The organism is Stagnimonas aquatica (assembly GCF_003730135.1).
GTDB classification, from domain to species: Bacteria; Pseudomonadota; Gammaproteobacteria; order Nevskiales; family Nevskiaceae; genus Stagnimonas; species Stagnimonas aquatica.
On sequence record NZ_RJVO01000001.1, the window covers coordinates 57672 to 114842 of the forward strand.

50 protein-coding genes (2 of these 50 running past the window's edge) are annotated in these 57171 nt (G+C 68.3%); 16 read left to right on the forward strand and 34 right to left on the reverse strand.

The features are described from left to right. Nucleotides 1-579: the 3' portion of a hypothetical protein gene (locus ED208_RS00250; protein WP_123209859.1), read on the forward strand. It extends 528 nt beyond the left edge of the window; only the last 579 of its 1107 coding nucleotides appear in the window; its start codon lies off the left edge, out of view; it ends in the stop codon at nucleotides 577-579. A 34-nt stretch (nucleotides 580-613) separates the two neighbouring features. Further along, entirely contained in the window at nucleotides 614-1255 is a 642-nt protein-coding gene (locus tag ED208_RS00255; RefSeq protein ID WP_123209860.1) for a glycoside hydrolase family 19 protein, read from the forward strand. Nucleotides 1256-1324: 69 nt separating this feature from the next. Here ED208_RS00255 and ED208_RS00260 read toward each other — a convergent pair whose 3' ends face one another. From ED208_RS00260 to ED208_RS00270, 3 genes are all read right to left on the reverse strand, one after another. Next, on the reverse strand, nucleotides 1325-2752 hold the full coding sequence (locus ED208_RS00260) for an NAD(P)(+) transhydrogenase (Re/Si-specific) subunit beta (protein ID WP_123209861.1): 1428 nt from the start codon (nucleotides 2750-2752) through the stop codon (nucleotides 1325-1327). Nucleotides 2753-2765: 13 nt separating this feature from the next. Beyond that, the gene (locus tag ED208_RS00265) at nucleotides 2766-3074 is read right to left on the reverse strand and encodes an NAD(P) transhydrogenase subunit alpha part 2 (protein ID WP_123209862.1); all 309 of its coding nucleotides are present in this window, start codon (nucleotides 3072-3074) and stop codon (nucleotides 2766-2768) included. A gap of 137 nt (nucleotides 3075-3211) precedes the next feature. Beyond that, on the reverse strand, nucleotides 3212-4336 hold the full coding sequence (locus ED208_RS00270; protein ID WP_123209863.1) for an NAD(P) transhydrogenase subunit alpha: 1125 nt from the start codon (nucleotides 4334-4336) through the stop codon (nucleotides 3212-3214). A gap of 141 nt (nucleotides 4337-4477) precedes the next feature. Here ED208_RS00270 and ED208_RS00275 point away from each other — a divergent pair, with 141 nt between their 5' ends. The 3 genes from ED208_RS00275 to ED208_RS00285 are packed head-to-tail and all read left to right on the forward strand — an operon-like array spanning nucleotide 4478 to nucleotide 6880. After that, a complete protein-coding gene (locus tag ED208_RS00275) occupies nucleotides 4478-5032 on the forward strand; it encodes a hypothetical protein (RefSeq protein WP_123209864.1) in 555 nt (184 codons plus the stop codon). Between the two features lie 39 nt (nucleotides 5033-5071). Beyond that, the gene (locus ED208_RS00280) at nucleotides 5072-6622 is read left to right on the forward strand and encodes a DUF4331 domain-containing protein (protein WP_123209865.1); all 1551 of its coding nucleotides are present in this window, start codon (nucleotides 5072-5074) and stop codon (nucleotides 6620-6622) included. Nucleotides 6623-6637: 15 nt separating this feature from the next. After that, nucleotides 6638-6880, forward strand: coding sequence for a hypothetical protein (locus ED208_RS00285; protein WP_123209866.1), 243 nt, complete (start codon nucleotides 6638-6640; stop codon nucleotides 6878-6880). Nucleotides 6881-6961: 81 nt separating this feature from the next. On the opposite strand, the gene ED208_RS00290 is transcribed toward ED208_RS00285, so the two are convergent. From ED208_RS00290 to ED208_RS00325, 8 genes are all read right to left on the reverse strand, one after another. Next, nucleotides 6962-8125 carry a HupE/UreJ family protein gene (locus ED208_RS00290; RefSeq protein ID WP_123209867.1) on the reverse strand — a complete coding sequence of 388 codons (1164 nt, stop codon included), beginning with the start codon at nucleotides 8123-8125 and terminating at the stop codon, nucleotides 6962-6964. Then, nucleotides 8122-9351 (reverse strand): amino acid adenylation domain-containing protein, encoded by a 1230-nt coding sequence (locus tag ED208_RS00295; protein WP_123209868.1) that lies wholly within the window; start codon nucleotides 9349-9351, stop codon nucleotides 8122-8124. The genes ED208_RS00290 and ED208_RS00295 overlap by 4 nt, the downstream gene beginning before the upstream one ends. Before the next feature lie 68 nt (nucleotides 9352-9419). After that, on the reverse strand, nucleotides 9420-9731 hold the full coding sequence (gene ppnP, locus ED208_RS00300) for a pyrimidine/purine nucleoside phosphorylase (protein ID WP_123209869.1): 312 nt from the start codon (nucleotides 9729-9731) through the stop codon (nucleotides 9420-9422). 131 nt (nucleotides 9732-9862) lie between these two features. Further along, nucleotides 9863-10027 carry a rubredoxin gene (locus ED208_RS17515; protein WP_123209870.1) on the reverse strand — a complete coding sequence of 55 codons (165 nt, stop codon included), beginning with the start codon at nucleotides 10025-10027 and terminating at the stop codon, nucleotides 9863-9865. A gap of 99 nt (nucleotides 10028-10126) precedes the next feature. Continuing rightward, nucleotides 10127-11290, reverse strand: coding sequence for an alkane 1-monooxygenase (locus ED208_RS00310; RefSeq protein WP_123209871.1), 1164 nt, complete (start codon nucleotides 11288-11290; stop codon nucleotides 10127-10129). Between the two features lie 240 nt (nucleotides 11291-11530). Continuing rightward, nucleotides 11531-12751 (reverse strand): ABC transporter permease, encoded by a 1221-nt coding sequence (locus ED208_RS00315; protein ID WP_123209872.1) that lies wholly within the window; start codon nucleotides 12749-12751, stop codon nucleotides 11531-11533. Further along, nucleotides 12748-13461, reverse strand: a complete 714-nt coding sequence (locus tag ED208_RS00320) for an ABC transporter ATP-binding protein (RefSeq protein WP_123209873.1) — start codon at nucleotides 13459-13461, stop codon at nucleotides 12748-12750. The genes ED208_RS00315 and ED208_RS00320 overlap by 4 nt, the downstream gene beginning before the upstream one ends. Then, nucleotides 13461-14711 (reverse strand): efflux RND transporter periplasmic adaptor subunit, encoded by a 1251-nt coding sequence (locus ED208_RS00325; RefSeq protein ID WP_123209874.1) that lies wholly within the window; start codon nucleotides 14709-14711, stop codon nucleotides 13461-13463. The genes ED208_RS00320 and ED208_RS00325 overlap by 1 nt, the downstream gene beginning before the upstream one ends. Nucleotides 14712-14814: 103 nt before the next feature. On the opposite strand from ED208_RS00325, the gene ED208_RS00330 reads away from it, so the two are divergent. Continuing rightward, nucleotides 14815-15726, forward strand: coding sequence for a LysR family transcriptional regulator (locus ED208_RS00330; RefSeq protein WP_123209875.1), 912 nt, complete (start codon nucleotides 14815-14817; stop codon nucleotides 15724-15726). 21 nt (nucleotides 15727-15747) lie between these two features. Here ED208_RS00330 and ED208_RS00335 read toward each other — a convergent pair whose 3' ends face one another. From ED208_RS00335 to ED208_RS00350, 4 genes are all read right to left on the reverse strand, one after another. Further along, complete coding sequence (locus ED208_RS00335; RefSeq protein ID WP_123210655.1) at nucleotides 15748-16443, reverse strand: VIT1/CCC1 transporter family protein; 696 nt, start codon at nucleotides 16441-16443, stop codon at nucleotides 15748-15750. A 114-nt stretch (nucleotides 16444-16557) separates the two neighbouring features. Beyond that, nucleotides 16558-17595: an NAD(P)H-dependent flavin oxidoreductase gene (locus ED208_RS00340; RefSeq protein WP_123209876.1), complete on the reverse strand. Its 1038-nt coding sequence runs from the start codon at nucleotides 17593-17595 to the stop codon at nucleotides 16558-16560. Between the two features lie 76 nt (nucleotides 17596-17671). Beyond that, a complete protein-coding gene (locus ED208_RS00345; protein WP_158608374.1) occupies nucleotides 17672-18811 on the reverse strand; it encodes an efflux RND transporter periplasmic adaptor subunit in 1140 nt (379 codons plus the stop codon). A gap of 19 nt (nucleotides 18812-18830) precedes the next feature. Continuing rightward, nucleotides 18831-21992 (reverse strand): efflux RND transporter permease subunit, encoded by a 3162-nt coding sequence (locus ED208_RS00350; protein WP_123209878.1) that lies wholly within the window; start codon nucleotides 21990-21992, stop codon nucleotides 18831-18833. A 258-nt stretch (nucleotides 21993-22250) separates the two neighbouring features. Between ED208_RS00350 and otsB the strand changes: the two genes are divergently transcribed. The 5 genes from otsB to ED208_RS00375 all read left to right on the forward strand — a co-directional run bounded on the left by otsB (nucleotide 22251) and on the right by ED208_RS00375 (nucleotide 28346). Beyond that, entirely contained in the window at nucleotides 22251-22976 is a 726-nt protein-coding gene (gene otsB, locus ED208_RS00355) for a trehalose-phosphatase (protein WP_123209879.1), read from the forward strand. Further along, on the forward strand, nucleotides 22940-24775 hold the full coding sequence (locus tag ED208_RS00360; protein ID WP_123209880.1) for a glycoside hydrolase family 15 protein: 1836 nt from the start codon (nucleotides 22940-22942) through the stop codon (nucleotides 24773-24775). The genes otsB and ED208_RS00360 overlap by 37 nt, the downstream gene beginning before the upstream one ends. Then, complete coding sequence (locus ED208_RS00365) at nucleotides 24772-26142, forward strand: alpha,alpha-trehalose-phosphate synthase (UDP-forming) (protein ID WP_123209881.1); 1371 nt, start codon at nucleotides 24772-24774, stop codon at nucleotides 26140-26142. The genes ED208_RS00360 and ED208_RS00365 overlap by 4 nt, the downstream gene beginning before the upstream one ends. Next, nucleotides 26139-27053 carry a glucokinase gene (locus ED208_RS00370; protein WP_123209882.1) on the forward strand — a complete coding sequence of 305 codons (915 nt, stop codon included), beginning with the start codon at nucleotides 26139-26141 and terminating at the stop codon, nucleotides 27051-27053. The genes ED208_RS00365 and ED208_RS00370 overlap by 4 nt, the downstream gene beginning before the upstream one ends. A 90-nt stretch (nucleotides 27054-27143) precedes the next feature. Further along, nucleotides 27144-28346, forward strand: coding sequence for a cation:proton antiporter (locus ED208_RS00375; protein ID WP_123209883.1), 1203 nt, complete (start codon nucleotides 27144-27146; stop codon nucleotides 28344-28346). A gap of 69 nt (nucleotides 28347-28415) precedes the next feature. Here ED208_RS00375 and ED208_RS00380 read toward each other — a convergent pair whose 3' ends face one another. Beyond that, nucleotides 28416-29858: an aldehyde dehydrogenase family protein gene (locus ED208_RS00380; RefSeq protein ID WP_123209884.1), complete on the reverse strand. Its 1443-nt coding sequence runs from the start codon at nucleotides 29856-29858 to the stop codon at nucleotides 28416-28418. Between the two features lie 131 nt (nucleotides 29859-29989). Here ED208_RS00380 and ED208_RS00385 point away from each other — a divergent pair, with 131 nt between their 5' ends. Continuing rightward, entirely contained in the window at nucleotides 29990-31471 is a 1482-nt protein-coding gene (locus ED208_RS00385) for a TrkH family potassium uptake protein (protein ID WP_199720462.1), read from the forward strand. 25 nt (nucleotides 31472-31496) lie between these two features. On the opposite strand, the gene trkA is transcribed toward ED208_RS00385, so the two are convergent. From trkA to ED208_RS00460, 15 genes are all read right to left on the reverse strand, one after another. Then, a complete protein-coding gene (trkA, locus tag ED208_RS00390) occupies nucleotides 31497-32879 on the reverse strand; it encodes a Trk system potassium transporter TrkA (protein ID WP_123209885.1) in 1383 nt (460 codons plus the stop codon). 71 nt (nucleotides 32880-32950) lie between these two features. Next, nucleotides 32951-33370, reverse strand: coding sequence for a gamma-butyrobetaine hydroxylase family protein (locus ED208_RS00395; protein ID WP_123209886.1), 420 nt, complete (start codon nucleotides 33368-33370; stop codon nucleotides 32951-32953). Nucleotides 33371-33377: 7 nt separating this feature from the next. Further along, complete coding sequence (gene hslU, locus ED208_RS00400) at nucleotides 33378-34703, reverse strand: ATP-dependent protease ATPase subunit HslU (RefSeq protein ID WP_123209887.1); 1326 nt, start codon at nucleotides 34701-34703, stop codon at nucleotides 33378-33380. Between the two features lie 46 nt (nucleotides 34704-34749). Further along, a complete protein-coding gene (hslV, locus tag ED208_RS00405; protein ID WP_123209888.1) occupies nucleotides 34750-35292 on the reverse strand; it encodes an ATP-dependent protease subunit HslV in 543 nt (180 codons plus the stop codon). Between the two features lie 184 nt (nucleotides 35293-35476). Further along, complete coding sequence (locus ED208_RS00410) at nucleotides 35477-35740, reverse strand: hypothetical protein (protein ID WP_123209889.1); 264 nt, start codon at nucleotides 35738-35740, stop codon at nucleotides 35477-35479. Nucleotides 35741-35862: 122 nt separating this feature from the next. Next, complete coding sequence (locus ED208_RS00415) at nucleotides 35863-36783, reverse strand: tyrosine recombinase XerC (protein ID WP_123209890.1); 921 nt, start codon at nucleotides 36781-36783, stop codon at nucleotides 35863-35865. 335 nt (nucleotides 36784-37118) lie between these two features. Further along, on the reverse strand, nucleotides 37119-37823 hold the full coding sequence (locus ED208_RS00420) for a DUF484 family protein (protein ID WP_123209891.1): 705 nt from the start codon (nucleotides 37821-37823) through the stop codon (nucleotides 37119-37121). Next, nucleotides 37811-38650: a diaminopimelate epimerase gene (gene dapF / locus ED208_RS00425; protein WP_123209892.1), complete on the reverse strand. Its 840-nt coding sequence runs from the start codon at nucleotides 38648-38650 to the stop codon at nucleotides 37811-37813. The genes ED208_RS00420 and dapF overlap by 13 nt, the downstream gene beginning before the upstream one ends. Nucleotides 38651-38718: 68 nt before the next feature. Continuing rightward, complete coding sequence (locus tag ED208_RS00430; protein ID WP_123209893.1) at nucleotides 38719-40965, reverse strand: glycoside hydrolase family 5 protein; 2247 nt, start codon at nucleotides 40963-40965, stop codon at nucleotides 38719-38721. 86 nt (nucleotides 40966-41051) lie between these two features. Next, nucleotides 41052-41996, reverse strand: a complete 945-nt coding sequence (locus ED208_RS00435; protein WP_123209894.1) for a WD40/YVTN/BNR-like repeat-containing protein — start codon at nucleotides 41994-41996, stop codon at nucleotides 41052-41054. Nucleotides 41997-42006: 10 nt separating this feature from the next. After that, nucleotides 42007-44367 (reverse strand): efflux RND transporter permease subunit, encoded by a 2361-nt coding sequence (locus ED208_RS00440; protein ID WP_123209895.1) that lies wholly within the window; start codon nucleotides 44365-44367, stop codon nucleotides 42007-42009. A 37-nt stretch (nucleotides 44368-44404) separates the two neighbouring features. Next, nucleotides 44405-46327, reverse strand: a complete 1923-nt coding sequence (locus ED208_RS00445) for a DUF1302 domain-containing protein (protein ID WP_123209896.1) — start codon at nucleotides 46325-46327, stop codon at nucleotides 44405-44407. Nucleotides 46328-46351: 24 nt separating this feature from the next. Beyond that, complete coding sequence (locus ED208_RS00450) at nucleotides 46352-47719, reverse strand: DUF1329 domain-containing protein (protein ID WP_233574727.1); 1368 nt, start codon at nucleotides 47717-47719, stop codon at nucleotides 46352-46354. A gap of 71 nt (nucleotides 47720-47790) precedes the next feature. Then, nucleotides 47791-48639: an SDR family NAD(P)-dependent oxidoreductase gene (locus ED208_RS00455; RefSeq protein ID WP_158608375.1), complete on the reverse strand. Its 849-nt coding sequence runs from the start codon at nucleotides 48637-48639 to the stop codon at nucleotides 47791-47793. Continuing rightward, nucleotides 48636-50003, reverse strand: a complete 1368-nt coding sequence (locus ED208_RS00460) for a flavin-containing monooxygenase (protein ID WP_123209898.1) — start codon at nucleotides 50001-50003, stop codon at nucleotides 48636-48638. The genes ED208_RS00455 and ED208_RS00460 overlap by 4 nt, the downstream gene beginning before the upstream one ends. A gap of 130 nt (nucleotides 50004-50133) precedes the next feature. Between ED208_RS00460 and ED208_RS00465 the strand changes: the two genes are divergently transcribed. From ED208_RS00465 to ED208_RS00485, 4 genes are all read left to right on the forward strand, one after another. Next, complete coding sequence (locus ED208_RS00465) at nucleotides 50134-51171, forward strand: AraC family transcriptional regulator (protein ID WP_158608376.1); 1038 nt, start codon at nucleotides 50134-50136, stop codon at nucleotides 51169-51171. 133 nt (nucleotides 51172-51304) lie between these two features. After that, nucleotides 51305-52243, forward strand: a complete 939-nt coding sequence (locus ED208_RS00475) for a homoserine kinase (RefSeq protein ID WP_123209899.1) — start codon at nucleotides 51305-51307, stop codon at nucleotides 52241-52243. A gap of 53 nt (nucleotides 52244-52296) precedes the next feature. After that, entirely contained in the window at nucleotides 52297-53607 is a 1311-nt protein-coding gene (locus ED208_RS00480) for an MFS transporter (RefSeq protein WP_123209900.1), read from the forward strand. 14 nt (nucleotides 53608-53621) lie between these two features. Further along, entirely contained in the window at nucleotides 53622-54371 is a 750-nt protein-coding gene (locus ED208_RS00485) for a hypothetical protein (RefSeq protein WP_123209901.1), read from the forward strand. 52 nt (nucleotides 54372-54423) lie between these two features. Here ED208_RS00485 and ED208_RS00490 read toward each other — a convergent pair whose 3' ends face one another. From ED208_RS00490 to ED208_RS00500, 3 genes are all read right to left on the reverse strand, one after another. Continuing rightward, nucleotides 54424-56421, reverse strand: coding sequence for a pilus assembly protein TadG-related protein (locus ED208_RS00490; protein WP_158608377.1), 1998 nt, complete (start codon nucleotides 56419-56421; stop codon nucleotides 54424-54426). A 101-nt stretch (nucleotides 56422-56522) separates the two neighbouring features. Next, nucleotides 56523-56960: a PaaI family thioesterase gene (locus ED208_RS00495; RefSeq protein ID WP_123209903.1), complete on the reverse strand. Its 438-nt coding sequence runs from the start codon at nucleotides 56958-56960 to the stop codon at nucleotides 56523-56525. Then, a protein-coding gene (locus ED208_RS00500) for a sulfite exporter TauE/SafE family protein (protein WP_123209904.1) crosses the window boundary here: on the reverse strand, nucleotides 56951-57171 show its final stretch. The gene runs 535 nt beyond the window's last position; 221 of the gene's 756 nt are visible here — the last part of the coding sequence; its start codon lies off the right edge, out of view; the stop codon is at nucleotides 56951-56953. The genes ED208_RS00495 and ED208_RS00500 overlap by 10 nt, the downstream gene beginning before the upstream one ends.

Sequence of the window (57171 nt, forward strand, 5' to 3'; positions counted from 1 at the left end):
GTGCAACTGGTGCTGCTGCTCAGCGGCGGGCTGATGGCGGCGACGCTGAATCTGGACAGCCTGCGCATCGCGCAGGTGCTATCCAACGACCCGGCGCTGCGCGGCCAGATCGTCGAGCAGGCACTGAAGGACGCCGCTGACGGCGAACTGGCGGCCTATGAGATCCGTTGCGCGGACACGACGACGCCGGAGACCCCGCCCCCCGCCGGGACTGACCCGAAGCCGGCAGGCAGCGCCGGCCAGGCGGAATCCGGGCAGACCAGCTCCGGCGACGGAGGCAGCAGCAGTGACGACCCGGCCGCCGCCTGCGAGAAAAAACTCAAGGACGGCATCGCCCGCCGCATCGACTACGCCAGCACGCTGGGCCTGCCCATTGGCTGGGACGACGATCCGCTGCTGTCGGCGCCGCGCCATGCCCACTGGCTGGACTGGCTGCAGAAGTTCGGCGGCCTGCTGATCACCGCGCTGGCCATCTGCATGGGCGCGCCGTTCTGGTTCGACCTGCTCAACCAGCTCGCCAACATCCGCACCAGCGTCAAGCCGGCCAGCGAGGACAAGTCCACCCCGAAATCGAAATGAAGTTCGCGGTCTCCGCTCCACCAGAGAGGTTCCCATGCAAATCACCCAAACCCAGCTGAGCCGGATCATGCCCCGGAATCCGGACATCCCCACCTGGACCGCGGTGCTCAACAGCGCCATGGCCGAATTCCAGATCGCCAGCCGGGCTGATCGCATCGCCGCCTTCCTGGCGCAGATCGCCCACGAGTCGGGCGAGATGCGGCGTCTGGTGGAGAACCTCCACTACAGCAGCGCCAAACGCATCTGCGCGGTCTGGCCCAAGCGCTTCCCCACCGAGGCCGACGCTGCGCCATACGTCGCCCAGCCGGAAAAGCTCGCCAACCGCGTCTATGCCGACCGCATGGGCAATGGCGATGCCGCCAGCGGCGACGGTTGGCGCTTTCGCGGTCGTGGTCTGCTGCAGGTGACCGGTCGCGGCACCTACAAGGCGGTCGGCACGGCGCTGGGCCTGCCACTCACCGGCAACCCCGACCTGTTGCTGCAAGCCGGGCCGGCGGCCCGCTCGGCCGCCCATTATTGGAGGTCGAACGGCCTCAACGAACTGGCCGACGACCGCAGCGACGACGATGACGACGCGGATTTCGTCACCATCACCGTCAAGATCAACGGCGGCAAGAACGGGCTCACCGAACGCCGTGCCTACTGGGCCAGCGCCAAGACGGCGCTGAATCTCTAGCGGAGCCCAAAACGAAACCGGCCACGGCGCCGCGCGAGCGGGGCCGTGGCCGGGGGAAATGCGCTGGGCTTAGTGACCGCCGCCGTCCAGCGACTTCACCGCCTGGATCATCTGCACCATCACCTTCTGCGCGTCGCCGTAGACCAGGTTGGTGTTGTCGGCGAAGAACAGCTCGTTCTCGACGCCCGAATAGCCCTTGCCCTGACCGCGCTTGACCACGTAGACCTGCTTGGCCTGATCGACGTTGAGGATCGGCATGCCATAGATCGGCGAGGACTTGTTGGTGCGCGCCGCCGGGTTCACGGTGTCGTTGGCGCCGATGACGATGGCAACGTCGGCCTCCTTGAACTCGCCGTTGACATCTTCCATGTCGAAGATCATGTCGTAGGGCACGCCGGCCTCGGCGAGCAGCACGTTCATGTGGCCGGGCATGCGGCCCGCCACCGGATGGATCGCGAACTTCACCTCGACGCCGGCGTCGGTCAGCAGCTTCACGAACTCGAACAGCTTGTGCTGCGCCTGGGCGACGGCGAGGCCGTAGCCGGGGGCGATGATCACCTTCGACGCATAGCGCATGTTGATCGCCGCGTCGCCGGCCTCGGCCGGCTTCTGGCTGCCCTTGATCTCGCCCTGCACCTCGTCACCCGCCGGGCCGAAGTTGGAGAAGATCACGTTGGCGACGCTGCGGTTCATGGCCTTGGCCATCAGCAGGGTCAGCAGGGTGCCGGCGGAGCCGACCACCATGCCGGCGATCATCAGCGCCGGGTTCTGCAGCACATACCCCTCGAAGCCGACCGCGAGGCCGGTGAAGGCGTTGTAGAGCGAGATCACCACCGGCATGTCGGCGCCGCCGATGGGCATGGTCATCAGCACGCCGAAGATCAGCGCCAGCGCGAAGAAGGCGCCGGTCACCGCCGGGTGGGCGTGACCTTCGGCCACCAGGGCGATGTAGAGACCGAGCACCAGGGTCGCCAGGAACACCGTGCCATTGATCAGCTGCTGGCCCTTGACCCGCCAGGTGCCGTTGATGCGGCCGTCGAGCTTGGCCCAGGCGATCAGCGAGCCCGACAGCGAGATCGCGCCGATCAGCGAACCGATGATGGTCACCACCAGCGGTAGCGCGCCGTGATGGCCGCTGGTCTTCAGCAGTTCCACCGCGCCGATGGCGGCGGCGGCACCACCGCCCATGCCGTTGTAAAGCGCGACCATCTGCGGCATCGAGGTCATCGCGACCTTCTTGCCGCTCCACCAGGCCCAGCCCACGCCGACGCCGAGGGCGATGGCGGCGAGGATGGTGTTGGTGGTCAGGTGCGGCTTGGCCGCCTCCGAGACGCCGAAGTAATAGAGGAAGGCCGCCAGCACCGCGACCAGCATGCCGACGCCGGCGACGACGATGCCGCTGCGCGCGGTCACCGGCGAGGACATGCGCTTGAGGCCGTAGATGAACAGGAACGACGCCAGCAGCGCCGAGATGTCGATGAGGAGTTGTGGGCTCATGGCGTGACTCCGCTTAGCTCTTCTTCTTGTCGCTGGGCTTGAACATTTCCAGCATGCGTTCGGTCACGACATAGCCGCCGGCGGCGTTACCCGCGCCCAGCAGCACGCCGAAGAAGCCGATGGCCTGCTCGATCACCGTGGTGGCATTGAGCAGCGCGAACATCGCACCGACCACGACGATGCCGTGCACGAAGTTGCTGCCGGACATCAGCGGCGTGTGCAGGATCGCCGGCACCCGGCCGATGATCTCGTAGCCGGTGAAGGCGGCGAGCATGAAGATGTAGAGGGCGACGAAGCCCGTGATGACGGTGGTCGGTTCCATTCCTTTACTCCTAGTCTCAGCCTCTGTGGTTGCCATCCCTGGCGCGACATCGCACTACTTGATCCGACCCCGGCCCGGCCATCCATGGCCGGGCGTTCGCCGGGCGGACGGCCTGTGGGCCGTCCGCTAATTCCGGCTCACCCTTCGACGGCCTTCTTGGCCGCCTCGTTCTTGATCTCGCCGGCATGCGTCAGGCAGGCCTTGGCCAGCACCTCGTCGCTCCAGTCGATGTTGATCGCCTTGTCCTTGATGAACAGCTCGATCAGGTTGAGCTGGTTCTTGGCGTACAGCTCGCTGGCGTGCTCGCCGAGCATCGAGGGCACATTGAGCGGGCCGACCACGCTGACCTGGCCGACCTGCACGGTCTCGCCGGGCACGGTGTACTCGGTATTGCCGCCGCCCTCGGCGGCGAGGTCGATGATCACCGCGCCGGCCTTCATGCCGTCCACCTGCGCCTTGCTGATCAGCTTCGGCGAGGGGCGGCCGGGAATGGCGGCGGTGGTGATGATGATGTCGGCGGACTGGATGTGCTTGGTGACGACGGCGGCGATCTTGTCCTTTTCTTCCTGGGTCAGCTCGCGGGCGTAGCCGCCGGTTCCGCGGGCATCGACGCCGGTGTCGACAAACTTCGCGCCCAGCGACTCGGCCTGCTCCTTGGTCTCGGGACGCACGTCATAACCTTCGGTCATCGCACCCAGACGGCGCGCAGTGGCGAGCGCCTGCAAGCCGGCGACGCCCAAACCCATGACCAGGCACTTGGCCGGGCGGATCGAGCCGACGGCGGTGGTCATCATCGGCAGGATGCGGGCGAGATGGGTGGCGCCCATCAGCGCCGCGTAATAGCCGGCGAGAGCGGCCTGCGAGGACAGCGCGTCCATCGCCTGCGCGCGGGTGATGCGCGGCACCAGCTCCATCGCAAAGCTGGTGATCTTCTTGTCACGCAGCTTCTTGACCAGCTCGACTTCCTTGTGGGCATAGACGAAGGACAGCAGGATCGCGCCCTCCTTCATCGCCTCCACCACCTCCAGCGAAGGCGGCTGCACACTGCAAACGATGTCGGCGTCGCCGACCATCCCCTGCGGGTTGGCGATGGCGTGGACGTTCTTGTACGCGCTGTCGGCCAGCTTCACCGCCTCGCCGGCGCCGGCCTGCAGCGACAGCTCCAGGCCCAGCTTGTTGAGCTTGTCGGCGACGACGGGGACGAGGGCGACACGGCGTTCGTTCGCGCGCGTTTCTTTGAGCACGGCAAGTTTGACCGGCATGGACGCTCCTGCTTTAGGTTTGATTCGATGGCAAGATCACAGCCCCTCCAACCAAAGGCGATCTTGCAAGTCGCCGGAGTCTAGCCCATGCCTTTCATGCCGGCATCGAAAATTTCGCTATTGATCGGATTCCTTTCGGTCATGCCAATCGCCCATGCCGCCCCCTTCGACCCCGGCGCGGCCATCCGCTTCGGCGACTGGACGCTGGCGCGCCCAGCCCAGGCCGCGACCCCGACCGTACTCACCGGCCAGGTCTACAAGCTGGTGCCGGACAAGGAACGGGCCGAAGAGCTGTTCCTGTACTACAAGGACGGCCAGGAGCGCGCGCTGCTGCTGCGCTTCGAGGCCGAGGGCAAGGACGACCGCGCGGTACTGCGCACCGACTGGCTGTCAGAGCGCCTCAACGGCTGCCGCTACGGCGTGCCGGCCCGGCTGCCGCCGCTGCTGACGGTGTTGGGGATCAAGAAGATGCCGCCGGGCGATCTGCCGGAGTTGCCCGACGACAGCCTGCTGCGCATCGGCAACGAGGGGGATCGCGGACTCCGGCGGGTCGGCGAAGAACTGGTTGCCGACCTCGGCCGCTTCCGCGTGCGGCTGATTGCCGACAGCCCGACTGTGCATGTCGGTGAACCGAGCAGCGGCGATTTCTGCCGATTCGAATCGAAGGCGGCATCTGAACCGGAACTCGCTCCGTAACTCAGGGGGCTTGACCCCCTAAATTCCGAGGAGATTCCGATGAACCGTTTTCGCTTGCAGCCCGTCGTGGCTGCGGCTTTGCTGTCGGTGGCCGGCAGCGCCGCCGCATCGAGCCACCGTGAGGCTCCCGCCATCACCGAGTCGCCGAAAGTCGATGGCACCGATTTCTACATGTTCCGCAGCTACGAAGAAGGTCGCTCCGGGTTCACCACGCTGATCGCCAACTACCTGCCTCTACAGGACAGCTACGGCGGTCCCAATTACTTCTTCATGGATCCGGACGCGCTCTACGAGATCCATCTCGACAACAATGGCGACGCCAAGGAAGACCTCACCTTCCAGTTCCGCTTCAGCAACAAGTTCGGCCAGGCCAATATCCCCAGCCTGGGCGTGGTCAACGGCAATCTGGTGATCGGCGGTAACAGCGTGCAGGTGCCGCTGATCAATCTCGGCGGCGGCAGCGGCAGCAACCCGGGCGCGCTCAATGTCACCGAGAGCTACAGCCTCACCCTGGTGCGCGGCGACCGCCGCACCGGCACGGCCTCGGCAGTGACCAAGCCCGACGGCAGCACCAGCTTCGACAAGCCGGTCGACAACATCGGCAACAAGTCGATCCCCGACTACCCCGGCTATGCCGAGAAGTTCGTCTACGACATCAAGCTGCCCGGCTGCGCCACCAACGGCCGCGTGTTCGTCGGCCAGCGCCGCGAGGGCTTCGTGGTAAACCTCGGCCAGGTGTTCGACCAGGTCAACCTCAACCCGCTGGGCGCGCGCGACTCTGCCAGCAACACCATCGGCGACAAGAACATCTCCTCGCTGGCGCTGGAGCTGCCGACCGCCTGCCTCACCAACGGCAACGATCCGGTGATCGGCGGCTGGACCACTGCCAGCCTGCGTCAGAGCCGCCTGCTGAACCCGGCGCCGACCGGCCCAGTCGGCAATGGCAACCAGCGCGGTCCGGCCGTTGAAGGTGGCGCCTGGACCCAGGTTTCGCGCCTGGGCTCGCCGCTGGTCAACGAGGTGGTGATCGGCATCACCGACAAGGACAAGTTCAACGCCAGCGTGCCGGCCAACGACGTCGCCAACTTCGGCAAGTACGTGCTAACCCCGACCCTGCCGGTGCTGGTCAAGGTGCTGTTCGGCGTGGAACCGCCGGCCACGCCGCGCAACGACCTGCTGGCCGTGTTCGTCACCGGCGTGACCGCCAACGTCAACGGCACCGCCTTCAAGTACACGGCGCCGGCCAACCAGACCGTGCCGGGCGAGATGCTGCGCCTGAATACCGCGCTGGCGCCGACCCCGGTCGCCGAGCAGAAGCAGCTCGGCTTCCTGGATTGCGATCTGGGCGGCTTCCCCAACGGTCGCCGGCCGATCGACGACGTGGTCGACATCGCGCTGACCGTCGCCGAGGGCGCGCTTACCGGCACCAACGGCCTGCAAACCTGCGATGTCTCCGGCGCCGCTCCGGTGGTGAAGAATGCCGGCGCGGTGGTCAACGATGGCGCCATGCCCTCTGCCGACGAATACCTGACCGCCTTCCCCTACCTGGCTCCGCCGCTCGCCGGTTCGGCGCTGGCCAGCCGCAAGTAAGGGGAGCAACGCGCCATGATCCGACGCCTTCTGCTTTCCACAGTGCTGGCCCTGGGGCTGGCCGCCTGCGGCGACGATGGTTCGCCGCAGGGGGCCATGCCCACCGTCAACAGCATCCTGGAGTTCGCCAAGTCCCTGATCGGCACCCAGACTTGCGAGACCAGCCAGCCAGTCAGCCTCAACGGTCGTGAGCTGCTCGACAGCGAAACCGCCGCCGGCGATCTCAACAGCGTCAGCATCGGTTGCACTCCGAGCTGATTTTTTCTTCGCTTCCCCTCAAGGCCCCTCACGGGGCCTATTTTTTGCCTGGCGGGGAGGATATTCGTCGTCGGGCCTGGTTCAGATCGGCAGCGGCCAGTTCATCGCGAACAGCCGGTCAATCAGCCAGATCAGGCCAGCGGCGGCGACCAGCCAGGAGCCCGGCCGCAGCAGCCAACGCCGGTAGCCGGGCCGCTCGCGCAGGACATAGCCCACCGGCACCAGCAGCAGCACCAAGCTCAGCTGTGCCAGCTCGACGCCCAGATTGAAGCCCAGCAGCGCCGAGACCCGCCCTTGCAGGGGCAGCCCCAGTTCCAGCAGCGCGCCAGCGATGGCGGCACCGTGGATCAGACCGAAGCCCGCCGCCAGCCAGTGCAGGCGCTGCTGCACCATCGGCCAGAGATTGTTGAGCCCGGCGAACAGCACCGAGGCCGCCACCGCCGATTCCACCCAGCGCGACGGCAGGCGGAAGGCCTCCAGCGCCACCAGGCAAAGCGTCAGGGCATGCGCCAGCGTGAAGGCGGTGACCAGGGTAGCGCTGTGCAGCAGCACCGGCTTGAGTCCTGACACCGGCTGCCAGCGCCCACCCGACCAACGCAGAGCGGCGGGCAGGAACAAGGCCAGCAGGAACAGCAGATGGTCCCAGCCGCCGAGGACGTGCTCGATGCCCTCGACCAGATACTGGCCGAGCGGCCCGAACACTCCGGGCTCGGCGCCGAAGCGCAGCTGCCGGCGGTCGGGCGCGAAGCTGCCGCTCTGGCTGTCCTGGGCGTCGCTGCCGTAGCGCAGCCTCAGCAGACCCCGGTGCGAGGCGTCCAGATCAAAAAGCGCCTGGTACCCGAGCAACAGCTGCCCCGGCCGGCGCGGACACTCAGCCCGCAGTTGGAGCACGGCATAGCGGCCGTCGCGACGGTCGGCGATCTGCAGCCCGGGTTCGACCCGCAGCACGCAGACATGACCATCGGCCATCACGCTCAGCCGGGAACCGGCGTAGCCGCGAATCGCCGCTTGCATCGCCCGCACCTCGCCCCAGCGGATCTCGCCGTCGCCATCGGCATCCAGCCCGAGCGCCAGGTCGAGGTCGCGCAGTGCCAAGTCCCAGCGCAGGCTCAGGCCGGCGCCCTCGACCTGGGCGAACAGGTAGGCGGTGCTACCGGCATGGGCGGCGGCCGGCGGCGTCGGCAGCAGCAGGGCCAGCAGGCACAGCCAGAGCCCGGTGCCTCGGGCCATCAGCGCGGCGCTCATGGCGCCTCCAGGCCGGCGAGGCGGCGCAGCGCTAGATCCTCCAGACCGGTGCTGCGCAGCCAGGCGCGTACCGGCTCGGCCGCGTCGGGACGGCCGGCGGCGATGGCCGACTCCAGCAGCAGGCGGGCATCGGCCGGCTCGCGCTGCAGCTGCCAGTTCCGCTCGCTGTGACGCAAGGCCTGCAGAGGATCATCACGCAGCGCCAGCGCCAGCAGCGCCTCCTCGCGGCCGTGCCCGCTCTCGCCGCGCTGGCGGGCAAGCTGGAAGCGCGCTTCCAGCTCCTCGGCATGCGCCTGCCAACGCGACTGGAACGCGAGCTGGCCGGCCTCGGCCAGTCGGCGCTCGGCGATGGCCAGGCGGAGCAGGGTGAGATCGCTGCGGGTGCGGCGCAGACCGCGCTCGACCCGCGCGGCCTCGCCTTGCGCCAGCTGAAAATCCGCCCAGGAGGCTTGCAGGTAGACGTCCTCGACCTGCGCCCGGCTGGCCAGCGCCAGGGCCTCGGCGTAGTAGCGCGAGGCCTGCGCCGGACGCTGCAGGCGCACCGCCAGTTCGGCGGCGACAGTCAGGGCCCAGCGCCGCTCCTCGGCGCCGGCATCGAGGCCGGCCGGCGACTGCAACTGCCCCTCAAGCGCCGCCAGCATCGGCACCGCCTGCCCCAGCAGACCGCGGGCGTTGGCCAGACAGGTGGTGGCGAGCAGCAGGCTGCTGGCGCCGATCAGGCGCAGGCAGTCGGCCTGCGACTGCTGCGGCCGGCCCTGCACGGCATGGATGACCGCGCGGACCAGCCGCGCTTGGCTGTCGTCCGGATCCGCCAGCAACAGCGCATCGAGATCGGCGAGCGCGCCGGCGAAATCGTGCCGCCGCTGGCGCAGCACCGCGCGCAGCCGCTGGATCGCCGGCGGTGGCGTCGGTACCGACTCCCAGGACTGCAAGGCGGCCTCGGCGACGCCGAACCAGCGCGGATCGGCGCGTGCCCGGCCCAGTTCCAGGGCCTGCTGGGCAAGACGCAAAGCCTGCTCGGCAGACTCGGCGGCGGACGGCGTGGAGGCCGACGCCGCGCCAGTCGCGGCCAAACCGCGCAAGGGACTGGCGGCAGACAGCGCCTGACGCTCGTCGGCCGGGGTGTACGGAGTCTGCGCGACGGCGGCGCTCGTCAGTAGCCACAGTGCGCCGGCAAGCCGGCGGACGAGCAGGACCGCAAACGCGCGGCGGCGGTCAGCCTGCATGAAATCTTCCGGGACGTGGGGGCACGTCCCTGCTTACGCGGCCGGCGCGATGCCGGACGCAGCCGTGCTCAGCCGAAGTGGCAGACGTAGTGCAGCGCGTCGAGGGTCTCGATCTCGAAGCTGGAATTGCCCGGCACGCTGAACGACTCGCCGCCCCGGTAATCCTTGCTGGTGGCCTCGCCCTTCAGGCGCACCCGGCAATGGCCGGCGATGACCTCCATCACCTCCGGCGCGGCGGTGCTGAAGGTGAGCTGGCTGGGCAGGATCACGCCGATGCTCTTCTTGCTGCCGTCCGGAAGCAGCACGGTGTGGCTGACGCACTGGCCGCCGAAATAGACATTGGCCTTCTTGACGACGCTGACGTTATCGAACTGGGACATAACGGGAACGGGATAGGAACGGGGGCGGCATCGCCGATCCACTACGGGCTGGAGCCGGTCGTGGATGCCGCCAGAAACGGGAACCGCCAGACCCCGACCGGGGCCTGGCAAACCAGATCCGCGCGGCGCGGCTAGTCTTCGACCAGCTCGAAATCCGCCTTGGACGCGCCACAATCGGGGCAGGACCAGCCCGCCGGCACGTCTTCCCACTTGGTGCCGGGGGCAATGCCCTCGTCCGGCCATCCCTGAGCCTCGTCGTACACGAAATCGCAGACGAGGCAGCGCCACTTCTTCATACAGTTTCTCTAAACAGGCGGTGAATGAGGCGCGAATCCTAGCCGAAGAAGCCCGCCTTTCGCCTCCCCGGAGGCTCAGCTCCGGGGAGGTCTGGCAGCTCAGGCGGCGGCCGAATAGCGGGCGATGACCTGCTCGCGGATGGACGGCTTGATGTTGGCCTTGCGCATGTCGCCACCGTGATGGGCGACCACCTTGGGGTCCATCAACCAGAACCACAGCGGCGGGATGTAGGCGAACAGGATCATCGCCGCGTAACCGGAGGGCAGGCGCGGCACGTCCTCGAAGTTGCGCAGGGTCTGGTAGCTGCGGGTCGGGTTGGCGTGGTGGTCGCTGTGCCGCTGCAGGTGGTAGAGCAGCACATTGGTGACCACGTGGTTGCTGTTCCAGGAGTGGTGCGGCTGGCAGCGCTCGTAACCGCCGTCGGCGCGCTTCTGACGCATCAGGCCGTAGTGCTCCAGGTAGTTCACCACCTCCAGCAGGCTGCCGCCGTAGACCGCGGCGATCACCAGCACCGGCAGCGCCACCCAGCCCAGCCAGGCGATCATCGCGCCCCAGAGCAGGGCGGTCAGCGCCCAGGACTGCAGGTTGTCATTGCTCCAGTGCCAGACGCTCTTGCCCTCGCGGGCCAGGCGCTTCTTCTCGATCTCCCAGGCCGACTTGAACGAGCCGTAGACGCAGCGCGGCAGGAATTCGTAGAAGGTCTCGCCAAAGCGCGAGGAAGCCGGATCCTCGGGGGTGGCAACGCGGACGTGGTGGCCGCGGTTGTGCTCGACGTAGAAGTGGCCGTAGAAGCCGGGCGCCAGGACCAGCTTGGCCAGGAAGCGCTCCAGCGGATCGGTCTGGTGGCCCAGCTCGTGGCCGATGTTGATCGCCAGCCCGCAGCCGACACCCAGCGACAGTACCGCGCCCAGCCAGCCGTACCAGGGCAAGGTCTGGCTGGTGATGAACCAGATCATGTAGGCCCACATGCCCAGGTAGACCGGCACCGAGGCGAACAGCGCCCAGCGGTAGTAGCCGTCGCTGGCCAGGGAACCCATCGCCGAATCCGGGGGATTGGAGTCGTCCTCGCCCATCAGGCGGTCGGCGAGCGGGATCAGGCCGTAGAGGATGAAGAATCCGAACCAGAGCGTGATCGCCCAGCCGCTGTACTGGTAGGCAAGGGCGCCGGCCATCGGCAGGAACATCACCAGCGCGCCGAGCGGCCAGAGATAGCGTTTGTTGTCGGTCCAGCTCGCGGGCGTGGGCAGGCTTGCGGTGGTCATGCGTCTTCCTCCAGGTAGGTTCTAAAACGACCGTTCAATTAGGATCATGGCGATCCACAGGAAAGTCAACTGCCGTTCGCCGGACGGGCGTCCGCGCCGAAATCCAGGGCCAGGACCGGCACCCGTGCTCCGCCCGCCGAGGAGCCCCGCCGATCCTCGCCCAGGCACGGACACCCGGCCGCAGGCCGACACAAGGGGCTTCCTTGGAAACGGCTGTCGCTCTGGACAGCGGCGATCCGCTTACTCGTGCCGCAACGCGGTGATCGGGTCCAGCCGCGAGGCCCGCAGCGCCGGGTAGAGCCCGAAGGCGACGCCCACCAGGGCCGAGAAGCCGACGGCCAGCCCCACCACCGCCGGCGAGATCAGCAGGCTCCAGCCGAACTGCTGCGCCAGGTAGCTGGCGGCGGCCACGCCCAGCAGCACGCCCAGCACTCCGCCCAGGGCGGAGAGCATCGAGGCCTCGGCCAGGAACTGCGCGAGGATGTCCACCGGCCGCGCACCGAGCGCCATGCGCAGGCCGATTTCGCGGGTGCGTTCGGTGACCGACACCAGCATGATGTTCATCACCCCGATGCCGCCGACCAGCAGCGACACCCCGGCCACCGCCGCCAGCAGGGTGCTGAAGGTCTTGGTCGACTCGCTGCGTGCCTCGGCCATCTCGGTGAGGTTGCGGATGTTGAAGTCGTCGGGCTTGGCACCCAGACGATGGCGCTCGCGCAGCAGTTCGGAAATCGCGGTCTGCGCCTGCTCCAGTTGGCCATCCTGCGCGCGCACCTGGATGCTGCCGGCGATGTAGTTGGCCAGCCCGGCGCTGAACTTGGTGCGGTAGGCGCTGGTGGGGATGAAGGCAGCATCGTCGTAGTCCTGGCCCATCGCCGACTGGCCTTTCTTGGCCAGCACGCCGAGCACGGTGAACGGCGTGTTGCTGATGCGCACCGTCTGCCCGACCGGCGAAGCCTCGCCGAACAGGTTCTCGGCCACCGTCGCGCCCAGCACTACCACCTTGCGGGTGGCGTCGAGATCGCTCTGGCTGAACAGCGCGCCATCGGCCGCCGCCCAGTCGCGGATCACGAAGAACTCCGGCGAGGTGCCGGTGATCTGGGTGGTCCAGTTGCCGGATTCGGCGACCAGATTGCCGTTGGCGCGCAACTGCGGCGCCGCCGCCAGCACCGAATCGACCTGGGTCTGGATCGCCTTGAGATCGGCCCAGGTGAGCGTCGGCTGGCTGCCGAAGCCGCCGCGCACGCCGCCCGCCTGCGAGGAGCCCGACAGGACCACCAGCAGATTGGTGCCCATCGAGGCGAAGGCCGCATCGACCTTGGCGCGCGCGCCGGAGCCGATCGCCACCATCGCGATCACCGCCGCCACGCCGATGACGATGCCCAGCGCGGTGAGCGCCGAACGCAGGGTGTTGCGGGCCAGCGCGCTGAGCGCGGTGTAGAGGGTTTCCAGGGGATTCATGCCGGCGCTCCGCTGGCGATCAGCAAGGCTTGCTGGCGGACATCGCTGAGCACCTGGCCATCGCGCAGGGTGATGACCCGCGCGGCGTGGGCGGCGATGTCGGGTTCGTGGGTGACCATGACGATGGTCTGTCCGGCCTGCCAGAGCTGCTGCAGCAGGGCGATCACCGCGACGCTGGTGGTGGAATCGAGGTTGCCGGTGGGCTCGTCGGCGAACAGCACCTGCGGCCGGGTGACCAGGGCACGGGCGATGGCGACGCGCTGTTGCTGTCCGCCGGAAAGCTGGCTGGGGGTGTTGCGCAGCTTCTCGGCCAGGCCGACCCGCTCCAGCGCCTCCTGCGCGCGCCGCAGCCGCTCCTTGCGCGGCACCCGCGCGTAGGCGAGCGGCAGCGCGACGTTGTCCAGCGCCGAGACTCTCGGCAAGAGGTTGAAGTTCTGGAACACGAAGCCGATCAGGCGGCTGCGCAACTGCGCCAGCCGCGCCGCCGGCAGCGCTGACACCCGCTCGCCGGCCAACCGGTACTCGCCGGCACTGGGGGTATCGAGACAGCCGAGGATGTTCATCAGCGTTGATTTGCCGGAACCCGACTGCCCCATGATCGCCACGAACTCGCCGGCCTCGACGCGCAGCGAGACGCCGCGCAGCGCCTGGAAGTCCTCGCCACCCAGGCGGTAGCTACGGACGATGCCATCCAGCTCGATCAGGGCCATCAGAACGGCCCCGGCGGCGCCATGCCGCTGCTCTTGCCGCCGGCGGCGGCAGCGCCTCCGCTGACCCCGGTGACCAGCTGATCGCCCTCGGCAAGGGTGCCCTCGCGCAGCGGCGTGATCTGCGAGACCGCACCGTCGGTGACGCCCACCCGCACCGGCACGGGGACCGGGTCGCTGCCGTCCGCCGGCTTCTTCCAGACCCGCTTGATGGTCGGATCACGCTGGCGCTCGCTGCCGTTGCCATTGCCGCCAGCGGCCGGACCGCCGCCGCTGCCGGCCTTCTCGCGGGCAGCCTTGGCGGCATCCAGCCAGGCCTGCGGCGGCTTGAAGCGCAGCGCCGCATTGGCCACCTTCAACACGTCCTTGGCTTCGGCGGTGCGGAAGCTGACGTTGGCGGTCATGCCCGGCTTCAGCTCCAGCTCCGGGTTTTCGACATCGACCACCGCGTCGTAGGTGACCACGTTCTGTACCGTGGTCGGCGACACCCGCACCTGCGACACCCGGCCCTGGAACTTGCGGGCCGGATAGGCATCGACGCTGAATTCCGCCGCCATGCCCTCCTTGAGCTGGCCGACATCGGATTCGGCGACGCTGGTGTGCACCTGCATCTTCTTCAGATCCTGCGCGATGGTGAACAGCACCGGCGCCTGCAAGGACGCGGCGACGGTCTGGCCGACATCGACGCTGCGGGTCACCACCATGCCGTCGGTGGGCGAGCGGATCACCGTGTAGTCGAGATTGACCTGGGCCTCGGAATAGGCGGCGCGCGCCTGCGCCAGCGCGCCCTGCTGCGCGGCGACCTCGGCCTGCGCCTGTTCGACGGCGGTGGCCAGGCTGTCGATCTCCGCCTGCGAGACATAGCCCTGCGGCAGCAGCTCGCGCGCCCGCCGCAACTGCCGCTCGGCGTCGGCCAGCGTCGCCTTGCTCTTGGCGACATTGCCGGTGGCGGCGGCGACATTGGCCTCGGTACGCCGCACCGCCGCCTGCAACTGCTGCGGGTCGATGCGCGCCACCACCTGCCCCTTCTTGACGATGCTGTTGTAGTCGGCCTCCAGGCTGGCGATGCGGCCGGATACCTGCGAACCCACCTGCACCGTCACCAGCGCCTGCAGGGTGCCGCCGGCGGTCACCGCAGCGGCTACGTCGCCGCGCTCCACGACCACCGCGCTGATTTGCGTCTTGTCGGAAGCCTCCTGACCACAGCCGGCGAGGCCCAGCAGAATCAGCAGCGAAAGCAAGGGATGGCGCATGGTGGACCTGGGTCGAAAGCGGAAAGGAAGCGGGATCTATCAGCAGGATGCCAGACCCGGTGTTTGCGTCGCGTTTGGCGGGTCGGCCGCATAGACTCGCCGGATGCGCATCGAGTTTCGCCAACTACGCTCCTTTCTTGCGGTCGCGGAAGAAAAAAGCTTTCGCCGCGCCGCCGAGCGCATCTTCCTGACCCAGCCGGCGCTGTCGCAGCAGATCGCCGCCCTGGAACAGGCGCTGGAGGTGAAGCTGTTCGAGCGCGAGGCGCGCGGCGTGCGGCTGACCACCGCAGGCGAAGCCTTCCGCGAGGGCGCCAGCCGCACCCTGCGGGCGCTGGACGAAGCCAGCGTCGCCGCCCGTTCCGCCGCCGGCCTCGCCGACCGCAAGCTCACGCTGGGCTACACCGAATACCTCAATCTGCCGTTCGTGGCGCCGGCGATCCGCGCGTTGCTGGCGGAGTTTCCCAACCTGCGCTTCGAGCGGCTGGAACTGGCCTCGCCCCGCCAGGCCGAGGCCCTGCCCAGCCACGGCATCGACCTCGGCATCGGCTACCTGCGCGGCGAGCTGCCGGAGTCGCTGGACTTCACGCCCCTGGTCAGCGGCCGCTGGCTGATCGTGCTGCCGCCGGAGCATCCGCTGGCCCGGCAGGACAGCGTCTCGGTCGCCGCCCTGCGCGGCGAACGCATCGTGCTGTTCGCGCGCCTGATCAATCCGCAGTTGCACGACGCCGTGCTGGGCCTGATGCGCGCCCACGGCCTGGAGCCGAACCTGATCGAAACCACCCAGACCAGCGCCGGCCCCAAGCTGGTCCGCGAGGGCCTGGGGTTGTTCTGGGTGATGAGCTACGTGCTGGGCACGGTGCCCGAGGGGCTGGTGGCGCGCCCCCTCGCCCTGCCCGAGGACACCCAGATCACCATCGGCGCGCTCAGCCGCAAGGGCGAAACCTCGCTGCCGGCGCAGCGCCTGCTGGCCCTGCTGAAGGAGCAGGCCCGCACCGTCTACCCGGACCGTGGCTGAGGCGCGCCAGGCGGTCGCTAGCTAAACCGCAGTGCCGAACAGGCGGCCGATGCCGGCGGTGAGCGCCATCGCCAGCGCGCCCCAGAACGCCACCCGCAGCGCGCCGCGCACGACTGGCGCGCGGCCGGCGCGGGCGGCGACACCGCCCAGAACCAGCAGGGTCAGCAGCGCGCTCGCCGAGCTGACCAGTGCGAGCTGCGCCGCCGGCGCCAGCAGCACTGTCGCCAGGGGCACCAGGGCACCGACCACGAACGAGGCCGCCGAGGCCAGGGCCGCCTGCACCGGTCGCGCCCGCAGGGTTTCGGTGATGCCCAGCTCGTCGCGGGCATGGGCTTGCAGCGCATCGTTGGCCATCAACTGCTCGGCTACCTGCCGCGCCAGCGCCGGGCTCAGACCGCGCTGCACATAGATGCCGGCGAGTTCCGCCAGCTCGCGCTCCGGCTGGGTCTCCAGCTCCGACTTCTCGCGTCGCAAGTCGGCACGCTCGGTATCGGCCTGCGACTGCACCGACACGTACTCGCCGGCCGCCATCGACATCGCTCCGGCGACCAGTCCGGCGACGCCGGTCAGCAGCACGTCGGCGGGCGCGCTGCCCGCCGCCGCCACGCCGACCACCAGGCTGGCCACCGAGATGGTGCCGTCGTTGGCGCCCAGCACCGCCGCGCGCAGCCAGCCGATACGTTCGGCGCGATGAAATTCCCGGTGTGTCGAGGGCACGAGCTTGATCTCCGGCAAAGACTTCCAGGGGCTTGGGATTGCGTCGCAACTTAACCGCTGCGGCCGGGCGGCGCTAAATCCCGGCGAGCCATTCGTGCCTGCCGGATCAGAAAATCAGAAGCCGCGCGCCAGCTCCCGCGTCAGCTCGGCGGCACCGATCTCGCGACAGCCGCTGAGGTTCTGCCCGGCCCAGAGCGGCGAGTAGTCGCCGCTGCCGGCCGCTTCGGCCTTCGCGCGCAGCGGCGCCACCGCCGTGCTGGCGAGCGGAAACGCCGGCGCCAGTTGGCTGAGCGGACCCAGCTCGCGCATCAGCCGATTGACGATGCCGCGCGCCGGCCGCCCGGAGTACAGATTGGTGAGCGCGGTGTGGCGCGCCGACGGCGCCCGCAGCGCAGCGCGATGCACCGCGCTGGTGGTCGCTTCGGGGCACAGCAGGTAGGCAGAGCCGATCTGCACGCCGGCGGCACCCAGGGCCATCGCGGCGGCGACGCCACGCGCATCGGCAATGCCGCCAGCGGCGATCACCGGCACCCGCAGCGCCGCGACCAGTGGCGGCAGCAGCGCGAAGGTTCCCGATTGCTCGCTCAAGTCCTCGGAGAGGAAATGGCCGCGATGACCGCCGGCCTCCAGCCCCTGGGCGATCACCGCATCGACGCCGCGCGCCTGTAGCCACAGCGCCTCCGCCAGCGTGGTCGCCGAAGCCAGCAGCCGCGCGCCGCTGGCCCGCACCCGCGCCAGCAGCTCTGGCTCCGGCAGGCCGAAGTGGAAACTCACCACCGTCGGCCGCAGCGCCTCCACCAGCGCGGCGGACTCCGCCGTGAACGGCGCCCGACCCGGGCCGGGCGCGATGCCGGCCGGGTCGATGCCGAACTCCGCGTAGTACGGCGCCAGCGCCGCGCGCCAGGCCGCCTCGCGCGCGGCATCCGGCGCGGGCGGCACATGGCAGAAGAAGTTGAGATTGAAGGCGGTCAGTCCGGCTGCGCGCAGGGCCGCCACCTCGCCGGCGATCTGCCCGGCACCGAGCATGGCGCAGGGCAAGGAGCCCAGACCGCCCGCCCGCGCCACGGCGATCGCGAGCGCGCTGCCCTGAACCCCGGCCATCGGCGCCTGGATCAGCGGCAGCTTGCTACCCAGCAGTTCTCCGAGACCCATCGCCGCCCTCCTAGCCGTGCTGGCGCGGCGCATTCTGAGGCATTGCCGCCGTCACCAACTGGTCGGCGGCGGGTGCTCAGCTCTTCGCCGCCGGCTTCGCCGGCTCGACCTTGGCCGCCTGGGCAATCACAGTCTGGCCGTCGCGCAGGGTATCGGGCGGGTTGAGCACCACCCGCGCGCCGGCGGACAGGCCCTCCAGCACTTCCAGTTGCTTGCCGAGATCGCGGCCGAGCCGCACCGGCAGCAGCTTGAGCGTGCTGTCGGCCTGCACGCTGGCGACCTGATTGCCCTTGCCGTTGACGATCAGCGCGTTGGCCGGGATCAGCAGCGCCGGCTGCGCGTTGGGCAACTGCAGGCTGACATCGACCGAGGCGCCGGCCAGCAGGCGGCCGTCGTGGTTGTCGATCCGGATCTCGGTGGTGAGCGTGCGCGCGGCGTCGAGCACGCCGGCGCTGCGGCTGACGCTGCCACTGAACACCTGGCCCGGCAGCTCGCGCAGGCTGATCTGCGCCGGCAGGCCGACTGTCACCCCCGGCGCCGACGCCTGCGGCACCTGCACGCTGACCCGCAGTTGCCGGGTATCGGCCAGGCGGAACAGGCTCTCGCTGCCGCTCACCAGCATGCCAGGCTCGGCGTTGCGGGCGGTGATGCGGCCGGCGAAGGGGGCGGTGACGCGCTTGAAGCCGCTCAACTCGTTGAGCCGGGCCAGTTGCGCCTTGGCGCTGTTGACGCTGGCCTCGCCGGCGGCCAGCGCGGTGGCGCGCTGATCGGCTTCCAGCTTGGACACCGCGCCCTGGCGCACCAGCTCCTGGTAGCGCTGGTTGGTGCTCTTGGCCAAGGCCAGTTCGGCCTCGGCCTGGGCCAGTTGCGCGCGCGCGGCGATGCGGTCCTGGTCGAGGTCGGGGGTTTCGATTTCCGCCAGCAACTGGCCGGCCTGCACCGCATCGCCGAGATCGACCAGATAGCGCTTGAGATAGCCGGCGGCGCGGGCGTGGATGGCAGTGTCCTGCCAGGCGCGCAGCGTGCCCGGCAGACTCAGGCCGTTCTCCGCCGGCGCGGCCTGCACTTCGACCACGCTCAGCGTCGGCACCGGCGCGGCGGCGGCCTCGGCCTTGGGCGCCTCGGCGTGCAGGCGCGGCGCCAGACCGATGGCGGCGAAGCCGGCGAGCGTCAGCGCGGTGGCACCGAGGTAGAGATAGGACTTTTTCTGGGACATGCGGAGGCTCCGCGACACGTCAATGGGAGGAAACCGCGAGCGCCGGGCCGGGCCGTACGCCCCGCCGCAGCGTCGCATAGACCACCGGCACGAACAGCAGGGTGCCGAAGGTGGCGAATGAAAGACCACCGATCACCGCGCGACCCAGCGGCGCGTTCTGCTCGCCGCCCTCGCCCAGGCCCAGGGCCATCGGCAGCATGCCGATCAGCATGGCGCCGGCGGTCATCAGCACCGGCCGCAGGCGGGTGGCGCCGGCGTCCAGCGCGGCGGCGAAGCTGTCCAGACCCTCGGCCATGCGCTGGTTGGCGAAGGTGACCAGCAGGATGGAATTGGCGGTGGCCAGGCCGATGGTCATGATCGCGCCCATCAAGGCCGGCACGCTGAAATAGGTCTGGCTCAGCCACAGGCCCCAGACCACGCCGCTGCCAGCCGCCGGCAGCGCGGTGAGGACGATGAAGGGATCGCGCCAGGACTGGAAGTTGACCACCATCAGCAGGTACACCAGCACTGCCGCGCCGAGCAGGCCGAAGCCGAGTCGCGAGAAGGCCTCGCGCATGGCGGTGACGCTGCCGCGCAGCTCGATGCGGTTGCCGGGTTGCAGCTCCTTGCGCGCGGCGTCGAGCACGCCATCGAGGTCGGCCGCCACCGCGCCGAGGTCGCGTCCGGCGACACTGACGAACAGATCGTAGCTGGGCTGCACGTTGTAGTGGCTGATCACCGCCGGCGCCAAGCCGCGCTCGATGCTCGCAAGATTGCTCAGCAACTGCGGCTCGCCCTGCCCCACCGACACCGGCGTGTTGAGCAGGCCGGCGACCGAGTTCATCTCCCGCTCCGGCAACTGCACCGCGACGCGGTAGGGATTGCCGGTGACCGGGTCCATCCAGAAATTCGGCTGCACGGTGCCGGAGCCGGACAGGGTCACCAGCAGGTCGTTGGCGACATCGCGCTGGGTCACGCCCAGCTCCAGCGCGCGGGCACGGTCCACATCGAGCTTGAGGGTCGGCAGGTCGTTGCTCTGGTGCAGGGTGACATCGACCGCGCCGGGGATGGCGGCGATGCGCTCTTGGAGCTTCTGCGCCAGCGCGAAATTGTCGGCGCGCTTGAAGCCGATCACCTTCACATTGATCTGCGCCGGCAGGCCGAAGTTGAGGATCTGGCTGACGATGTCGGCCGGCTGGAAGTAGAAATCGAGCTCGGGGAACTTGCTCGGTAGTTGTTCGCGCAGCACCTGCATCCACTCCGGTGCCGACTTGCTCCGCTCGTGGGCGAGCGCGATCAGCACCTCGCCGTCGTGCGGGCCGGTGGTCACCGAGTCGCCGAAGGCCATCGAGTACTTCACCGCCGGCTGGCCGATGTTGTCGACGATCAGGGCGACATCCGTGCCCAGCAGGCGGCGGATCTCGTCTTCCACCGCCGAGTAGATCTGCTCGGTGCGCTCGATGCGGGTGCCGGTGGGCGCACGCACATGCAGGCGGATCTGGCCGCCATCGACGGTGGGGAAGAACTCGCGGCCGACGAAGGGCGTCACCACCGCCGTCGCGGCGACCACCATCGCCATCGCCAGCAGCGCGGTGAGCCGGTGCGCCAGCGTCCATTCCAGCGCCAGGGCGTAGCGCGCGCGCATCGCCTCGAAGCCGGCATTGAAGCGATGGTGGACGTGGCCGAAGAAGCCGCGCGGCGCGGCGCCATGGGCATCGTGCGGCTCGCCGCGCAGCAGCCAGTTGGCGAGCGCCGGGGTGAGCGTGCGCGACAGCACATAGGAGCTCAGGATGGCGAACACCACCGCCAGCGCCAGCGGGATGAACAGGTAGCGCGCGACGCCGCCGAGCAGGCCCACCGGGATGAACACGATGGTCAGCACCAGCGCCGAGACCAGGGCCGGGAAGGCGATTTCCGCCGAGCCGTCGAGGATGGACTCGGTGAGCCCCTTGCCCATGCCGCGATGACGGTGGATGTTCTCGATGGTGATGGTCGCTTCGTCGACCAGGATGCCGATCGCCAGTGCCAGACCGCCGAGGGTCATCAGGTTGAGCGTGTGGCCGAGCGCGGTGAGCAGGGCGATGGAGGCCAGCACCGACAGCGGGATCGAGATGGCGACGATCAGCGTCGAGCGCCAGCTACCCAGGAACAGCAGGATGAAGGTGGCGGTGAGCAGGGCGGCGATCAGGCCTTCCACCGCCACGCCGGCGATGGCGCCGCGCACGAACTGGCTCTGGTCGAAACGCAGCTCGATCTGCATGCCCGGTGGCGCGGCATCGCGGATGCTCGGCAGCAGGCCTTTCACGCCCTCGACGATGTCCAGGGTGGAGGCATTGCCGTTCTTGAGGATCTGCACCAGCACGCTGCGCTTGCCATCGACGCGCACGATGTTGATCTGCGGCTCCTGGCCGTCGTGGACGCTGGCGACATCGCGCAGATAGACCATGCTCCCCGCCACCTCGCGCACCGGCAGATCGTTGAGCTGCTGGAGCACCGCCGGCGAGCTGTTGAGCTGCACCGCGTACTGGGTGTCTCCGATCTTCGCCGAGCCGGCCGGCAGGGTGAGGTTCTGCAGGCTCACCGCCTCGGCGACATCGCGCGCCGACAGTCCTCGCGCGCGCAGTGCCGCCGGGTCGATGTCGACATTCACCAGGCGCGCCGCGCCGCCGTAGGGCGCCGGCATGGTCACGCCCTGAAGGGCGGCGATGGTCGGACGGATACGCGTATTGGCGTAGTCGAAGATCTGCGCCTCGCTCATGGTCTCGCTGGACAGCGCGAGCTGGATCAGCGGCACCGAGTCGGCGCGGTAGCGGACCAGGATCGGCGGGGTGACGCCGGTCGGCATGATGCGCTGGATGGTCTGGCTGATCGCGGTCGCCTGCGCCAGCGCCACCTCCGACTTCGCACCCGGATGGAAGTACACCCGGATCAGGCCGACGCCCTCGGTGGTCTGGCTCTCGATGTGCTCGATGTCGTTGACGTTGGCGCTGAGCGAGTTTTCCGAGTACTGGGTGATGCGCCGCTCGAAGTCGAAGGCGGCCAGGCCCGGATAGGTCCAGATCACCGAGATCACCGGAATCTCGATGTTGGGGAAGATGTCCTTCTGCACGCTGCGCGCCGCCAGCCCGCCGCCGAGCAGGATGACGATGGCCAGAACCGCGAAGGTGTACGGGCGCCGTAGCGCGAGCTGGATCAGCCACATGGGCGGGATTCGACCGGAAGAGAGCGTCGATAAGATAGTTACCGGTCAGTAACAGTTCCAATTAATTCCGGCGGGCGCCCGATCAGGCCGGCTTATCACTGCCTATAAGCGTCGGCGGCCGCCCATCGAGCCAGCCTTGCTATAGTCGGGCCACATTCCGTGTCTCCCGACCGTCGTCGGGAGATGGCCATTCACCGTGTCGCCACTTCCCGCGCCTGTTGCACCCGGCGCCCGGCGGCCCCCAATAAAACCGGAGTGATGACGGACCTCATCCGCCTTCGCGCAGAAGAAGTAGCCCTGTTCCTCGATTTCGACGGCACCCTGGTCGCGCTCGCCGACCACCCGGACGCGATACAGCCGCCCGCGCAGTTGCACAGCCTGTTGCCGGCGCTCCAGAAGCGGCTGAACAAGGCGCTGGCCGTGGTTTCCGGGCGCCCCTTGCAGCAGTTGGAGCGGCATCTGCCGCCGGGCCTGGCGCTGGCCGGCATCCACGGCGGCGAGTGGCGCTGGCCCGGCCAGGCGCCGCAGCGAATGCCGACCGCCAGCCTGGACCCGGCGCGACGCAGCCTGGCCGACTGGCAAGCCCCGCCCGGCGTCTGGATCGAGGACAAGGACCTGGCCCTCGCGGTGCACTACCGCGCCCGCCCCGGGTCGGCGGCTCTCTGCGAGCAGCGCGCGGCGGCGGCGGCGGCGCTGGCAGACGCGCGCCTGCTGGCCGGCAAGCAGGTGTTCGAGATCAAGCCACGCGGCATCGACAAGGGCACAGCGCTGCGGCGCTTCATGGCGGCGGCGCCCTTCGCCGGACGCCTACCAGTCTTCGTTGGCGACGATGTCACCGACGAAGACGGCTTCGCGGCGGCCCAGGCGCTGGGCGGCATCGGCATCAAGGTCGGGGTCGGCGACAGCCGGGCGCGGCATCGCTTTCACGACACCCAGGAGGTTTTCCAATGGCTCAACAGCCTCTTACTCCACCCCCCGACCTGAGCGGCGGCCGTCATGCCGGCCTGCCGCTGGGCATCATCGGCAATTGCAGCTTCAGCGCGCTGATCGACGAACGCGCCGAGGTGGTCTGGGCCTGCATGCCGAGAGTGGACGGCGATCCGGTGTTCCACTCGCTGCTGGGGCGCAACGCCGCGCTGCCGCAGGCGCAGGGCTACTGGTCGGTGGAACTCGAGGGCCAGACCCGCAGCGAGCAGCGCTACCTGGACAATACCGCCGTGCTGGTCACCGTCCTGCGCGACGACGCCGGCAACGCGGTGGAGATCACTGACTTCGCGCCGCGCTTCCGCCTGCATGGCCGGCAGTTCCGGCCGCTGGCGATGGTCCGCCGCCTGCGGCCGCTGGCCGGCGTGCCGCGCATCACCGTGCGCCTGCGCCCGGCGTTCAACTACGGGGCGCTGCCCCCAGCCGTCACCCAGGGCTCCAACCATGTCCGCTACGTTGGTCCGGAGTTCAGCCTGCGGCTCACCACCAATGCGCCGATTGGCTATGTGCTGGCGGAAACCGCGTTCATGCTCCGCGAGCCGCTGGCTTTTCACCTGGGGCCGGATGAAACGCCGGAAGGCGCCATCGAGCCACTGAGCCGGGATTTTCAGGAGCGCACCGAGTCGGAATGGCGCGAATGGACCCGGCGCCTGGCGCTGCCGCTGGAATGGCAGTCGGCGGTGATCCGCGCGGCGATCACCCTCAAGCTCTGCACCAGCGAGGAAACCGGCGCCATCGTCGCCGCGCTCACCACCAGCCTGCCGGAAGCGCCGGGCAGCGCCCGCAACTGGGACTACCGCTACTGCTGGCTGCGCGATGCCTTCTTCGTGGTGCGCGCGCTCAACTCGCTGTCCGAGGTCGAGACCATGGAGCACTATCTCGGCTTTCTCCAGAACGTGGCCCTGAGCGCCAACAGCCATCTGCAACCGGTGTTCGGGGTCGGGCTGGAGACCCAGCTCAGCGAACGCATCGCCAGCCAGTTGTCCGGTTTCGCCGGCCACGGTCCGGTGCGCGTCGGCAACCAGGCGCACGAGCACATCCAGCACGATGTCTACGGCAATGTGGTGCTGGCGGCGGCGCAGTCGTTCTTTGACGAACGCCTGCTGCGCCGTTCCGGCATCGAGGACTTCGCGCTCTACGAGCGGATGGGCGAGCTCGCCTTCCACCACTACCACACCCCGGACGCCGGCATGTGGGAGCTGCGCCATCGCGCGCGCGTGCACACCTCTTCGGCGCTGATGTGCTGGGCGGCCTGCGACCGCCTGGCGCGCATCGCCGCGCACCTGGGCCTGAGCGCACGCGAACCCTACTGGCGCAAGCGCGCCGAAGTGATCCGTGCGGCAGTCGAGAACGAAGGCTGGAACGCCGAGCTGAACTGCTATGTCGAGAGTTTCGGCGGCCGCGACCTCGACGCCGGCCTGCTGCTGATGCCGGAGGTCGGCTTTCACCCCGGCAACCACCCCCGGATCCTCTCCACGCTGACCGCCATCGAGCACAAGCTCAAGCGCGGCGCGCATCTGTTCCGCTACCACGCGCCGGACGATTTCGGCGCTCCGGAAACCGCGTTCACCGTCTGCACCTTCTGGTATCTCGACGCCCTCGCCCGCGCCGGCCGCCGCGACGAAGCCCGGGCGCTGTTCGAGAACCTGCTGAGCTGCCGCAACCACCTCGGCCTGCTGTCCGAAGACCTGCACCCGCAATCGCAACAGCTCTGGGGCAATTTTCCGCAGACCTATTCCATGGTCGGCATCATCAACGCCGCCGTCCGCCTCTCGCGCGACTGGGAAGAAGTGGTATGAGGCTGGTGGTGGTCTCCAACCGGGTCGCCCTGCCCGACAGCAGCGACCGCGCCGGCGGCTTGGCCGTGGCGCTGGACGAGGCCCTGCGCGAAGGCAGCGAGGGCCTGTGGTTCGGCTGGAACGGCGAGACCAGCCGGCGCCCCAGCGACAGCGTGCACGAGCAGCGCCACGGCAAGGTCTCCTTCGCCACCGTCGCCCTCAGCCGCGAGGAGTTCGCCGGCTACTACGAGAGCTACGCCAACCGCTGCCTCTGGCCCCTGCTGCACTTCCGGGTCGATCTCACCGCCTACGACGAAGAAGCCGAGCATCAGTACCGGGCGGTGAACGAGCGCTTCGCCCGGCTGCTGGCGGCGCGCCTGCGGCCGGACGACGTGATCTGGGTGCAGGACTACCACCTCATCCCTCTGGCCGGCGCGCTGCGTCGCCTCGGGGTGAGTCAGCGGATCGGCTTTTTCCTGCACATTCCCTTCCCACCAGCGGCGCTGTTCGAGACCCTGCCCGGCCACGAACGGCTGGCCGAGGACTTCGCCGCCTACGACCTGATCGGCACCCAGACCGAGGCCGACGCCGCGCACCTGCGCGACTACCTGGCGAAGACCCTGGCCGTGCCGCTGGAAGGCGGCAGCCTGTTGCATCGCGGCCGGGAGGTCCGGCTGGACGCCTTTCCCATCGGGATTGATCCCGCCGGCTTCCGGGCGCTGGCGACCGCCGAGGAGGGCGAGTCCGAGTTCCTGCGCCTGCGCGCCAACCTGCGCGACCGTGCCCTGGTGGTCGGCGTCGATCGGCTCGACTACACCAAGGGCCTGGTCCGGCGCATGCGCGCCTTCGAGAGCCTGCTGGCGCAGTTCCCCGAGGCGCGCCGGCAGGTCGAGTACCTGCAGGTGGCGCCGCTGTCGCGCGAGCAGGTGGAGGACTACCGCCGCTTCCGCCTGGAGCTGGAGCAGCTGACGGTGAAGATCAACGCCCAGTACGGCGAGACCGACTGGACGCCGGTGCACTACATCAATCGCATCCTCTCCCGCGCCACGCTGGCCGGGCTGTACCGCGCCGCCAGCATCGGCCTGGTCACGCCGATCCGCGACGGCATGAATCTGGTGGCCAAGGAGTATGTCGCCGCGCAGGACGCCGACGATCCCGGGGTGCTGGTGCTGTCCCGCTTTGCCGGCGCCTCGGCGCAGATGCCCGAGGCGCTGCTGGTGAATCCCTACGACGTCGCCTCGGTGGGCCGCGCGCTGGAACAGGCGCGGCAGATGCCGCGCGCCGAACGTCGCGCCCGCCATGCCGCGCTCTATGCCGGCCTGTGCCGGCAGGACCTGCGCGGCTGGCGGCAGTCCTATCTCGACAGCCTGCGAGGTACGCGCGCATGAATGCTTACCGGATGATCGTTGATCTCGGCGGCACCACCGTGCGTCTGGCACTGGCCGCCAGCGATGGCAGCCTAAGCGCGCTGGAGCGCCACGCCAGCCCGCGCCAGGATCTGCTGCCCTTGCTGCGGAGCTACCGCGAACGCCAGGGCGAGACCCTGAGCGGGCTCACCATCGGCGCCGCCGGACGCATCCGGCGCCTGCCCGGACGCGCCAGCGTCACCCTCACCAACCTCGCCCTGACCCTCTCGCGCGAGGAGCTGTCGGCGGCGCTGGGGCTACCGGTGCTGCTGCTCAACGATCTCGCGGCGGTCGCCGCCGCCCTGCCCCTGCTGCCGTCGTCGGACCTGGAAGCGTTCGGACCGGATCGCCAGCCCGGACAGGGCACGCGGGTGGTGGTCGGCCTCGGCACCGGCTTCGGCGTCGCGGTGCTGACCGCCGACGGCGCCATTCTGGAAACCGAGGCCGGCCACGCCGACCTGCCGGCGGCGACGGTCGAGGAGCGCGCCTGCCTGACCCGGTTGTCGCCACTGAAGGCGGTGTCGATCGAAACCCTGTTCTCCGGTCCCGGCCTGCTGCGCCATCACGCCCTGCACACCGGCGAGCACCTCGACGACCCTGGCCTGCTGCACGAGCGGGTCCGCAGCGACCCGCGCAGCGCCAAGGCCATGCGCCAGTACAGCCGCTGGCTGGGCCGTGTCTGCGGCAATCTGGTGCTCAGCTTCGGTGCCTGGGGCGGCCTCTACCTGGCTGGCGGCGTCTCGCGCCGGCTTGGCCCACTGCTGGATGGCAACTGCTTCCGCGAAGGCTTCGAGGACAAGCCCCACTTCGGTCCCGAGCTGGCGGCGGTGCCGGTCTGGCGCATCCGCGCCGAGGAGCCCGCCCTGCTCGGGCTGGCGCGCCTGGCGGCCTGAATCCGCCGGCGCGGCCGATACGGTTTTCGCCCTCCCGGCGACAGACCTCGGCTAGTCTTTCTCCAACAACACGTACAGCCGCAAACCGCCATGTCCACGCCCGTCGCCGTGCCCAACACCCTGCTGCTGTTCGGTGCCCTGCTCCTGCTCGGCCTGATCGGCGCCGCGCTGGCCAACCGCAGCGGTCGCCTGCCGGGAATCACCGGCATGATCTTCGTCGGCTTTCTCGCCGGCCCCAGCGTGCTCGGCCTGGTCAGCCCGACGATGCTCGGCGAGGCGCGGGTGTTCGTCGATATCGCCCTGGGCCTGATCCTGTTCCAGCTCGGCCTGCTGCTGGACGTGCGCGCCTTCTTCAGCGAGCGCCGCACCTGGCTGACCGCTCTGCTTGAGTGCCTGCTCACCTTCGCCGGCGTGTTCGCCGCCCTGCGTGGCCTCAAGGTCGAGCCGCTGCATGCGGCGCTGGCCGCCGCCGTCGCGGTGTCGTCCTCGCCGGCGGTGCTGCTGATGGTGGCGCGCGAGCTCAAGGCCAGCGGCGTGGTGACCGAGCTGTCGATGCGTCTGGTCGCCTTCAACAATGTCGCCGCCTTCCTGCTCTACACCGCGATCCTGCCGTTTGTGCATCTCGAACAGCAGGCCGGCTGGCTGACCAGCCTCAGCGGCCCGCTGCTGCAACTCGCCGGCTCGGTGCTGGTGGGCACCGGCCTGGCCTTCGTCCTGGTGCGACTCAGCCGCTGGCTGCTGCCGCCGGAAGGCGGTGATGCCTTCGTGCTGGTGGTGGCCATGGTGCTGATCTCGCTGGGCCTGGCCAAGAGCCTGCCGGTCTCCCCGCTGCTGGTGCTGCTGACCCTCGGCCTGGCCGCTCGCAACATCGACAGCCCCGAGCACCTGCGCTCGGTGCAGTTCGGCCGGGGCGGTGAGCTGTTCTTCCTGATCCTGTTCGTGTTCGCCGGCGCCAACCTGCATCTCGACCACCTTTCCCAGGCGATCTTGCCGGTGCTCGCCTTCGTGCTCGCGCGCGCCGCCGCCAAGTGGCTCGCCTGCTTCCTGGTGCTGCGCGGCCACGGCCTGGCGACCTTGCCCAGCGCCACCACCGGACTGACCCTGGTGCCGATGGCCGGCATGGCCATCGGCCTGGTGCAGTCCACGGAAACGCTCTACCCGGAGTTCGCCGCGCCGTTGTCGGCCATCGTGCTGGGAGCGGTGGCGGTGCTGGAAACCGTGGGGCCGATCAGCACCGAGTGGGCGCTCAAGCGCGCCGGCGAGGTGCCGGCGGAGGCGCAACTGCGGCACTGAGCGCACGCGACTGCGCACCACGAAAAAGCCCCGCTGGCGGCGGGGCTTTTTGGTACCGAGCGAAGGCGCTCAGACCAGCTTCATCAACCAGGGCACGACCTTCTTCATGAAGCCGCTGTACGGCGGGAAGAACATGCGCGCCATCATGAACTGGGTACGCACCACCGCCCGCTCGTGGCTGAAGGCCTTGAAGCCATAGAGGCCGTGGGCGCTACCGATGCCGGAGTTGTTGACGCCGCCGAACGGCAGGTTGCCGTGCAGGTAGTGCACCACCGTGTGGTTGATGCAGGAACCGCCGGCGGTGGTCTCCTTCATCACCTTCTGGATGTTGGCCTCGTTGCGGCTCCAGACGTAGAGCGCCAGCGGCTTGGGGTTGGCGTTGATCTCGTCAATGACCTTCTGCAGGCTGGTGTAGCCGATGATCGGCAGCAGCGGGCCAAAGATCTCTTCCGACATGATCTTGGCCTCGGCCGGAATGTCGGTGATCAGGGTCGGCGCCACCCACTGGTCGGCGACGTTGACGCCACCGCCGCTGAGCACCTTGGCGCCCCGGCTCTTGGCGTCTTCCAGCAGGCCGGCGACGCGCTGGGTGTGCCGCTGGTTGACCACGTGGGTCAGGCTGTCCGAGCGGGCCTGGGCGGCATCGCTGTCGCCGTAGGAACTCTTCAGGACCGCCGTCGCCTTTTCGATGAAGGCAGCCTTGACCGACTCGTGGACGAAGATGTGATCGGGGGCGACGCAGGTCTGGCCGCAGTTGGTGAACTTGCCCCAGAGGATGTTCTTGGCGGCGAGATCGAGGTCGGCGGTTTCGTCGACGATGGTCGGCGACTTGCCGCCCAGTTCCAGGGTGACGCTGGTGAGGTGCTTGGCGGCCGCCGCCATCACCACCTTGCCGACCGCCGGCGAGCCGGTGAAGAAGATGTGGTCGAAGGGCAGCGCCAGCAGGGCGGTGGAGACCGCGACATCGCCCTCGAAGATCGCCACCTCGTCCTCGGTGAAGGTTTCCTTGACGATCTTCACCATCACCGCGCTGGTGTGCGGGGTCATCTCGCTGGGCTTGAGGATGGCGGTGTTGCCGGCGGCGATGGCGCTCACCAGCGGCACGAAGCAAAGGTTCACCGGGTAGTTCCAGGGCGCGACGATCAGGCAGCGGCCGCGCGGCTCGTACTGCACATAGGCCTTGGTGCCGCCCATCATCATGGTCGGCCAGACGCCGCTCGGCTTCATCCACTTCTTGGTCTTGCGGATGGCGTCGTTGGCTTCGGCCACCACCGGCAGAATCTCGGTGAGATCGACCTCGACGGCCGGCTTCTTGAAGTCCTTGTACATCGCCTCCTGCAAGGCCGTGCTGTGGGCGAGCACCGCCGCCTTCAGCTTCTTGATCTTGGCGATGCGCTCCTCGGCCGTGGAGCGGCGCAGGCGGATGGCGGTGTCGAATTGCTTCTCGAACACCCGACGCACTTCGGCGTCCAGGGTGTTGGTCTCGGGCAGGTTCAGAACGGCGGCGGTCATGGGTCTTTACTCCTCGTGGCCAGCGGCAACGGACTGGCCGCCCGCTGAATGGGCGTTCAATATACACCCGCCTGCGGTGACGAAAATCCCGTCCGGCGTCAGTCCCTTAGCTCCGGCGTAAACTGCACTCCATGCACAACAACAACAGCGCCGCAGTGCGCGGAATCCTGCCGGTGGCCCGCGTGCTGGGCCTGCTGTTGATGCTGTTCAGCCTCACCTACACCCTGCCCATCGCCTGCTCGCTGATCACTGCCGACGGCGAGCACTGGGACTTCGTGGCGGCGATGGTCATCAACCTGGTGCTGGGCGGCGCGCTCTGGTTCCTGACCCGCCATGCCAAGCGCGACATCAAGCCGCGCGAGGGCTTCCTGCTGGTCACCCTGTCCTGGGTGCTGATGGGTCTCAGCGCGACCATTCCGCTGATGATCACCATCGACGGCCTGTCGTTCACCGACGCCATGTTCGAGACCATCTCCGGCCTCACCACCACCGGTTCGACCACGCTGACCGGTCTCGACCGGCTGCCGCCCTCCACCAACCTCTGGCGCCATGAGCTGACCTGGCTGGGCGGCATGGGCATCATCGTGCTGGCGGTGGCGATCCTGCCCTTGCTGGGCGTCGGCGGCATGCAGCTCTACAAGGCCGAGACGCCGGGGCCGATGAAGGACGACAAGCTGACTCCGCGCATCACCCAGACCGCGAAGTCGCTGTGGACGATCTACATCGCCCTCACCGCGCTGTGCGCGATCTGCTTCCGGTTCGCCGGCATGAACTGGCTGGACGCCATCTGCCACGCCTTCGCGGCCCTGTCGCTGGGCGGCTTCTCCACCCACGATGCGAGCTTCGGCTACTTCGACTCACCGCTGATCGAGGGCATCGCGATCTTCTTCATGCTGCTGGCGACGCTGAACTTCGCCACCCATTTCCTGGCCTGGCGCCACGCCCGCCTGCGCTATTACTGGGAAGACGCCGAGGCCAAGGCGATCCTGCCGCTGTTCTTGATCGTCGCCCTGCTGCTCAGCGCCTTTCTCTGGCTGCATGGCCAGTACGAGAGTTTCTGGACCAGCCTGCGTCACGTCAGCTTCAATCTGGTGTCGCTGGCCACCTCCAGCGGCTTCGCCAGCGTCGACTACAACACCTGGCCGCTGTTCGTGCCGCTGGTGATGCTGCTGATGTCCTGCGTCGGCGCCAGCTCCGGCTCCACCGGCGGCGGCATGAAGATGATCCGCGTGCTGATCCTGTTCAAGCAGAGCGGCCGCGAGATGTTCAGCCTGATGCACCCGAACAGCATCGCGGTGCTGAAGATCGGCGGCAAAGTGATTCCGCCCAAGGTGGTGATGTCGGTGCTCGGCTACGCCCACCTCTACCTGATGAGCGTGCTGGTGCTGACCCTGATCATGCTCGCCACCGGCCTGGACCTGCTCACCGCCTTCTCGGCGGTCGTGGCCAGCGTCAACAACGCCGGCCCTGGCTTAAGCCTGGTCGGCCCGGCGGGCAACTACGGCGTGCTCAACGACTTCCAGACCTGGGTCTGCACCTTCGCCATGCTGCTCGGGCGCCTGGAAGTATTCACCCTGTTCGTGGTGCTGACGCCCAGCTTCTGGAAGGACTAAAGCGCCAGGCCGCGCCGCGCGCTGCCTACAGGAAGCCGAAGCTGACCTGGAACAGCTTCTCGACCTCGCGGGTCTTCTTCTTGTCGACGATGAACAGGATCACGTGATCCTCCGCCTCGATCACGGTGTCGTGGTGGACGATGATCACCTGCTCGCCACGGACGATGGCACCGATGGTGGCGCCCACCGGCATCTTGATCTCGTCGATGCGCCGCCCCACCACCTTGCTGCTGCTGCGCTCGCCGTGCGCCACCGCCTCGATCGCCTCGGCGGCGCCACGGCGCAGGGTGTAGACCTTGACCACGTCGCCACGGCGCACGTGTGCCAGCAGGGCACTGATGGTGGACTGCTGCGGCGAGATGGCGATGTCGACGGCGGAGTTCTCCTCCACCAGATCGACATAGGCCAGGCGATTGATCAGCGACAGCGCCTTGCCGGCCCCCAGGCGCTTGGCCAGCATCGCCGCCAGCACATTGGCTTCGTCGTCGTTGGTGATGGCGCAGAAGACATCGACGTCGTCGATGTTCTCTTCCAGCAGCAGCGACTCGTTGGCGGCATCGCCGTGCAGCACCACCACGTGATCCAGCTCGGCGGCCAGCGCGTTGGCGCGGACCTTGTCCTTCTCGATCAGCTTGACCTGCACATGGTCCTGCAGCGCCCGCGCCAGGCGCAGGCCGATGTTGCCGCCGCCGGCGATCATCACCCGCTTCACCGGCTTATCGTGGCGGCGCAGCTCGGCGATGATCTTCGGGATGTGCTCGGCGGCGGCGAGGAAGAACACCTCGTCCTCCGCCTCGATGATGGTGTCGCCCTCCGGCAGGATGGCGCGGCCGCGACGGTAGATGGCCGCCACCCGCGCCTCGACGCCCTTGGGCAGGTGCTGCGGCAACTCCTTGAGCTGGCGCGACACCAGCGGACCGCCGTAGTAGGCGCGCACGCCGACCAGCCGCAGGCGACCGTCGGCGAAGTCCACCACCTGCAGGGCACCGGGGTACTCGATCAGCCGGCGGATGTAGTCGGTGACCAGCTGCTCGGGGCTGATGCACATGTCCACCGCCAGCGCGTCCTGGGCGAACAGGGTGCCGGAGTCGCGCAGGTAGTCGGCGCTGCGCACCCGGGCGATCTTGGTCGGGGTGCGGAACAGGGTGTGGGCGATCTTGCAGGCGAGCAGATTGGTTTCGTCGGCGTCGGTGACCGCGATCAGCATGTCGGCGTCGTCGCCGCCGGCGCGGCGCAGCACGTCGGGATGCGAGGCATGCCCCTGCACCGTGCGCAGATCGACCCGCTCCTGCAGGGCCGCCAGCATGCTGGCGTCGCGGTCGACCACGGTGATGTCGTTGGACTCGCGAGCCAGGTTTTCAGCGAGCGTGGAACCGACCTGCCCGGCACCGAGAATGACGATTTTCATGTGCGCGCACCTTACGCCGCAGGGGGCGCGGCATCAACTGAAATCCGCGCCGCCGGAACCGGCCCGCGCGCTCAGGCGCGTTGAACCTTGGGCGGAGTGAACTTCTTGGGCAGGGCGGCGAGCTTGACCAGATCGCGGTCACGGCTCATGCCGTGCTCGGCCAGGCGCTGCTGGTAGCGCGCCCAGTTCTTTTCCTGCTCGCGGCCCAGCTCCCAGAGCACGTCCCAGGAGTACAGGCCGCTGTCGTGCCCGTCGTCGAATACCAGGCGCACCGCATACTGCCCTACCGGCACGATCTCCTGAATGCCCACCGCGCGCTTGCCGGGCACCAGCACCGGCTCTTCCAGGCCGTGACCACGCACCTCGGCGCTGGGCGAGAACACCCGCAGATACTCCGCCGAGAGCATGAACTGGCGACCGGTGGCGTAGCGCAGTTCCAGGGTCTGATCGGCGCGGTGCAGCTTGATGCCGGCGGGAGTCGGTGCGTGCATGACAGTCTCAAAGAATGTAGCGAGAAAGATCTTCGTCGGCGGCCAGCTTGCCCAACTTGCCATCGACATAGGCGGCGTCCACCGTGAGGCTGCTGCCGGCGCGGTCGGGAGCCTCGAAAGCCAGCTCCTCCATGAGCCGTTCCATCACCGTGTGCAGGCGACGGGCGCCAATGTTCTCGGTGCGCTCGTTGACCTGGAAGGCGACCTCGGCCAGCCGGCGCACGCCCTCGGGGCTGAACTCGACGTTCACGCCCTCGGTGGCCAGCAGCGCCCGGTACTGCTCGGTGAGCGAGTAGTTGGGCTCGGTGAGGATGCGCACGAAGTCCTCGACCTTGAGCGCCTCCAGCTCGACACGGATCGGCAGGCGGCCCTGCAACTCGGGAATCAGGTCGGAAGGCTTGGACAGATGAAACGCGCCCGAGCAGATGAACAGCACGTGGTCGGTCTTCACCGAGCCGTACTTGGTGCTCACCGTCGAGCCCTCGATCAGCGGCAGCAGGTCGCGCTGCACGCCTTCGCGGGAGACATCGGCGCCGGCGTACTCGCCACGCTTGGCGACCTTGTCGATCTCGTCGATGAAGACAATGCCGTTCTCCTCGACGTTGTGCAGCGCCTCGGTCTTGATCGCCTCCTCGTCCACCAGCTTGCCGGCTTCCTCGTCGGTGAGCTGCTTCATGGCCTCGGCGATCTTCATCTTCTTGCTGCGAGTCTTGCCCTGGCCCATGCCGGCGAACATGGACTGCAACTGCTGGGTCATTTCCTCCATGCCCGGCGGCCCCATCAACTGCACGTTGGGCGCGGCGGCATTGAGCTTGATCTCGATCTCGGTGTCGTCCAGCTTGCCCTCGCGCAGGCGCTTGCGGAACACCTGGCGGGCGGCGCTGTTCTCCTGCTGGCGCGACTCGCTGGCCTCGCCGAAGTCCTTGGGCGGCGGCAGCAGGGCGTCGAGCACGCGCTCCTCGGCGGCAGCCTCGGCCTTGTCGCGCACCCGGCGCGCGGCCTGCTCGCGGGTCTGCTTGACCGCGACGTCGACCAGATCGCGGACGATGGTATCGACATCCTTGCCGACGTAGCCCACCTCGGTGAACTTGGTCGCCTCCACCTTCACGAACGGCGCATTGGCGAGCTTGGCCAGGCGGCGCGCGATCTCGGTCTTGCCGACCCCGGTGGGGCCGATCATCAGGATGTTCTTCGGGGTGATCTCGGCGCGCATGCCGGCCGGCGTCTGCTGCCGGCGCCAGCGATTGCGCAGGGCGATGGACACCGCCCGCTTGGCGGCGGCCTGGCCGACGATGTGCTGGTCCAGGGCCTGCACGATCTCGCGCGGCGTCATCAATGTCGCCGAGGACGGCTGGGTTTCGTTCACAGGACTCCCGTTATCAGGCATCGATGGTCTCAATGGTGAGGTTGTGATTGGTGTAGATGCAGATGTCGGCGGCGATGTGCAGCGCCTTCTCGACAATCTCGCGGGCGCCAAGTTCAGAGTGCTCGACCAGGGCGCGGGCGGCGGCGGTGGCAAAGCTGCCGCCGGAACCGATCGCCAGCACCCCGTGCGCCTCCGGCTCCATCACGTCACCGTTGCCGGAGATCATCAGCGTCGCCTCCTTGTCGGCGACCAGCAGTAGCGCTTCGAGCTTGCGCAGGTAGCGGTCGGTGCGCCAGTCCTTGGCCATCTCCACGGCGGCGCGCACCAGTTGGCCGCCGTGCTTTTCCAGCTTGCCCTCGAAGCGCTCGAACAGCGTGAAGGCGTCGGCGGTGCCGCCGGCGAAACCCGCAATCACCTGCCCGTTGTAGAGGCGCCGCACCTTGCGGGCGTTGCCCTTGACCATGGTGTTGCCCATGGAAACCTGACCATCGCCACCGATGACCACCGTGCCATTGCGGCGCACAGCGAGGATGGTGGTGCCGTCGAATTGCTGCATGAACCTGCTCCGGGCGAGTCGCCCACGGGATGGATGCCGGCAAAGATTGGGGGTGGGGGCGGCTTTTCAACCGGGTCGGCCGCAGCGCGACGACAGGCCTCCGGAAACACAAAGAGCACCTTGCGGTGCTCTTTGTTCCCGGCGAACCGGGAGAAGCAGTGTGCGCGGCAAGCCGCGCAGGGACTTACTTCTTGGGCTCTTCGGCCGGGGCAGCAGCCGGGGCGGCTTCGGCGGCAGCCGGAGCAGCGGCGGCGTCGGTGGCGGCGGCAGCAGCAGCGTCGGCAGCGGCCGGAGCGGCTTCAGCCGGGGCAGCTTCGGTCGCGGCCGGAGCAGCTTCGACGACCGGAGCGGCGGCCGGGGCTTCCACCGGAGCAGCAGCCTCTTCCTTCTTGCACGCGGCGAGAGCGATAGGGGCGGCCAGCAGGGCGATCTTGAGCAGATTGTTCATTTATGAAACTCCCAGGGAGACAGCGGGTTGAATGACAAAACAATGGAGATACAACGGAGGAAAGGTCGTTAACGAAACCTCAATTGGGAATTTTATCACCGTCGCGATGTTGCCCTGCAACATTATTTCGGCCCGGACTTGCTCCGGGCGCGCGGGTGCGCCTGGTCGTAAACCCTGGCCAGACGGTCGAAATCGAGGTGGGTGTAGATTTGGGTGGTCGCCAGGTTGGCGTGGCCCAGCAGCTCCTGGACGGCGCGCAGGTCGCCACTGCCTTCCAGCAGATGGCTGGCGAAGGCGTGGCGAAAACGATGCGGATGGACCCGCCCGGCCAGACCGGCACGTCGCGCCCAGAGCTTGAGCCGACCGGCAATGGCGCTGCGCGACAGCGGCTCGCCATCCCGCCCCGGGAACAGGGCTGCACCGGCGCCCTGCCCGCCCGGGCGCAGCGCCAGCCAGGCGGCCAAGGCCGCCCGCGCCTGGGCGCCGACCGGCAGCACCCGGGTCTTGCCGCCCTTGCCGGTGACCCGCAACTCGCTCAAGCCGGCGTCGAACTGGCCCAACTGCAAAGGCTGCAGCTCGCCCAGACGCAGTCCGCAGGAATACAGCAACTCGGCCATCGCCCGGTCGCGGGCCTCCAGGGCGCCGTCGGGCTCCTGATCCAGCGCCACGTTCAGAGGTTCGGCCTCGAAGGCCGAGGGCAGGCGCCGCGCCACTTTGGGCGAGCGCACCTCGGCGGCCGGATTCGCCAGCAGCAGGCCGTTGCGGCACTGGGCCTGCAGGAAGCTGCGCAGGCTGGACAGCTCGCGACGCACGCTCACTGGCGCCAGACCCAAGCGACTGCGGCGGGCGACGTAGGCGCGCACCGAGTGCACGTCGATCTGCTCGACCCGCTCCAGGCCGCGCTCTCGGGCGAACTCCAGAAAGCGCTGCAAGTCCTGGCGGCGACCGGCCAGGCTGCTGGCCGGCGTCCGGCGCACCACCTGGAGGTATTCCAGGTAGGCGTTAACGCTGGTAGCGAGTTCGGTGGCTAGGGGTTGGGGCATGGGGAGAGCATGCCACCGTCAGCGCGCGGCTTGGCCTCGGGCAAGCTTCAAAACCAAGCAGTAGGCCATCCCTGGCGCGACGACAGCATTCTTCCACCCCCTGCCCGGCCATCCCTGGCCGGGCGTTGCAGGCCCCTTCCTGGGGCCTGCCCTACGGGTTCGCTGCGCTCACTCGATTTCGCTCCGGCGAAATCGTCGCCGGGGCGAACTGCCGGGAACTTGCAGTAGGCCGTCCCCGGCGCAACCCCAGCATCCTTCCCACCCCCTGCCCGGCCATCCTTGGCCGGGCGTTCGCCGGGGCGAACTGCCATTCAAGGCAGTTCGCCTGATCCGGCTCACCCCAATCGCGCACGTAGGGCGGCGGCGACCAGTTCGGCGGTCATTTCCAGAAAGAGTTTCCCTTGGCGCGGCTGGAAGCGCTCCGCCTCGCGCGAACCCAGGGCGACCAGGCCGAGGTTCTTCTCCTTTTCCAGCGGCACGATGGCCGCCGACAGGATCGGCTGCTCGGCCTTGGGAAACAGCCGTTTGGCGCGCTCAGCGTCCAAGGGGCCGCACTCGATCAGCCGGGTGCGGATGAAGTTCTCGAACGCGCGTACCAGGGCGCTGTCCGGTTCCAGCGGCACGAAGCCTTCGATGTCGTGGCGCTTGTAGACGTTGGCGTTGACGCCGATGGTGACCTCGTCAACGCCGAAGTCCTCCTTCATGCAGCTGCGCAGGCCGGCGACCACCGCCGCCAGCGAGGGCGCACGGATCAGGGTGCGCGCCAGCTTGTGGACATTGGCGGCGCGTTTCTCGTTGTCGGCGGCGGTTTCCAGCAGCCGCGCGAGACGGTCTTCCAGCTTCAGGTTCTTGCCGCGCAGCAGATCCACCTGGCGCTCGATCAGCGACACCGCCGAACCGGTGGCGTGCACCACTTCCAGATGTTCCAGCAGTTCGGGATGCCGCAGCAGGAATTCCGGCCGGCTCTTGAGGTAGGCCACCACCTGCTTCTCGTCCAGCACCGGCGCGGCCGGCTCGGCGACCGCGTCTAGTTCGGCCATTCCAGTTCCCCAGTGAATACGGTGACGGCCGGCCCGGTCATGTGCACGCTCTGGCCGACGCCAGTCCAGTGCAGCTCCAGGGCGCCGCCGGTCAATTCTAGCCGCGAGCGCTCGTCGAACAGGCCGCGCCGGCGCGCCACCACATGCGCGGCGCAGGCGCCGCTGCCGCAGGCCAGGGTCTCGCCGCTGCCGCGCTCGTAGACGCGCAGCCGGCCGTGGCCGCGATCCTGCACCTGGAGGAAGCCGACGTTGACGCCCTCCGGGAACACATCCGCTCGCGCCTGCACGGCGCGGCCGAGCGCCTCGACCGGCGCGCTGGCGCAATCCGGCACCAGGATCACCGCGTGCGGATTGCCCATGCTCACGGCGCCGAACTCGACGCGCCCGAAGCCGGCCAGCTCCAGCGCGTACAGCTCGGCCTCGGGCAGCGTCAGCGGCACCTCGGCGGGCGCGAAGCGCGGCGCGCCCATATCGACCGTCACCTGACCGTCGGCCTGCAAGGCCAGGCGCATGCGCGCGCTGCGGGTCTGCACCTTCAGCTCGGTCTGGTCGCTCAGGCCACGGTCGCGGATGAACACCGCCAGCGCCCGCGAGCCGTTGCCGCACTGGCCGACCTCGCTGCCGTCGGCATTGAAGATGCGGTAGTCGAAGTCCACATCCGGGCTGCTCGGCGCCTGCACCACCAGCACCTGGTCGCAGCCGACGCCGAAGCGGCGGTCGGTGAGCCGGTGCAGCAGGGCGGCATCGGGACGGAACGGCGCGGCGGTGGCGTCGATGACCACGAAGTCATTGCCGCAGCCGTGCATCTTGGTGAAGGCGAGTTTCATGGCGGCGGATGATGCGGGCAGACCCGGCTTTTTTCTACCGTGCCCCCCCGCCGCCAGCGGCGACTGGACTACTCCGAGGGATAGCTCGAGGCCTGCGTCATCTTGCCGGCGAAGTAGAACGGGCTCTGCCGCTGCGACAGCCGCGCGATCAGCGCCTGCTGCAAGGCCGCCAGCGTGGCCGGCTGGGGCGGCGTGCCGGCGCTATCCAGCACCAGGGCGAAATGGAGACTGTCGGCGGTCTCGTCGGCATCCGGGCTGTCCCAGACCAGCAGCCGCCGGCCGGCACCGGCGACCCGCTCGGGATCGGCGGTCAGCAGCAGCTCGTTGGCCGCGCCACTGGGACTGGCACCGGGCCGGAGCCCGCCGACCGAGAGCTGGCGTTCGGTGAGCACCACCAGATGTTCCGGCGCCAGGTGGCGCGGCAGGTAGAGCTCGGTGGGGGCTTCGGACCGGCGCCCGCGCCATATCGCCAGCAGCCATTTGTTCTGGGAGAAGTAGGCACTGCCGCCCGGCGTCGGCCGCAGCTCCACCCAGTCGGTGCGCTCGCCGGACTGATCCGGCGAGCCGTCGTTGTAGTGGAAGCTCATCATCTCGCCCTGCACCCGGCGCGGATAGGCGCGCTCCACCACCAGGGGATCGAGGTGGTACTGCACCAGGCTGTCGATGTCGGCCGCGCCGGCATCCGGGGCCGGCGCCTCGGCGAAGCGGTGGCGGCTGCCGATCACCGAGAAGTCCTCGCCGTTCCAGGCGTCGGCCTCGCTCAGGATGTCGTCGGGATTGGTGCCATTGCGCGGCTCGGCATGCTGGCCGGAATAGATGTCCCACTGCCATTGCGTCGCCGAGATCGGCGCCGTGTAGAGATCCGCGTAGCGGCTCTTCTCCGCCTGACTGGCGTCGGACAGCTCCAGCGCCTGGTACACCGACTTGATGCTGCGCACGGTGTCGAGCTGGGTCACACCGCCGCCGACGGCGCGGTACAGCGGCGCGCCGAACTCGCCGAGCACCACCGGCGTGTCGAGAAAGCGGGTCTCGGCACGGATGCGGTCGAGGTTGGGCAGGTAGGCGCCGTTGTCGATGGCGGTGAGGTTCACCCCAAAGCGGCCGGCATCGTAGAAATGCGGCGTGAACACATAGGCCGCGCCGGGGCGCTCACCCTCCAGATAGCCACCGCCGGTGGCCGGGGTGATGCCGGCATTGGTGTCCCAGGTCACCTGCGGCTCGGCGTACACCGGCTTGTCGCCCCAGCCCTGGGCTTCGAGCACCGCCTTCACCCGGCGATAGAAGGGCCAGAGGTAGTCGTTGTCGAAGCGCGCCGCCTGGCCGCTGTGGCCGTCGCCGAAATAAGGCTCGTTGAAGGGTTGCAGGCCGAGCACGTAGTCGAATTCCTCGGCGCTCAAGTGGCTGCGCAGATAGCCGGCGGTGGCGGCCAACTGGCGCAGGAACTCGTCCTGCACCCGCACGGTGCCGATCTCGGTGGGCACCTCGGCGTTGCGCCAGAAGTCGTAGTAGGCCAGGCGGATGCTCTGGCTGCTGAGCAGGTACTGGCTCCAACTGAAGCAGAACGGCAGCGGGAAGGGCAGCGGCAGCAGGCCGGCGATGTCCGGCACCAGGGTCAGCAGCAGCTCGTGCACCGGCAGGCCGAGCAAGGCCTCCAGCTCGAACAGCGGCAGGCCGAAGCCATCCAGCAGCAGCACCAGGTCCGGCACCGGGATCATCACGTCGAAGCAGTTCGCCTGGCCGTAGATCGACGGCGGCGTCACCCAGGCTGGCGCGCCGTTGCCGGCGTAGGTGGAATCCGGCGCATAGAGATGGCGGGTATAGATGTCCCAGTGGTAATCGAGGAAGACGTACAGGCGGTTGCGTGCCGCTTCGCGAATCTGCGCGGTGAGCTTTTCCAGATAGGCGTAGTCGATGCCCTCCGCCCCCGGCCGTGGCTGCACGCCCTCCCAGGACAGGGTGTAGCGCACCAGGTTGCTGCCGGTGTTGCGCGCCAGGAGATCGAGCCCGAAACGGGCGTCGTCCTGATCGAGAAAGGGCAGAAAACCCTTGCTGGCGTGCTTGACGCTGCCGGAGACGTTGTAGCCCCGGAAATAGGCCTCGCGGCCCAGTCCATCGACGAACACCCGGTCGGCGACCGCGCCGGCCGGTGTGTCCACCAGCTTGACCCGCTGCCCGATCTGGCGGGCCTCGGGCAGGCGATCAAAGGCCAGCCGGTCGCCCGCGCCCGCGATGGAAGCCGGCGGCTCGCCGCGCTGGCCGCAGGCCGTCAACCAGACAGCGATCACCGCCACCGCCAAAACCTTGCCGCCGCCCATGTGCCTGCTCCCTTGGCCGTACCCGATCCGCCCGGAGCGATCCTGTGCCCCGGTACTGCGATTCCTTCGCTACGGCGGCGCGAAGCTCAGCGCGCCACGCCGCTGCCTCCGAGCAGCAGGGGGCCGCCGCTGGTTTCGACGATGGCGGCGAGGCCAGCGCGGTCGGCCCGCGCGACCGGGGCGAAGCCAGTCGTGCCGGGCGCCCGGGCCAGCAGGGTGCCGCCCAGTCCGGCCAGCAGCAGGCGGCCGTCGCCGAGCCGCGCCACGGCGGTCAGCGACTGCTGGGTGCCGCTGTCGAGCGCGCTCCAGCTCAGGCCATCGTCCAGGCTCTGGTAGACGTGGCCGCGCAGACCGGCCACCAGCCAGGCCTGCGCTTCCAGCGCGGTGCCGGCCCAGAACGAACCGGTGTTGGCGGTCTGGATTTCCTGCCAGACACGGCCGCCGTCGGTGGAGCGGAACAGCACGCCGGACTCGGCGCCGACGAACAGCGGCCGGCCGCGACCGCCGAACAGCGTGAACAGATGCCGGTCCGGGCGCTCGCCGGTGGCGATCACCAGCGGCTGCCAGCTGGCGCCGCCGTCCTCGGTGCGGATGGCCGTGCCGAACAGGCCGACCGCGAGGCCATGACGGGCATCCTCGAAGTGGATGGCGAACAAGGGCTTGTCGCCCTGGGTGTCGGTGCGTTGCAGACGCCAGGTTTCGCCGCCGTCGCTGGTGGCGAGCACGCTGCCATCGTGGCCGGCGGCCCAGCCCTGTTTGGCATCGACGAAGCTGAGCGCGGTGAGCAGCACCTGGGTCGGCACCGACCTGGCCTGGCGGAAGCTCTGACCCTCGTCGTCGGAAAGCAGGATCACGCCGTGATCGCCGACCGCGACGATGCGCTCACCGGCGCGGGTCGCCGCCAGCAGCGGCGCCTGCTCGGGGCGGGCGACAGCCACCGCAGCGGGCGGCTGCGCGGGCGGCGGAATGGCGGCGGCGGCCAGCGGCAACAGCAGCGCGGCGGCCAGGGCACAGGGATGGAAGGAGTTCATCGCGGTGCCCTCAGTGATGCATCAGGCCGGGCACCCGCACCGGCTTGGTTCTTGGGAACAGGCGCTCCAGCACCACCGCGAAGGCCGGCAGGGCGGTGATCGCCATCAGCATGTTGACCATGAACATGAAGGTGAGCAGCTTGCCCATGTCGGCCTGGAACTTGAGCGCCGAGAACGACCAGGTGGCCACACCCACCGACAGGGTCAGCGCGGTGAACACCGTCGCCACGCCGGTCTCCTGCAAGGCCTGCTCGAAGGCGGCGACGATGTCGAGCCCTTGCGCCAGATGCCATTGCAGGCGGTTGTAGATGTAGAAGGCGTAGTCCACCCCCACGCCCACCGCCAGCACCATCACCGGCAGGGTGGCGATGGTCAGGCCGATGTCGTTGTACTTCATGAAGGCGTAGCCGATGAAGGTCGCCACCGTCAGCGGCAGGCAGCAGGCGATCATCGCCCGCCAGTCGCGGTAGGCGAGGAACACCAGCAGCAGGATGGCGGCGTAGACGTAGAGCATCATCGGCAGCTCGCTCTCCTCCAGCACCTCGTTGGTGGCGGCCTCGATGCCGGCGTTGCCGCTGGCCAGGCGGATCTTCACGCCCGGCAGCGGATGCGCCTCGCGGTACTGCTTCACCGCCGCGACCAGGCCCTTGATGGTGGTGGCCTTGTGATCGGCGAGATAGAGGTTGAGCGCCAGCACGCTGCAATCGGCGTTGCGGATGCCACGGCTCTGCTGCAACTGGTGCAGGGTGTAGCCCAGCGACTGGCCGTCGCGCGGGATCGCCGCCATCTTCGGCTGGCCCTCGTTGAAACCGGCGTTGTAGAGCTTGGTCAGCGTCGCCGCCGACTCCACCGAGACCACGCCGGGCACGCGGCTCATCTCCCAGCCGAACTGGTCGAAGGCGCGGAACAGCTCGACGTCTTCGCAGGAATCGGCCGGCGCCTCGACCACCACCGTGAGCCAGTCCAGGCCAATGTCGAAGCTCTGCGCCACCGACACCGAATCGAGGTTGTAGCGGGCATCGGGCCGCAGCTCTGAGGCGCCCGGTTGCAGGCTGCCGACATGGCGGCCCTGGCTCAGCAGCACGGCGACGACGAACAGCAGCAGCGTCGCCACCGTCATCAGCGCGGCATTGCGCGGCTTGGCCACCCGCGCCACTTCCTTCATCCACAGCGAGCGCCGTTCGCGCTGCGCCAGCGCCCGCTCCGCGTAGCCCGGCGGCAGGCGGAAGTAGGAGGCCGCCACCGGCAGCAGGATGAGATTGGTGATGATCTTGTAGCCGACGCCGATGGAGGCGGTGAGCGCCAGCTCGCGGATCATCGGGATCGGCACCAGCATCATGGTCCCGAAGCTGATCAGCGCAGTGGCGAGCGCCAGCGAGCCGGGAATCAACAGGCCGCTGAAGCTGGCCTTGGCGGCGGCGAGGCTGTCGTCGCCGGCGGCCAACTGGCGGACGATGAAGTTGATCTGCTGCACGCCGTGCGAGACGCCGATGGCGAACACCAGGAAGGGCACCAGCACCGCCAGCGGGTCGAGCCCGTAGCCGAGGATGCGCAGGCTGCCGAACTGCCAGATCAGCGACAGCAGCGAGCACACCACCGGCAGCAGGGTGAGCTTCCAGGACCGGCAGTACCAGTACACCGCCAGCGCGGTCAGCACCAGGGCGATGGCGCAGAACAGCAGCACGCCGCTGGCGCCGTCGGCGATGTCGCCGACCACCTTCGAGAAGCCGATGATCTGCACCTCGACCTGGTCGTTCTCGAACGGCGCGCGGATCTTCTCATCCAGCGCGTGCGCGAAGGCGATGTAGTCCAGCGGCTCGCCGCTGCGCGGATCGACCTCGTTCAGCTCGGCGACGATCACCGCGCCGGCCTCGTCCTTCGACACCAGCAGGCCGGAATAGCCGGACACCACCACCCGGTGCTTGATCTGCTCGATGACCTCGGGGGTGAGCGAATCCGGAGTGATCGTGCCGCTGATCAGCTGCTCGGAGAGGAAGCCGTCCTCGGTGATCTCGTTGTAGAACACGTTCGGCGTCCACAGCGACATCACGCTGCCACGGTTGACGCCGTCGAGATAGGTGACGGCGTCGCTCACCTGCAACAGGGTCTTGAGATTCGCCTCGGTCCAGATCGAGCCCTGCCGCGCCCGCACCACGATCACCACGCGGTTGGCGTCGAACAGCTCGTTGCGGTACTGCTCGAAAGTCTCCACGTACTCGTGGCGCTCGGGCAGCATCTTCTCGAAGCCGGCGGAGATCTTCAGACCGCTGGCGGCGTAGGCCATCGCCAGCGTCAGCAGCGCAGAGGCGAACAACACCAGGGCGCGATGGCCGAACAGCGCGCGCTCCAGCAAGGACACGAAACGGTTCATGCGCGTGGCTCGGCGCGGGGCGACAGGGAGGCGTGCATCAGAACGAATAGGTCACGGCGAAGGAGAGGAAGTCGCGGTCACGCACCAGATTGACGTTGCCGCCACCGCTGTACTTGGTATAGCCGAGCGAGGCGGCGAACTGGTTGCCACGGCGCACGAAGTTGAGCGAGGTGGTGGCGGCCACCGTGTTCGCGACCCAGGGCAGGGCATTGGGTGAGCTGCCCTGCACGCCCTGCGCGAGGTCGAGCTGCGGCATCACCGTCCAACCCAGACCGAACACGTTCGGATAGGCGACATTGCTGGACAGCGTGTAGCCCCAGGAGAATGGGTCGGGCAGCGAGTAGGAGGGCATCGACCAGGGAATGCCGCCGTGCACGTCCAGGCCCGGGTAATAGGTGCCGGAGACTTCCAGCAGGATCATGCCCTCGGAAGCGCCAGTAGCCCTCAGGATGTACTGGCCGATGCCATCGGCCGGCGACATCACCTGCAGGCCGTTGACCGCGAACTGGTACTTCTCCTCGTCGACCCAGCCCTTGCAGTACTTGCCTTCGGCCTCGCCACCGCCGTTGACGCAGGCATAGGGCGCGCTGCTGGCGATGTTGCCGCTGGGCACCGAGGTGTCGATCATCACCGCCTGCTTGGGCTGGTAGGCCAGTTCGCTGCCGATGCCCCAGGATCCGACCGTGGTCGATACCGAGCCACCGATCATGCGGCGGCCATCGGGGTACTCCAGCTTGAAGCCGGCAGAGACCGGATTGCTGGTGGCCGCCGCGTCGGTGACCTTGAAACTGACGAAGGGAATCTTCTCGTTGAACTCGATGTAATAGAGGCCGAAGGAACCCGAGAACCACTCCGGCCGGTAGCGGAAGGAGAGGCCCCACTGACCGCTGTCCTTGCCCTCGGAGGTGCCGAGGTAGGGCAGCGCGGAGCCGGCATTGCCATAGCCCAGCCGGACCAGGAACTCGGGTCGGTTGAGACCGTCGGCCAGACGCGGGATGACGTAGTCGGGGTTCAGCAACTGCTCGCGGCTGAGGCCGGTGGCGCCGGGGTCGCCGAGCGTGCCGGAAGGCGCCTGACCGAGCAGGATGGTGCCGCCCGGGATGGCGGCGATGCCGGCATTGACCTGCGAGGTGGGGATGTAGAGCGCGCGGTCAGCGCCCTCGCCCGCCACGTCGGCGGTGGAGAAGTAGGTGCCGGCGGCGTCGAGCTGGAACTCGTTCCACTTCCACTGCCAGTAGCTCTCCATGCTCAGCGTGTCGGTGAGGTCCAGCGACAGCGAGACCATCGGCGCCGGCCGGTACAGCTCCTTGAGCTGGGTGCCCGGCGTGTGCATGCGGCGCAGGTCGATGGCATTGATGGTGTTGATGCCACCGATGGTGAAGATGCTCTCGCCCCAGGTCAGCACCTGGCTGCCGACGCGGATGCGGCCGTTGCGCTCGAACAGGTCGAAATCCTGGCCGATCCAGGCGTCCAGCAGGCGGTGGTCGCGCACCGCCAGCTTCTTGCCCTCCTCGGTGATTTCGGTGCGGCGGGTGTCGTCGATCTTGAAGTCGTAGAGCTCGGAATAGCGCACCAGCAGGCTGGTGCCCCAGTCCGGCTGCTTGAGATAAAGCTCGTGCAGCCCCTTGAACACCGCCGACACCACGTCGCCCTTCTTGTAGTTCTGATCGCCGTCGTCGGCATTGATCAGATAGACATCCGCCGAGGCCTCGGACAGCTCGGCACCGAGCGCGGCGCAGCCGCCGGCATCGAGCGCGATCAACTGGCAGTCCTGGTCCTGCATGCGTACCTGCATGCCGTAGGACAGCACGCTGTCGAAGGAGCCGTTGATGCCGGCCGCCTTGAAGCGGAAGGCCTGTGCCGGCGAGGCGGCGCAGAGCGCCGCAGCGAAAGCGATCAGCAGGCGCATGCCCACCACCGGCGCGCCTTCCTTGGCGCGCGACTGTTGCCCAGCATCCATGGCGATTTCCTCGATGGTCGGGAGTTAGCGCGAGCCCGCGCGCTGCAAATAGGACTCGGTGAACATGTCCTTCTTGATCCGGCCCTGAGCGGCGGCCAGCCAATCGGTTTCCGGCTCGCCGAACACCATCACGTCGCCGAAGTAGCGGCCGCTGTTGAGGTCGTAGCTGAAGAACTCCTGGTTGACGCAGGCGCCCAGCTCCCAGGCCGGCAGGATCGAGCCCTCCTGGACGCGGGCGATCTTGCCCTGCGAGTCGTAGAGATCGGCAAGCAGGATGGTCCAGCTATCCTCGTCGAGATAGAAGGTGCGCTTGGCGGCGGCGTGACGCTGGCCAGCCTTGACCGTCGCCTCGACCACCCACACGCGGTGCTTCTCGTAGCGGTAGGCGTCGCGGTTGGGGTACTGCGCGCCGAACAGGGTCTTGGCGGTGAAGCGCTTGGCGTTGCGCAGCTCGAAGGTGTTGTAGGGAACGTAGATTTCCTTCTTGCCGACCAGCTTGTAGTCGTAGCGGTCGAGCATGCCGTTGTACATCCAGGCCTGATCGACGTAGTAGGTGTTCTCCAGGCCCATCAGCGGCGCGTCGTAGGCGTAGGTGGAAAGCCGCTTCACCCGGCGCTGGCCGGGCATGTAGATCCAGCCCTCGTTGGTCTTGTTGAGGTAGTAGATGCCGAGCGTGATCTCACCGACACGGGCGGCGGGCTCGGTGACTTCCTGGATGAACTTGAACTCGACACCCTCGGCCTCGGCCAGCGTCTTCGCCTTGGGGTTTCCGAACGGCGTGAGCATGCTCGACTCGATGCGCACCTTCACGAAGTCGCTGCCACCGCGACCGGGCGAGAGCAGGGTGTAGTTGGGCTCGGTGCGGCCTTCGCCCAGCCAGCGCAGCTTGTAGTTCCAGATCGCCTCGATACCGCTGTTCGGCTGCGGGAAGGGAAAGCCGGCCGGCGCCGCCGCCGCCAGTTCGTAGCCATTGGCTGCGATCTTTGCAGTCTTCAGGTTTTCCTCGCTGCGCTGGTAGACGAAGTCCGGGTAGCCGCAGCTGCGATGCGTGGGATAGATGTCGAGGCGGTAGCCCGGCAGGGTATTGAGCAGTTCCAACTGGCCCGGCGTCAGATTGGCCTGGTACTGGGCGGCATTGGCCTTGGTGATCGACACCAGCGGCTTTTCACTGGCGTAGGGATTGGGGCGGGGCTGCCCGGCCTTCCAGCCGGCCGGCGCCTTCAGCTCGCCGCCGGCGAACGCCGGGATGCTGCCGTCGGCGTTGGCCGACTTCTCCGCGCCAACCGGAGTCAGCGACTTGCCGGCGCTCTGCGCCTGCACCGGCGCCGAGGACAGAACCGTCATCGCCGCCACCGACAGCGCCGCAGCGCCGAACAGTTTCAACTTCTTCATCGACTGCCACCTCTCCATGTGAATGCCAAAAACGAAACAGGGATGCCGCATGAACCTGCCGTCTGCGCGCCTCAAGTGCGCCGCGCCGGGCGTTGCAATTTCCGCGCCGCGATGTAGCGCTCGCGGCCACGCTCGCCACTGCGGTTGAACCCAGGCACGAGACGCGGAAGAAGATTTGGGAACAGCAGGGCGAGCTTGGCGCTCCAGCCTTCGCTGGCCGGCACGCAGCGTTCAACCGCCTCGCCCTGCAATAGCGCGCGCACTGTGGCGGCGACGCGCTCCGGCGCGATCGGCTCGCCCAGGAAGTTCAGCGGCGAACCGCCGTTGACCGCTTCGTAGCGCAGCATCGGCGTGTCCACCGACGAGGGATTCACCAGCGCGAAATGCACACCGGTCTTCGGCTTGCGCAGCGCCAGACTCAGCATCAGTCCGCGCAATGCGAACTTGGAGGCGCTGTACACCGCGCTCTCGGCCAGCGGCATGATCGCCGCCATCGAGGCGATGGTGATGACGCGCCCCTGGCCAGAGGCGCTGAGCAGCGGCAGCAACAGGCGGGTGAGCAGCGTCGGCACCATCAGATTGATGTTCAGCTCACGCTCGATCTGCGCCAGCTCCGCCTGTTCGAACGGCGTGGTGGACACGATGCCGACGTTGTTGACCAGGAGATCGCAAGAACCACATTCCTTGAGCACCCGCTCGGGCAGACTCTGCAACAGTGCGCGATCACAGAGATCACCGGCGATGCACAGCGCCGGTCGCGACAGCTTCGCCGCCAGCGCGGCCAGCGCCTCGGCATCGAGATCGACCAGCACCAGGCGCAGACCGGCAGCATCGAGTTCCAGGCAGATGCGGCTGCCGATGGCGCCGGCGGCGCCGGTCACCAGCGCGACGCGATCCCGCCAGACCAGAGGCGCGCTCACGCCGCCTTCCCCTGACGATCCACCTGGATGCCATCGAAGTAGCCCGGCACCAGCTCCGGCCAGCCCATGCTGCGGCGCAGCTTCTCGATGTACTTCTTGTAGGCGGCGATCTCGATGTAGACCGCATGGCGCGCCGAGCCGACGAAGTGGATGCCGCCGGAGAGATCCGGTTGGTCACCGTGGATCAGTGCGTCGAAAGCGAGCGCCGAGGAGGGCCGCTCCTGCTGGTCACGCAGGTAGTTGGCGATCAACTGCGAGATGCGGTCGAACAGGGTGTAGGCGCTGGAGTTGGTCTCCAGATAACCCAGCCCGAACAGGTTGTGGTGACGACGGTTGAAGGCGTTGAGATAGAGCTGCGGACGACCGCCTTCCCAGGCGAAGTAGGACTCGTCCATGTAGGGAATCTTCATCTCGTAGCCGGTGGCGTAGAGCACCAGGTCGATGCGCTCGCGCTGACCACCCTTGAACACCACCTCCTCACCCTCGAAGTGATCGACATCCGGCCGCACCGCGATGTCGCCGTGCTGGAGGTAGTGCAGCAACTGCGAATTGAGGATGGGGTGCGACTCGAACAGCTTGTGGTCGGGCTTGGGCAGACCGAAGCGGGTGAGATCGCCATTGACCATGCGCAGCAGCCAGCCGAACACCCGCTGCTCCAGCCACATCGGCATCTGCGGGCCGCGTGCACCGAATTCGTCCACCGGAATCCCAAACAGGTGCTTGGGCAGGAAGTGATAGCCACGACGCAGGCTGATGAAAGCCGCGTCAGCATTCGCGGCGGCATCGCAGGCGATGTCGCAGCCGGAGTTGCCAGCACCGATGATCAGCACCCGCTTGCCACGGAATTCCTCCGGATCGCGATAGCTCACCGAATGCCGGATCTCGCCCTTGAACTCGCCCGGATGGCGCGGCAGCGAGGGATGCCAGTTGGTGCCGGTGGCGCAGACCACGGCGCGGTAGTCGCGGGTCTCGCCACCCGCCAGCCGCACTTTCCATACCTCACCGTCACGGCGGATGTCTTCCACCGCGGTGTTGAAGCGGATCGCCGCATACAGATCGAAACTGCGGGCGAATTGCCGCGCGTAGTCAAGAATCTGTTTATTCCCCGGATAGTCCGGATACGACGCCGGCATCGGGTAGTCATAGAAGCCGGATTGCGAGCGCGAGGAAATGAAATGCGCCGAGCGGTACATCGGGGTGCCGGGGTTGTCGAGATCCCAGATGCCACCGACATCGCGGTGGCGCTCGAACTGCTCGTAGGGAATGCCCAGGCGCTTGAGCGCGCGCGCTATGCTCAGCCCACCGGGGCCGGCACCGACGATGCAGACCGGCAGGGTGACGGCGTTGCGGCTGACTTCAGTCATGGACAGCGACTCCGTTAAGCGTTTGTCAAGACCAAATGGAATGGCGAAGTTGTTGCTAGTAGATCGACAAGGTCCACATGGAAGAAGGGCCAATCAGGAATCGCGCGGGGGGGAAAACGGACAACCGCACATGACCCTACTCACCTGCCCCAAGACCCACGACACCCGCTACACCGCCCCGGTGGTGCCACCGGCGGTGCTCGCCGCTGTCTGCACCTACGCGGAATCGCGCAGCCTCTCGCCGGAGCGCTGGTTTGCCGGCTCCGGACTGGATGCCAGCCAGCTCAGCGATCCTGACTTGCGCGTCTCCTACCGGCAGGCCTCGGTGGTACTGCGCCGCGCCCTGCAGGCACTGCAGGTGCCGGAAGCCGGCCTGGAAATCGGCCGACAGGAAACCCCGGCCTTCTTCGGCGTACTCGCCTTCGCGATGATGGCCAGCGCCAACCTCGGCGACGCGCTGCGCCTGGCCGCGCAGTACCACCAGGTCTCCGGCAGCCTGATGGACATCGCCCTCGATACCGACAGCCGGCAGCAGACGGTGATCGTCTCCGCCACGCCGCGCTTCCCCGACCCCGACCTCTTGCCGTTTCTCTGCGAGGAGCTGTTCACCAGCAGCCTGACCCTGGTGCAGCACCTCTTGGGCGAGCGCTTCACGCCGCTGCGCATGGAGTTCAGCTACCCGGCACCCGCCTATGCCGAGGCCTACCGCGCGGCATTCGGCTGCGAGGTGCGCTTCGATTGCGCACACAACCGTCTGATCGGCGAACAGCACTGGCTGGCGCGGCCACTGAAGACCCACAACCCCTTCGGCGTGCGTCTGGGCGAGGAGCTGTGCCGCAAGGCCTCGCGGGTACTGCCGGAGGACGACCTGACGCATGTCGTCGGCCGCCTGCTCAGCGCCCAGCTGCAGGCGCCACCGGGGATGAGCGAGATCGCCGGGCGCCTCAATATCACCGAGCGCACCCTGCGGCGCCGGCTGGCGCAGAGCGGCATCAGCTTCCGCCAGTTGCTCGACCAGGTGCGCGAGCAGCGCGCGCGCGAACTGCTGAGCCAGCCGCACCGGCAGCGCATCATCGACATCGCTGCCGAACTGGGTTTCAGCGACGGCCGCGAGTTTCGCCGCGCCTTCAAGCGCTGGACCGGGCACACCCCGCAGGCGATGGGCTGAGCAGGGCCGATCAACCGGCCCGCCAGGACAAGCCAAGGCGGGGCTGCGTTCGCGCGGGCAGCGGCTAGAATCAGCGCGCCCGCCGGGGCCTGATGGCGCGCGGCGGCGTCCTCCCCTCGCCCGCCCCTTCCTCATGTCCGTCTTCACCAAGGTCAGCCACAACGAGTTGCGCGATTTCCTCAAGGCCTACCCGGTGGGCGAGCTGATCGGCTATCAGGGCATCGGCGAAGGGGTGGAGAACACCAACTACTTCGTCGATACCACTGACGGCCGCTGGGTGCTGACCCTGTTCGAGCGGCTCAACCACGAAGACCTGCCGTTCTTCCTCGGCCTGATGGACCATCTCGCCGGCCGTGGCTATCCGAGCGCAATGCCGGCACGCAGCCGCGAGGGCGCCAACCTCACCAGCCTCAACGGCAAGCCGGCGGCCCTGGTGCGCCGGCTGGTCGGCCAGAGCGTGTTGTTCCCCAACATCGCCCAATGCCAGGCGGTGGGTCGGGCGCTGGGCGAGCTGCACGTCGCCGGCCTGTCCTTCGCCGGCCGCGCCGACAACACCCGTGGCCCGGCCTGGCGCCAGGCCACCGCCGAAACCCTGCTGCCGAGAGTCGATGCCGCGCAGCGCGCGCTGATCGAAAGCGAGCTGGCGGCGCAGGCGCAGCTCGACTGGGCGACGCTGCCGCAGGGCGTGATCCACGCCGACCTGTTCCGCGACAACGTGCTGTTCGTCGAGGACCGCCTCACCGGCGTCATCGACTTCTACTACGCCTGCACCGACGCCCTCGCCTACGACCTGGCAGTGACGCTCAACGACTGGTGCACCGATCCCGACGGCCGCCCCAACCCGGCGCGCTGGCAGATGATGACCCTGGCCTATCGCGGCTCGCGCGAGTTGAACGCCGCCGAACGCGCCGCCTGGCCGCTGGTGCTGCGCGCCGCCGCCTTCCGCTTCTATCTGTCGCGGCTCTACGACTGGACCTTTCCGCGCGAGGGCGACGTGGTGCACGTCAAAGACCCGGAGCAGTACCGGCGCATTCTGGAATGGCACCGCGACCAGGCGCCGCTGCCGCTGTAAGCTCGCCGCCGCAACCAAAAAATAGAACGCTTTCGCGAAGAGGAGATGCGTCGATGCTGGGCTTGAGCCGCTATCAATGGACCGTGCTGTTCGCCGCCTGGCTGGGCTGGGGCTTCGACGTTTTCGATGGCCTGCTGTTCAACTACGTGGCGCCCAACTGCGTGCCCACCCTGCTGGGTCTGGAGATCGGTTCGCCGGCAGCCAAGAGCGCCACCCTGTACTGGACCGGCGTGCTCACTTCCATCCTGCTGATCGGCTGGGCGGTCGGCGGCGTGCTGTTCGGCTGGGTCTGCGACCGCATCGGCCGCACCCGCACCCTGCTGCTGACCATGGCGATGTACGCCTTCGGCACCGCCGCCTGCGCCTTCGCGCAGAACATCGAGATGCTGATCGCCTTCCGCATCATCGCCAGCCTGGGCATCGGCGGCGAATGGGCGGCGGGCGCGGCGATGGTCGCGGAGGCGGTGCCCGAGGAGAAGCGCGTCGAGGCCGGCGCGCTGCTTTATACGGCGGCGCCGATGGGCCTGTTCCTGGCCACCTGGGTCAACATGGAAGTCGCCGGCAACTGGTTCAAGGACTCCCCCGAAACCAGCTGGCGCTACGTCTTCCTGTTCGGCCTGATTCCCGCCGTGGTTGCCTTCCTGGTGCGGCTGTTCGTGCACGAGCCGGAACGCTGGAAGGCGGTCGCCGCCGTCAGCACCCCGCCGAAGCTCTCGGAGCTGTTCGCCCCCGGGGTCCGTGAGCTGACCCGCTCCGGCTTCTTCATGGCGGTGATCGCCCTGCTCACCTGGTGGAGCTGCAATGCCTTCATCCCCACCGTCGCCGCCGGCCTGGGCCGCGCCAACGCCGAGTCGCTGGGTCTGGATGCCGCCGCCACCCGCGCGATGGTCGAGCACTGGAAGACGCTCGCCGCGACCTACTTCAATCTCGGCGGCCTGATCGGCACCCTGCTCACCATCCCGGCCAGCAAGTACCTGGGCCGCAAGGCGATGTTCAGCATCTACTGGGCGGTGTCGGCGGCGGCAGTGCTGGCCACCTTCGGCCTCGACCTGGCGCCGCAATGGCGGCTGTACGGCTACTTCGTGATCGGCCTGTCGGTGTTCGGCGTGTTCGGCAGCTTCACCTACTACCTGCCGGAGCTGTTCCCGACCCGCCTGCGCGGCACCGGCGCCGGCTTCTGCTACAACATCGGCCGCATCATCGCCGCCGGCGGTCCCTTCCTGGTCGGCGCCATCGCCAGCCAGGGTGCGGCGGCGGCCAGCAGCGCGCTCAGCGTGCTGTTCTACGTCGGCTTCATCCCCCTGATCGGCCTGCTGCTGATGCCCTGGGTGATCGAGACCCGCGGCCGCGCCCTGGCCGATTGACCCGGAGTCTGTCCATGTCCCAGCGCCCCCTCGCCGCCTTCGCCCTGCTCTGCGCCCTCGGTCTGCCCGCCGCCGCGCAGACGCCCACGCCCGCGCCGACCGCCAGCCAGGCCGAGCAGGACTACCTGGCCGAACTGGCGCGCGTCGAGGCGGCCACCGCGCCGCAGTCGCTGGAGCCGCTGCTGGAGAAGGCCGAGGCGGTGCAGGGTGCGCTGATGGACATCCCGGCCGACATGGGCGGCGAGGCGGTGATCGAGCGCTACAGCGAGCCCGAGTTCAGCGCCCTGCAAGCGCGCCTGCGCGGCATCCATCTGCAGCGCGGCATGGAAATCTTCGTGCAGCCGCTGCCGGCTTTCTTCAGCGCGCTCGCCGCCGCCCATGGCCGGCCCGCCGACCAGGCCTACTTCGCGCTCTACCAGGCCTACTGGGGCGAGCAGTTGTTCCCGGTGTACATGCAGCCGCGCGCGCTGGTGGTGGGTTGCGTGAAGTACGGCGACGGCCTGCTCAACCGCCTGTACGGCGACTGGCTGCGCTACGCCAAGACCTACCCCGAGGCTTATCGCGCCAGCGTCCAGCAGATGCTCAAGGACTTCGAGGAAGTGTTCGCGCTCGGCACCTGTGCCTGCGGTGATCGCGCCGGCGTGGTACGCGAGCTGCAGCAGTTCAGCCGCGAGCACCCGCGCAGTCCGGCTGCGCCAGCAGCGACGCAGCGCTGGCGCGAGCTGAAGGCGCACACGGAAAAACTGCCGGTCAGTTGCGGCTGAAGACCCGCAGGGGCTGACCCTGGGCCGGCGCGAGTGCGCCGGCCGCCGCCACTCAGTTTTCCACCTCGGTCAGCGACTGGCTGATGACCTGCGGCTGATTCACGGTCACCGCCTCCATGGTCACCGTCGCAGTGCCCAGCTGCACACCCAACAGTTGCAGCAGCGGATTGATCAGCGCCGTCGCCAGCGAGTTCACCAGCGTCAGCAGCGGCGCCAGGATCACGGTGTTGACACTGTTGACGATGCTGCTGACCAGGCCGACCAGACCGCCAACCAGGCCGCTGCCGGTCTGCTGGCTGGTGACACCCAGGTGCACGCCGACGTTCACCGGCGAGCCGATGGTCTGCGGATTCATATTGCTGACCGGGTTATTGGCCTGGTAGTAGGGCGGGCCGGAGTCGGTGCCGGGATCACGTTCGGTATAGCTGCTGATCGGGCTGAGCGTGCGCTGCCCCTGGCTGCCGACGCTCACCGAGGTCAGCTCCAGGCCCAGCGCCAGATTGGTGCTGCCCAACAAGCCGGCATTGACCGCCACCGTCGCCAGCGGCAGGTTGCCGGTCGGGCTCAGGGTCTGCGGGTTAGCGGCGGTGGCGGTGCCGCTGAAGGTGCCGACCTGCACATCGGCCACCGCAGTGCTGGCGCTGAGCGAGGCGATGGGATGACCGTTGTTGCTGGAGGCGCGAGGGCATTGCAACGCCTCGAGCTGGGCTTCGGCGGAGGCCACGTCGACATCGACGCCCAGATTCAGGCTGCTGGGCAAGATCGCGACGCTGCTATGTACACCGAGAATGGCCAATATCCCGAGCAGAGAGTTGATCAAGGCCTCCAGCGCCGCCTTCAGGCCATTGAGCAACTGCCCGGCGCTGATGCGGATCTGCAGACGCACCTGCGCGGTCCGCGCCACCGCGCCTTCCGAGCCCACCGCACCCAGCCCTGGCTGCTGAGGCTCGACCACTTTCAGGAACACCTTGACATCGGCAACACCGGGCACCGATAGGCCCAGCCCGGGAATCGCCACGGAGGAAGGCCCGCCAGCGGCCGCCGCCGTGGCCGCCTGCCCCAAGGCATTCAGCAGGGTCATGCCGTCGATGAAGGGCAGCGCGGCAAGCAAATCGCTGACCGGCTGGTTGAGCGCCAGCCCGGTCATGTTCAGCAGCTCGCCCAAGCCGAAGACGGCGCCGTTGCTCTCAGCGACCCCGGCCAGTCCCTGCACCAGCCCCGAAACGCCGCTGCTGACCTGGTTCCCGGTGCCGGTGAGCGCGAATTCCAGCCCGTTGCCCACCACGCCCAGCCATTGCGGCAGGGTCAACTGGAGATTGAGTAGATCGGAAACATCCTGCACGCCCAGGCCCAGCTCGGTGGCGCCGGCCAGCAGATTGCCCAAGGAGACATGGGCATTGGCCAGACCGGCGTAGTCGGCGGCGGTGAGGTTGATGCCTGCGGTACAGGCCGCGCCGCCATTCGGGCAGAGCAGCGCGCGCAGCAGCGGGTTGAGCAGGGCCGACTGCTGGGTATTGAGGCTGAGCAGGCCGCTGCCGACATTGAACGCGCCCACCGCCTGCTGGCTGCCCACCGCCACGGCGGTCAGGCTGGCGTCCCGGTTGCCGGTCACCAGCGGGAAGATCCGGGTTGGCTGCTGGCGGCTGATGCGCACCCGCACCGCGTCGAGGCGGTCGTCGCCGTCACCGAGTTCCTGGAACCCGCGCAGACCGCCGGGATTGCTCAGCTGGCGGCCGATCTGGACGCTGACCGTGTAGTCCTTGGTGCTGCTGGAATTGCGCGCGAGGCTGGCCATCACCTCGGCCAGGGCCTGCGCCTTGGAGCCCGGCACGCCGGAGCTGGACGCGCAGCCGCTGACCACCCGCGAGGCGTCGAGGGCGGCGACATCGGCCAGCCGCTGGGTATCACGTTGCGCGTAGTAGAGCCGGCCGACATCCACCGCCAGCGCCAGTGCCGACAGCAGCGCGACCAGGGTGAGCGCCGCGAAGACCGCGACCGCGCCAGCCTGGCGGTGGCGCGGTGCACGTGGATGCAAAGTCTTTGAAGTCACGGCGGCTTCCATCCATCGTTCAGTGGTGTCGGAATTTTGACGCCCGACAGTGAAATCCGCTTTCCCGGCGGACAGGCGTAGCCGCCGACCGGTTCAGCGGACTAGGCAGGCGACTTGGGCGAAGGTATCGCGTAACTGCCGCTGGCGTGCATCACCAGGGTATCCGGCGCGGCCGCCGACCAGACCCGCACCTCCATCACCACGGTCCGGCGCCCGAGCTTGAGGATACTGGCTTCGGCCACCACATCGCCGAGCGCGCCCTTGTTGAGGAAGCGCAGATTCATGTCGGCGGTCACCGTCATCAGCTCCGGGCCAATGTGCGCCATCACCGCCACGTACATGGCGGTATCGGCGGCGGCCATCAGGGTCGGGCCGGACAGCACCCGGCCCGGGCGCTGCATCCATTCCCGGTAGCGCATGCGGATGCGGGCGGCGCCGGGGCGGACTTCCTCGACCAGCAGCGGATTGTCGCCCTTGCCGCTGGGGAAGGCGCTGTTGAGCAATTGTTCGAGCTGGGCGGCGGTGAGCTTCAGTTCCATGTCGAAAGGATTCCGGTAAGGCCGTCGTAGAGCAGTTTGGCGGCGAGCAGGAGCAGGATCAGGCTGAACAGGCGCGCGAAATGCGCCTCGGAAATGTGGGCGTTGGCGCGCTTGCCGGCCCAGGTCCCCGCCACCACCGAGGCCGCCAGCGGCCCCAGCAGCCAGGGCTGGGAAAACACCGAGTAGCCGACCGCACCATAGGCGATCACCC

Coding starts and splice junctions, on each gene's coding strand:
- ED208_RS00255 (WP_123209860.1), top strand. CDS start 614: ATGCAAATCACCCAAACCCAGCTGAGCCGGATCATGCCCCGGAATCCG.
- ED208_RS00260 (WP_123209861.1), bottom strand. CDS start 2,752: ATGAGCCCACAACTCCTCATCGACATCTCGGCGCTGCTGGCGTCGTTC.
- ED208_RS00265 (WP_123209862.1), bottom strand. CDS start 3,074: ATGGAACCGACCACCGTCATCACGGGCTTCGTCGCCCTCTACATCTTC.
- ED208_RS00270 (WP_123209863.1), bottom strand. CDS start 4,336: ATGCCGGTCAAACTTGCCGTGCTCAAAGAAACGCGCGCGAACGAACGC.
- ED208_RS00275 (WP_123209864.1), top strand. CDS start 4,478: ATGCCAATCGCCCATGCCGCCCCCTTCGACCCCGGCGCGGCCATCCGC.
- ED208_RS00280 (WP_123209865.1), top strand. CDS start 5,072: ATGAACCGTTTTCGCTTGCAGCCCGTCGTGGCTGCGGCTTTGCTGTCG.
- ED208_RS00285 (WP_123209866.1), top strand. CDS start 6,638: ATGATCCGACGCCTTCTGCTTTCCACAGTGCTGGCCCTGGGGCTGGCC.
- ED208_RS00290 (WP_123209867.1), bottom strand. CDS start 8,125: ATGAGCGCCGCGCTGATGGCCCGAGGCACCGGGCTCTGGCTGTGCCTG.
- ED208_RS00295 (WP_123209868.1), bottom strand. CDS start 9,351: ATGCAGGCTGACCGCCGCCGCGCGTTTGCGGTCCTGCTCGTCCGCCGG.
- ppnP (WP_123209869.1), bottom strand. CDS start 9,731: ATGTCCCAGTTCGATAACGTCAGCGTCGTCAAGAAGGCCAATGTCTAT.
- ED208_RS17515 (WP_123209870.1), bottom strand. CDS start 10,027: ATGAAGAAGTGGCGCTGCCTCGTCTGCGATTTCGTGTACGACGAGGCT.
- ED208_RS00310 (WP_123209871.1), bottom strand. CDS start 11,290: ATGACCACCGCAAGCCTGCCCACGCCCGCGAGCTGGACCGACAACAAA.
- ED208_RS00315 (WP_123209872.1), bottom strand. CDS start 12,751: ATGAATCCCCTGGAAACCCTCTACACCGCGCTCAGCGCGCTGGCCCGC.
- ED208_RS00320 (WP_123209873.1), bottom strand. CDS start 13,461: ATGGCCCTGATCGAGCTGGATGGCATCGTCCGTAGCTACCGCCTGGGT.
- ED208_RS00325 (WP_123209874.1), bottom strand. CDS start 14,711: ATGCGCCATCCCTTGCTTTCGCTGCTGATTCTGCTGGGCCTCGCCGGC.
- ED208_RS00330 (WP_123209875.1), top strand. CDS start 14,815: ATGCGCATCGAGTTTCGCCAACTACGCTCCTTTCTTGCGGTCGCGGAA.
- ED208_RS00340 (WP_123209876.1), bottom strand. CDS start 17,595: ATGGGTCTCGGAGAACTGCTGGGTAGCAAGCTGCCGCTGATCCAGGCG.
- ED208_RS00345 (WP_158608374.1), bottom strand. CDS start 18,811: ATGTCCCAGAAAAAGTCCTATCTCTACCTCGGTGCCACCGCGCTGACG.
- ED208_RS00350 (WP_123209878.1), bottom strand. CDS start 21,992: ATGTGGCTGATCCAGCTCGCGCTACGGCGCCCGTACACCTTCGCGGTT.
- otsB (WP_123209879.1), top strand. CDS start 22,251: ATGACGGACCTCATCCGCCTTCGCGCAGAAGAAGTAGCCCTGTTCCTC.
- ED208_RS00360 (WP_123209880.1), top strand. CDS start 22,940: ATGGCTCAACAGCCTCTTACTCCACCCCCCGACCTGAGCGGCGGCCGT.
- ED208_RS00365 (WP_123209881.1), top strand. CDS start 24,772: ATGAGGCTGGTGGTGGTCTCCAACCGGGTCGCCCTGCCCGACAGCAGC.
- ED208_RS00370 (WP_123209882.1), top strand. CDS start 26,139: ATGAATGCTTACCGGATGATCGTTGATCTCGGCGGCACCACCGTGCGT.
- ED208_RS00375 (WP_123209883.1), top strand. CDS start 27,144: ATGTCCACGCCCGTCGCCGTGCCCAACACCCTGCTGCTGTTCGGTGCC.
- ED208_RS00380 (WP_123209884.1), bottom strand. CDS start 29,858: ATGACCGCCGCCGTTCTGAACCTGCCCGAGACCAACACCCTGGACGCC.
- ED208_RS00385 (WP_199720462.1), top strand. CDS start 29,990: ATGCACAACAACAACAGCGCCGCAGTGCGCGGAATCCTGCCGGTGGCC.
- trkA (WP_123209885.1), bottom strand. CDS start 32,879: ATGAAAATCGTCATTCTCGGTGCCGGGCAGGTCGGTTCCACGCTCGCT.
- ED208_RS00395 (WP_123209886.1), bottom strand. CDS start 33,370: ATGCACGCACCGACTCCCGCCGGCATCAAGCTGCACCGCGCCGATCAG.
- hslU (WP_123209887.1), bottom strand. CDS start 34,703: ATGACGCCGCGCGAGATCGTGCAGGCCCTGGACCAGCACATCGTCGGC.
- hslV (WP_123209888.1), bottom strand. CDS start 35,292: ATGCAGCAATTCGACGGCACCACCATCCTCGCTGTGCGCCGCAATGGC.
- ED208_RS00410 (WP_123209889.1), bottom strand. CDS start 35,740: ATGAACAATCTGCTCAAGATCGCCCTGCTGGCCGCCCCTATCGCTCTC.
- ED208_RS00415 (WP_123209890.1), bottom strand. CDS start 36,783: ATGCCCCAACCCCTAGCCACCGAACTCGCTACCAGCGTTAACGCCTAC.
- ED208_RS00420 (WP_123209891.1), bottom strand. CDS start 37,823: ATGGCCGAACTAGACGCGGTCGCCGAGCCGGCCGCGCCGGTGCTGGAC.
- dapF (WP_123209892.1), bottom strand. CDS start 38,650: ATGAAACTCGCCTTCACCAAGATGCACGGCTGCGGCAATGACTTCGTG.
- ED208_RS00430 (WP_123209893.1), bottom strand. CDS start 40,965: ATGGGCGGCGGCAAGGTTTTGGCGGTGGCGGTGATCGCTGTCTGGTTG.
- ED208_RS00435 (WP_123209894.1), bottom strand. CDS start 41,996: ATGAACTCCTTCCATCCCTGTGCCCTGGCCGCCGCGCTGCTGTTGCCG.
- ED208_RS00440 (WP_123209895.1), bottom strand. CDS start 44,367: ATGAACCGTTTCGTGTCCTTGCTGGAGCGCGCGCTGTTCGGCCATCGC.
- ED208_RS00445 (WP_123209896.1), bottom strand. CDS start 46,327: ATGGATGCTGGGCAACAGTCGCGCGCCAAGGAAGGCGCGCCGGTGGTG.
- ED208_RS00450 (WP_233574727.1), bottom strand. CDS start 47,719: ATGAAGAAGTTGAAACTGTTCGGCGCTGCGGCGCTGTCGGTGGCGGCG.
- ED208_RS00460 (WP_123209898.1), bottom strand. CDS start 50,003: ATGACTGAAGTCAGCCGCAACGCCGTCACCCTGCCGGTCTGCATCGTC.
- ED208_RS00465 (WP_158608376.1), top strand. CDS start 50,134: ATGACCCTACTCACCTGCCCCAAGACCCACGACACCCGCTACACCGCC.
- ED208_RS00475 (WP_123209899.1), top strand. CDS start 51,305: ATGTCCGTCTTCACCAAGGTCAGCCACAACGAGTTGCGCGATTTCCTC.
- ED208_RS00480 (WP_123209900.1), top strand. CDS start 52,297: ATGCTGGGCTTGAGCCGCTATCAATGGACCGTGCTGTTCGCCGCCTGG.
- ED208_RS00485 (WP_123209901.1), top strand. CDS start 53,622: ATGTCCCAGCGCCCCCTCGCCGCCTTCGCCCTGCTCTGCGCCCTCGGT.
- ED208_RS00495 (WP_123209903.1), bottom strand. CDS start 56,960: ATGGAACTGAAGCTCACCGCCGCCCAGCTCGAACAATTGCTCAACAGC.